This window comes from Wenjunlia tyrosinilytica, from assembly GCF_014646055.1.
Taxonomy (GTDB): domain Bacteria; phylum Actinomycetota; class Actinomycetes; order Streptomycetales; family Streptomycetaceae; genus Wenjunlia; species Wenjunlia tyrosinilytica.
The window spans coordinates 1-56507 of record NZ_BMMS01000008.1 but is presented as its reverse complement, the minus strand read 5'-3'; the positions used below and the strand labels follow the sequence as shown (position 1 = coordinate 56507).

The following is a 56507-nucleotide window of genomic DNA, read 5'->3' as shown; positions in this document are numbered from 1 at the left end:
TCACGACGGTCATCGCCGTGATCGACGTGGTCCTCGCCACAGCCCTGGCGACGCTGGGCTCTTTCATCTACAACCTCTCGGCGGGCTTCGTGGGCGGTATCGAGCTCACACTGGCCGAGGACGAGTAGCCGCCCTCCGGGGGGGCGGGGGCAGTGGCCAATCGATTTGGGCGGCGGCCCCGCGGTGCGCTAATCTTTCGGTGCAGCGCGGGGCTATAGCTCAGACGGTTAGAGCGCTTCCCTGATAAGGAAGAGGCCACAGGTTCAAGTCCTGTTAGCCCCACACGGCACATGCGCCCCGGACTCATCGAGGTCCGGGGCGTTTGGCTTTCCGGGGCCGGGCGACAGGGTCCCCAGGTCACCGATTGATCTCGGCCGGTGTGTATCATCGGGCGCACGGAAGCATCCGTGCACAGCTTCGGATGCACCGGTGCTCAACTCCCAGATGTCTTGAGGAAGAGGTCGCGCGGTGAAGAAGTTTCTCCTGATCGCACTGGCGGCTGTCGCTGGTCTCTTCGTGTACCGCCAGATCCAGGCGGACCGTGCCGAGCAGGACCTGTGGACCGAGGCTACGGACTCCGTCCCGGCCGGTTCCGGCGTCCACTCCTGATCCGACGGCTTTCCGGGCCCCGATCGCCTCTGGCGGTCGGGGTCTCGCTGTTTCCGGACCGTGACGCGGTGCCGGTTGAGTTCGCCTGTGCACATTGGCTAGCTTCGCGCTGGTGGCGACGGCCGAGGGGGAGCGGGGAATCGGTGCGATGAAGCGCGCGAAGTGGGTCCGCACCGGTTCGGCGGTGGCCGCGGCGCTGTGGCTGGTGGCCGCCTGGCCGGGGAGCGCCCTGGCCGGGAGCGGGTCGTCCGTGCCCGCCTACCGGACGGCCGAGGGCGCGAAGAAGGTGGAGGGCGCCGAGAGCAGCGCCGACGGGCCGTCGTTGACGCCGGGGATCTACACGGACAGCATCGGGCGCGGCCAGAAGCTGTACTACAGCGTCGCCTTGGACGAGAAGTCCAATGCCTACCTGTCGGCGGTGGCCGCGCCGAGGCCCGGGGCCAGGGTCGCCTACGGCGACGGCGTCAAGGTCACGCTGGAGAGCACCGACAACACCTCGTGCGGCCAGGGTGGCGACCCCACCTTCGAGGCGGACCGGGCCGTGCGGCCGATCGCCGACTACGCGGCCAGGGAGATCGAGCAGGACGGGTCCTGCCAGGAGGCGGGGACGTACCTGCTCGCCGTGGAGCGCACCAGCGCCATCTCCTCCGACCAGGGCCGCTGGCCGATCGAGATCCGCTTCATGACGGAGCCCGGGGTGAAGGCGGGCACCTCCGGGCAGCCCGGCGAGGCCAGTTGGAGCAGCGCGACGCCGACCCCGCCGATCGGCGAGGCGAAGGTCCGCGAGGGCGGCACCGGTTTCAACGACGCGAGCGTTCTGGCGGCCGGGGTGTGGAAGGACCGGCTGTCGCCGGGAGAGACGCACTTCTTCGCGATTCCGGTCGACTGGGGCCAACAGCTTTTCGCCACCGCCGAGTTCGCCAACGCACCGGCCACCGGACATTCGGGCTTCTCCGCCCCGGGAGCGCGGATCGAGCTCTACAACAGCGCTCGCGGGCAGGTCATCGACGACAGCACGTCGTACACCGGCGAGCAGACGGTCCTGCGGTTCGGCACCGCTCCCGCCGCCTACGCCAACCGCTTCTCCGACCATGGGCGGGACGTCACGAGGATGCGCTTCGCCGGGCGGTACTACCTGGCGGTGAGCGTGCACCCGGACGTCGCCAGGCTCGTCAGGGGCAAGGTCCCGGTCACGCTCCGGCTGACTGTTCGCGGCAAGCGCCAGCAGGGGCCGACGTACATCGGTGACCCGGTGAAGGCCGGATTCGGCCTCAGCGGCGACGACGGGACGGGGACGAGCGGCGGCGGCGCGGGCAAGAAGCTGATCGGCTTCGCGGGGATCGGCGCCGGAACGGTGCTGGTGCTCTGCCTCGGCGGCTGGGCGCTGGTCTCCCGGCGCCGGGTGGCCGCCGACTCGGCGCCGCCGCGCGCAGGCGAGCAGTTCGGCCCGCCTCCGGCCTGGTAGAGCCGCCCGGAGGCCGACCGGGCCGCGAACGTCGGGCGCTCAGGCGGTGACCAGGGCCCAGACGCCCACGGCGAAGCACACGGCCGCGAGGAACAGGACCGGCACCACGACCTTCACCGGCGGCCCCGGACGCCGCTGTGCGGGCGTGTGAGCGGTGCGCTGACCGGGGACGGGCGGGACGGGCTCCGGGCCGGGGACGGCCGCGGACACGTGCCCCTGCGCCGGGACCGGGGCAGGAGCCGGTCCCTGGTGGTGGGGAGCCTGGTGGACGGGAGCCTGAGTGGCCCATGGCCGACCGGCCGGTTCCTGGTGGGCCGGTACGGACGGCTGCCGGTCGTGCACCTGTTGCGGGACCGCGGACGTCGGGGTCGGGGTCGGGGTCGCGGGCGGCGTCGGCGTCGGGGTCGGCGTCGGGGTCGGCGTCGGGGTGCCGCGCTCCGGCGGCGCGAGGACGAAGCTGCCCGTTGTGGACATCGACCCCTGGGCGCCACCGTCGGCCCGTGCGGCGTGGGATCCGCCCCCGTTGCCCCCCTGCGGCCGCCTCGGCGGCTCGGTCCGCACCGGCCCGTCCGGCCCGAACCCCTGCGGCAGCGGCCCGATGTGGTCGAGCACCTCGACCGACTCGTCCACGGCGGCAGGAGCGTCCGGCAGCACCTCCAGTGCCGCCGCGAGGGCCTTGCGGGTGCCCGTAGCGGTGCGGAACCGCCCGTCGGGGTCGGGGTTGAGGAGCGTGGCCACCACCTGCCACAGCGGATGCGGGACGCCCTTGGGGGCCGATGGGAAGCCGCCCGCCAGATAGGACGCCGTCAGCGCCTCCGAGTCCGGTTTTGCGCCCGTGAGCATGTACATCGCGACGACACCGACCGCGTACAGGTCCTGCGGGAAGTCCGGCTCGGCACCGCTGAGCTGCTCGGGCGCGAAGTATCCCGGCGTCCCCACCACGTAGTTGGTCTCGGTCAGCCGGGCGTCCCCGCTGCGCACCGAGATCCCGAAGTCGGACAGGCGAAGGTGCGGCCGACCGCGGCCGGTGGCCTCCAACAGCAGGTTGGCGGGCTTGATGTCGCGGTGCACCACCCCCTCGGCGTGCACGGCGGTCAGCCCGGCGAGCAGCTGGTCGAGAAGCGTGCCCACCAGCCGCGGCGGCAGCGACCCGTAGTCCCCGATCAGGTGCGCCAGTGAACCGCCGCGCACCAGGTCCATCGTGAACAGGACCTTCTCGTCGTCCGCCGCCCAGCTCGTCGGCGCCAGCACATGGGGGTGGTCGATGCGCAGGGCCTGCTCGCGGACGAACCGCAGCAGGGCGTGCGCGTCACGCTGAAGGAGGACCTTGGCGGCCGCGTACCGTCGGCGGCGGTGGTCCCAGGCCCGCCAGACCTCTCCCACTCCACCGCGCCCGATCGGGTCGACCAGCTCGTACCGACCGGCGAAGAGCTCACCCATTGCCCCGCGTCCCACCCAAGATCGTTGTCATTCCTGGTGCGCCTCGTCGTGCGCCACCGCGTCGTCGGTGCGCCCAGCGCCGTACACAGACAGGAACTCTGCCAGCTCCGGGTGCGCCGGGGCGAGGGTGTGGCCGCACGCACGAGCTCGTCGGCCGCCGTCGGCGACCGCGGAAGGGCCTGGATCTTGCGCACCACTGGATCTCCCGCACCACCCGACGCCGGTTTCTCGTTCGGCGCATGCCCCGCTACCCGGTACGCTTGTCTGCGGCGATCGTCGAGGCGGTCGCCGAGGGGCCTTAGCTCAGTTGGTAGAGCGCTGTCTTTGCATGGCAGATGTCAGGGGTTCGACTCCCCTAGGCTCCACCCCTTCTTCTACCGGTCTTCCACCGGCTTTTCGTCCGGCGTCCCGGGGACATCCCCGGCGCCTCACTCGCCCTTCAGGAACTGCGCGAACGTGCGCTTGCCGTCCGAGTGGGCCGGGGCGAGGTTCGCTCCCGCTCTCACCGCCTGGGAGATCCTGCCCGGCAGCGGAACGGGGACGATCGTGCGGCGGCGGCCGGTGGCCCTCAGATAGATACGGGCCAGCTCTCCCGTGGTGAGGATCTGCGGGCCGCCCATGTCCGGGACCCGTCCCTGCGGGACGCCGGAAAGGGTCAGCTCCGCCAGGCGGGCCGCGACCTCCTCGACCTCGATGGGCTGGAAGCGGAAGCCGGCAGCGACCGGCATCACCGGGGGGACCTTGGACAGCGCGGCGGCCGCCGACGCCACCAGGTCGTGGAACTGCGTGGCGCGCAGCACGGTCCAGGGCATGCCGCAGGCCCCGATCAGTTCCTCGACGCGCAGCTTGGCGCGGTAGTAGCCGAACGGGATGCGGTCCACGCCCACGATCGAGATGTACACCAGGTGCGGGTCGTCGCCTGAGCGCTTGGCGGCCGCGATGAGGTTGGCCGCCGCATCCACATCGCCGCGGGTGCCGCTCGCGCAGTGCACAACGGCCTCGACTCCCCGCAGGGCGCCGTCGAGACCGGAGCCGTCGCGCAGATCGCCGGTGCGCCAGTCGAACGGGGTGGCGTCCGGGGCCGGCCTTCGGCTGAGGACGCGGACGTCGCTTCCGGCGTCGAGCAGTTCCCGCACCAGGGGGCGGCCGAGGGTGCCGGTGCCACCGGTGACCAGGGTCGTCGGAGCCATGGGTCTCGCCTTCTTCTTCGGGGGCCGTCAGGGGCCGTCATGGGCCGTCGCAAGCTGTCGCAGGGAGGACGACGCAACCCGTGCGGATGTGACAGGACAGCCGGGCACCGCAGCCGGGACAGGACGGCTCGGACACGACGGCAGGGGCACCGCAGCCGGGACAGGACGGCTCGGACACGACGGCAGGGGCACCGCAGCCGGGACACGACAGCCGGGACACGACAGCCGGGACACGACAGCCGGGACACGACAGCCGGGACACGGCGGCTGGGCCGCGCAGCCGGGACAAGACGGCGGCGGAACGGGCCGGAGGCACCGCTCCGGACCGTCCCGCCGCCATGTGGCTCCCCCGTTGGCGATTGCCCGTCAGGGTTCTCCCGCCAGGGCGTTCACCTCGGGGTTTTCACAGTTTTCACATCAGGCCGGGGGCTTCTTCTTGCGGTCGTCGGCCTCGGCCTGCTTGGCCTGCACTTCCGGGTCGGGCACGACCGGCCCGGTGCCGTCCACGGAGTCGAACGTGGTGCGGCTGGAAGCACCGCCGCTGTATCGGTCGGAGACCTCGGTGGCCTCCGGCGCCTCGACCAGCCACTCCGGGTTGGTCTGCCGGTTCCACCACTTCCAGGCCGCGATACCGCCGCCCGCGACGAGCCCGATCACGACGAGGCGCTTGGCGGCGCGCCCGCGCCTGGCCCTGCGGCGGCGCTTGCGCACCGCCTTCTCGATCTCGGCGACGGACACCTGACCGCGCAGCGCGGCGACGGCGGCCGCCGTGCGGGCCACCGCCTCCTCGCGGACCGGCTCGGTGGCTGCGAGTGCGGTGCCGACGGCGTGCTCCACGCGGGGAACCGTGTAGTCGGCGGCTTGTCGGACGGTGGAGCGGGTGCGCTTGGCGGCTGTGTCCACGGCGTGCTCGACTCGTGGCGGCAGGGCGTCACGAGCCTGGTCGACGGCGGACGACACCTTGGGTGCCAGCCGCTGCCGTGCCTCGCCCGCGTACTGGACGGCCGTCTCCTTGGCCGTGCCCGCGTACGGAGCCACCACCTCGGCGGCGTGCCGCACGCTCTTCTTCGCCCGCGGCGCGAGCTGCTGGTACTTCTCCTCGGCCGCGGCACGCACGCCCGCGCTGTCCACGTAGTCAGCAAAGCGGGTCACGAGAACCTCCTCCTCGGTGGCGTACGGTTTATCGCCTTTCCACCCAGTAAAAGATCATGCCTCTCGGGGGGCCGCCGCAGCACGCCGGACTGGCCCGTATGCGTCCGGTATACATCCTTCTGGGAAGGGATGCCCGTGTATGCGGTACGTGCCTCCCCCGGTTCCTCCCCCCTCGACCATGCCACTTTTCCGCCGGTGCCACCCCCCGTTCGAGCGGCTACGCACCGCTGACGCGCTCGTGCGAGGATTTGTCGTTGTTCATGGATTCCGCTGACGCACGCAGAACGAGGAAGTGACATCGTGGCCGAGCAGCTGTACGCCACCATCAAGACCAACCACGGCGACATCGAGGTCCGGCTCCTGCCGAACCACGCCCCCAAGACGGTGGAGAACTTCGTCGGCCTCGCCGAGGGCACCAAGCAGTGGACGGACCCGACGACGGGCCGCCCGACCAACGCCCGCCTCTACGACGGCACGGTCTTCCACCGCGTCATCTCGGGCTTCATGATCCAGGGCGGCGACCCGCTGGGCAACGGCACCGGTGGCCCGGGCTACCAGTTCGGCGACGAGTTCCACCCCGACCTGTCGTTCAACCGCCCGTACCTGCTGGCCATGGCCAACGCCGGCCCGGGCACCAATGGCTCGCAGTTCTTCATCACCGTCAGCACCCCGGACTGGCTGAACCGCAAGCACAGCATCTTCGGTGAGGTCGTCGACCCGGCGAGCCAGCGGGTCGTGGACGAGATCGCCACCACCCCCACCAAGCGCGGGGACCGCCCCGTCAAGGACGTGGTCATCGACACCGTGACGGTCTCGCGTCGCGAGGGCTGACCGAGCCCCGGCACGGCCCACGGGAACATCGCGGCCGTCCCGTCCGTCCACGTCTAGAGGGCATCGGGTCTTGAGGGCATCGGGTCTTGAAGGCATCGGGTCTTGAAGGCATCGGGTCTTGAGGACATCAGGTCTTGAGGACATCGGGTCTTCGGGATATCGCATCTTCGGGACATCGAGTCTTCGGGACTTCGGAGACCTTCGAGGTCTTCGAGGTCCTGAGTGGGCGGGCGGGACCGCTCCGGCGGAGGAGGAACCGACAAGTCATGGACGGCGCACCCCAGGACGGCGTCCCGGCGACGCAGCAGACCTGCTACCGGCATCCGGGCCGCGAGGCGAACGTACGCTGCACCCGCTGCGAGCGCCCGGTCTGCCCCGAGTGCATGGTCAGCGCCTCCGTGGGCTTCCAGTGCCCGGAGTGCGTGAGCGCCGGCAGCGCCGGCGGCCGCGAGCCGCGCACCCGGTACGGCGGCCGCGTGGTGTCCGGCACCGCGGCGGTCACCAAGTCCCTGATCGCGGTCAACCTCGTCGTCTACCTGCTGGCGCACTTCCTCAGCGACAAGTTCGTGATCCCGCTGCAATTGGTCGGCGGCGGCTACTACGAGGGCCACAAGGTCGGCGTCGCGGAGGGGCCGGACCAGTGGTACCGGCTGGTCACGGCCATATTCACGCACCAGTCGCTGCCGCACCTGGCGCTGAACATGCTGTCGCTGTGGTGGATCGGCCCCCCGGTCGAGGCGGCGCTCGGCAGGATCCGCTTCCTCGCGCTCTATGTGCTGGCGGGGCTGGGCGGTTCGGCGCTGTCGTTCGTCTTCATGGGGCCGGGCGATGCCTCACTGGGCGCCTCCGGCGCGATCTTCGGCCTGCTCGGCGCGATCGGCGTCCTGGTCAAGCGGGTCGGCGGGGACATGCGGCCGATCGCCACCATCCTCGTGCTCAACCTGGTCTTCACCTTCGCCTGGGCGGGCATCGACTGGCGGGCGCACATCGGCGGCCTCGTCTTCGGCGCCGCCATCGCCTTCGGGATGACCCACGGACCACGTGAGCGGCGCACTCAGACGCAGGTCGTCACCTGTGCCCTCGCCGTCGCGGCGATCGTGGCCATGGTGTGCATCGGCGTCGCGGACTTCCCGGCGTTCTGACGTTATCCACAGAGGGTGTGGGATCTGCTGCACCCCGTTCCCCTCAGGTGTGTACAACCGCTCTGATGTGCGTTTTCCCAGCAGGATCAAGGGTTCGAGAGGGAGCGAGCCGTCGCCCTGCGGTCGTACCGGCGTCAACCCGCTGAAGGTTATCCACAGATCTTCCGACCTTTTCCCCATGTGGATAACGCTGTGGACAAACGAGCGGACGCCCCTCCGACCAGGGCTCACGCGTGCACTCACCGCGGTGGACGGCATGCGGAAGCCAACCCGGTGCCGAGATGCGCCGGGGCCGGAGGCCATCGGTCCGCGTAGTGCCCGGGAGCGATCCGGCCGTGAGCGGCGTCGCTCCCCGAAGTCCTTACGCGGTGCTGCTAGGTAGGACGGTGGGCGTCTACTTCCACTGCGTGGAGACGACGAAGCCGCCGGCGATGAAGCCGAATCCGGCGACGATGTTCCAGTTGCCCCACGCCTTGATCGGGAAGTCGCCGGTGGTCACGTAGAAGACGACGATCCAGGCGAGACCGATGAGGAAGAGCGCCAGCATCAGCGGCGCGATCCAGTTGCGGCTGCTGCCCAGCTTCACCCTCGCCTGCTTCTCCGGCGGCGGGGTGAAGTCGGCCTTCTTGCGGATCCGTGACTTCGGCACGAGGGGTTCTCCTGTCGATGCGCTGCGTGACCGCGCGGGCTGTCCAGTGTTCTGAGTGCCCTGAGGCGGCGGACAGGTAGCCGCGTGGCCTCCGGGCGTCCGTTAGCGTAGTGCTTCCTCGCGTCTTAAGGAGATAAGGGTACGTGCGCTTTCCTCGGGTTGTGCCCAGGCTGCTGACGGCAGGTGTCTTCGCGATGGCGGGACTGCTCTTCTGGATCAGCTTCGACACCGCCCAGGGGACGAATCTGCGCACCGACAACTCCATGCTGCGCCTGTCCGACCTCATCCAGGAGAAGAGCCGGCGCAACCAGCAGCTCGACAAGGACCTGTCCGCCGTCCACAAGCAGGTGGACAGGCTCGCCGGGCACGACGCCGGGACCAACGGCGCGGGCAAGCGGCTCGACGGGCTGCGCGGGAGGGCAGGAACGAAGAAGGTGACCGGCCCCGCCGTCTCCGTCACCCTCGCCGACGCCCCGCCGGACGCCGGCCCCCGCATACCCGGCGTCCCCGATCCCTCCCCCAACGACCTCGTGATCCACCAGCAGGACCTCCAGGCCGTCGTGAACGCCCTGTGGCGCGGAGGCGCCCAGGGGATCAAGGTCATGGACCAGCGGCTGATCTCCACCAGCGCGGTGCGCTGTGTCGGCAACACCCTCATCCTTCAGGGCCGGGTCTACTCCCCTCCCTACACCGTTACCGCGGTCGGCGACCGGGCGGCGCTGCGCCGGTCCCTCGACAAGGACCCCTCCATCGAGAACTACCTCCAGTACGTGCAGGCCTACGGGCTCGGCTGGAAAGTCCAGGAGCGCAAGCGGGTGACTCTTCCCGGCTACTCGGGCACAGTGGATCTCCACTACGCGGCACCCGCCGAGCGCTAGGGCCCGTCCGGCGCCGGGGCCGGAGGCCGCCGGCAGGGGGAGGCCAAGGTGCGGGCAGGGGCGTTGAGTCTTCGGCTGGTCCTGCGCACGCTGAGCGAACTGTGCGTCACCGCGGGTACGCTGATCATCCTCTTCGTCGTCCACCTGCTGTTCTGGACCGGGGTGCGCGCGGACCGGGCGATGGACGGCGAGGTGGACCGGCTCCAGCACTCGTGGTCGCAGTCGCAGCGGGCCCACCCGCGGCCGTCGTCGACGGCCGGCTCCCCGCGGCCCGGCCGCGACGCTCCCGCGCCGCCCGCGTCCGGCACCTACCGCGAGGGCAAGGCGTTCGCCGTCATGTACATCCCGCGCCTGGGCCATGGCTGGCACAAGCCCGTCCTCGAGGGCACCTCCACGGGCGTGCTGCGGCGCGGCCTCGGCCACTACACCGGCACCGCCCGCCTCGGCGCCACCGGGAACTTCTCCGTCGCCGGCCACCGCAGGACCTACGGGGACCCCTTCAAGGACTTCCCCAGGCTGCGTCCCGGCGATCCGGTCGTCCTCACCGACGGAGCCTCCTGGTACACGTACCGGATCGACACCCGGCCGTACCGGACGCTGCCGAGCGACGTGGGCGTCATCGACCCGGTGCCGGCGAGGTCCGGGTTCACGGGGCCGGGACGCTATCTGACCCTGACGACCTGCGACCCCGAATGGGGCCACAGCCACCGCCTGATCGTGTGGGCACACCTGGACGCCCGTCACCCGGTCGGGGAAGGAAAGCCCGAAGCGCTGAACGGCTGAGGGCCCGTGCCCCTTACTCTTGGTTGGTCCTCACGGAAGGGAGCGGGAGCGGGATGTACGGCTGGATCTGGCGGCATCTTCCGGGCAACGCGTGGGTGCGGGCGGCGATCTCGCTCGTGCTGGTGCTCGCCGTCGTCTACGTGCTCTTCCAGTACATCTTCCCGTGGGCGGAGCCGCTGCTGCCGTTCGGCGACGTCACGGTCGACAACAACGGTGGAGCGTCCCGGTGACCGCAAGGATCCTCGTCGTCGACAACTACGACAGCTTTGTCTTCAACCTCGTGCAGTACCTCTACCAGCTCGGCGCCGAGTGCGAGGTCGTCCGCAACGACGAGGTGACCACCTCCCACGCCGAGGACGGCTTCGACGGCGTGCTGCTCTCGCCCGGCCCGGGAACGCCCGAGGAGGCGGGGGTCTGCGTCGACATGGTGCGCCACTGCGCCGAGACCGGGGTCCCGGTGTTCGGTGTGTGCCTGGGGCTCCAGTCCATGGCCGTCGCCTACGGAGGCGTCGTCGGCCGGGCCCCGGAGCTGCTGCACGGCAAGACCTCGCCCGTCTCCCACGAGGGCCGGGGTGTCTTCACCGGGCTGCCCTCGCCGTTCACCGCTACGCGGTACCACTCGCTGGCGGTCGACCCGCAGACGGTGCCCCCGCGGTTCGAGGTGACCGCGTGGACGGGCTCCGGTGAGAACTACGTGGTCCAGGGGATGCGCCACCGCGACCTCCCGGTCGAGGGGGTGCAGTTCCATCCGGAGTCGGTGCTCACCGAGTGGGGGCATCGGATGCTGGCCAACTGGCTGGTCACCTGCGGCGACCCCGGGGCGGTCGAGCGCTCGGCCGGACTCGCCCCGGTGATCGGGAAGTGACCACGGCCCGCCCGCCCGCCGATGTCGCACGGTCCGGCGACTACGCCGGGCCCGCCGCGGGCGGGGGGCGGGCGGCACGCCGCAGGGCGGCGCAGGAGGAGCGCAGGCGCTTTCGCAGGAAGCGGCAGGGCGGCCACCACGGCAGACGGGGCGCGCAGACGGCCCCACGGGCCGCCAGTGGCGCTCTGGGGGCACCGGGCAGCCGTGTCGAGGCCCGCCGCCGGGCCAGGGCGGCCAAGGAGCACAGGCTGGTGCTGACCAGCCGGGTGGTCGGTGAGCTGTTCATCACCCTCGGCGCGGTGATGCTGCTCTTCGTGGCGTACCAGCTGTGGTGGACCAATGTGCTGGCCCACAAGGCCGCCGCGGGTGCCGCCCACCGCCTGGAGAAGCAGTGGCAGGACGGCGGGCAGGGCGAGCGGGCGGCGGGGGCGTTCGAGCCCGGCCAGGGCTTCGCGATCATCTACATCCCCAAGCTGGACGTGAAGGCGCCCATCGCCGAGGGCATCGACAAGCACAAGGTGCTCGACAAGGGCATGATCGGCCACTACTCGGGCGAACAGGAGACGGCGATGCCCTGGGCGAAGACGGGCAACTTCGCGCTCGCCGGACACCGGAACACCCACGGTGAGCCGTTCCGGTACATCAACAAGCTCAAGCCGGGCGATCCGATCATCGTGGAGACCGCGAAGGCGTACTACACCTACGAGATGACCGGACTGCTGCCGCAGACCCCGCCGTCGAACGTCGGCGTCATCGAGCCCGTGCCGGACGGGTCGGGTTTCACCAAGCCCGGCAGGTACATCACCCTCACCACGTGCACGCCGGAGTTCACCTCCACGTACCGGATGGCGGTCTGGGGCAAGATGATCGACGAGCGACCGCGCGGCAAGGGGAAACCCGACGCGCTGGTGGGCTGAGCGGGCATGGGAACGGGGTTGGGAACGCGGTGACGTCGCAACAGCAGATCAGGCGGACGCCCCTCGGGCCGCGGCGCCGGCCCCGCGGCGGCGGCAGCACAGGCATGCGGCGCAGGAGCGGGGTGGCGCTCGCCGCCGGTGTCATCGGTGAGCTGCTGATCACGGCGGGCGTCGTGCTGGGCCTGTTCGTCGTCTACTCGCTGTGGTGGACCAATGTGGTGGCCGACCGGGTGGCGGCGAAGAAGGGCGACCGGGTCCGCGACCACTGGGCGCACGACGACACCCCCGGCCGCGACTTCGACGCCAAGGACGGCATCGGCTTCCTCCACGTCCCGGCGATGGGCAGGAAGTTCCAGGTGCTCATCGTGAAGGGCACGGACGCCGAGGAGCTCAACAAGGGCGTGGCGGGCTACTACACCAAGCCGGTCAAGGCGGCACTGCCGTGGGCGGGCCACGGCAACTTCACCCTGGCCGCCCACCGCGACGGGCACGGCGCGAAGTTCCACAAGCTGAACCGGCTGGACAAGGGCGATGTGGCGGTCGTCGAGACCAAGGACGAGTGGTACGTCTACAAGGTCTTCAACACCCTCCCCCAGACCTCGAAGTACAACGTGGGCGCCATCGAGGCGATCCCGAAGGGCTCCGGCCGTACCAAGGCGGGCCGCTACCTCACGCTGACGACCTGCACCCCGGTCTACACCTCGCGCTACCGCCTGATCGTCTGGGCCGAACTGATCCGCACCGAGAAGGTCGACCCCGAACGCACCCTGCCTCCCGAGCTGCGCTGAGCCGGGGATCAGCGCGGCGGGAGCGGACGGCAAAAGGAGAAGCGGGAGCGGACGGCGAAAGAGAAGAGGGGAGGGGCCGCGAACCTGGGTTCGCGGCCCCTCCCCTTCGCTTGCCGTCAGGCGGTTCGGCCGACGTCGGCGAGGTGGCTAGCCGGTGCCCACATTGCCGCCGATGAAGCCTCCGCCGTTGCCATTGCCGCCGTTGCCGTTGCCTCCGTCGTTGCTGGGGCCGACCGTGGTGACGGTGACGGTGCTGTTCGGGTCCACCTCGGTGCCGTTGGCCGGGTCCTGGCTGACGACCAGCGCGTTCGGGTCGTCCGAGCCCTGGCCCACCGCGAGGTTCAGCCCCACGCGCTGGAGGTCCTGCCTGGCCTGCTGGACGGTCTTGCCCGCCAGGTTGGGCACGGGGACCTTCTGTTCGGCGGCCTTGGGGACGGTGAGGGTGATGGTCTCACCCGGGTTCACCTTGCTGCCCGCGGACGGGCTCTGCTTGAAGACGGTGTCCGCGGGCTTGTCCGGGGCGTCCTCCTCGGCCTTGGTGGCGTTCAGGCCCCTCTCCTTCAGGGCCGCCACCGCGTCGTCGAAGCTCTTGCCGACCACGTCCGGGACCTCGGTGAGCTGGACCTCGGGCTTCCTCGCCACGGTCAGCGTGATCGTGGCGTTGGGAGAGGCGGTCTCACCGGCGGTCGGGTCCTGGTCGATGACGGTGCCGGGCTCGGCCTGGTCGGAGGTCTTGTTGTCGCGCGCGACCTTGAAGCCCTTGTCCCGCAGGTCCTGGGCGGCCTCGGCGAAGGTCTTGCCGGTCTCGTCCGGGACCTCGATCGCCTTGGGGCCCTTGGAGAGGAAGACGGTGACGGTCTCGTTCTTGTTGATCGGCTCGCCGGCCGCGGGGTCGGTGCTGCAGACCGTCCTCTTGGGCTGGTCGCAGTTCTTCGGCGCCCCTTCTTTGTAGACCAGCCCGGCGTTGGCCAGCTGGGTCTTGGCCTTGGAGGCGGTCAGGCCGGTCAGCACCGGTACCTGGGTGCCGTTCTTCGGGGGCGCGTCGAAGATGGCCTTGCCGACGAAGAAGGCGCCCGCGAGCACCAGGATGGCCGCCAGGACCAGAAGGATCACGGAGCTGCGGCTCTTCTTCGGGGGCTGGCGGCGGCTGGCGCGGCCGCCGTACTCGTCGTCGCCGCCGTCACCGCCGTCGATCGGGGGCAGCATCGACGTGCGAGGGCCGCCGTCGTGGGCGTGCATCGCCGTGGTGGCGGCTCCGTCGCCGTAACCGCCCTGGCCGTAGTCGCCGTAGGCTGCGGCGCCCATGGCGGCGGGGGCGTTGACGGGAAGGCCGTCGAGCGCCCGCTCGATGTCGGCGCGCATCTCGTCGGCCGACTGGTAGCGGTCGTCCGGGCTCTTGGCGAGCGCCTTGAGCACGATGGAGTCGTACGCCGGGGTGACCTCGGGGTCGAAGACCGACGGGGGCTGCGGCTCCTCGCGCACATGCTGGTACGCCACGGCGACGGGGGAGTCGCCGATGAACGGCGGCCGCACGGTCAGGAGCTCGTAGAGCAGACAGCCGGTGGAGTACAGGTCGGATCTCGCGTCGACCTGCTCGCCCTTGGCCTGCTCGGGCGAGAGGTACTGGGCGGTGCCGATCACGGCCGCGGTCTGCGTCATGGTCATACCGGAGTCGCCCATGGCACGGGCGATGCCGAAGTCCATGACCTTGACCTGGCCGGTGCGGGTCAGCATGACGTTCGCGGGCTTGATGTCGCGGTGGACGATCCCGGCGCGGTGCGAGTACTCCAGCGCCTGGAGGATGCCCACGGTCATCTCGAGCGCGCGCTCGGGCAGGAGCTTGCGGCCGGAGTGAAGAAGCTCTCGCAGGGTGGAGCCGTCGACGTACTCCATCACGATGTACGGGATGGAGACACCGTCGACGTAGTCCTCACCGGTGTCGTAGACGGCGACGATGGCCGGATGGTTGAGCGAGGCCGCGGACTGGGCCTCGCGGCGGAACCGGGCCTGGAAAGACGGATCGCGGGCGAGGTCCGCCCGGAGCGTCTTCACAGCGACGGTGCGGCCGAGCCGGGTGTCGTGGGCGAGGTAGACCTCGGCCATTCCGCCGCGGCCGAGGACCGCGCCCAGTTCGTACCGGCCGCCGAGGCGACGCGGCTCTTCCATAGCTCCAGCCCTCTCCTTAACCGATACCGATCTTCGGCTGTGTGCCGCTCGCGCATACGGTACCGGTCCTGTCTCCGGGATCCCTGGTCGGACCAGCAGCCGATATCCGACCGGTACCGGGTCTCCACCCGTCTCCACCGGTCGTACTCATGGGCCTCATGGGTCCCACCGCTTCCCTCGGTTACTTGTCCAGCACGGCCCGCATCACGTCACGGGCGATCGGGGCGGCCAGGCGGCCACCTGCGACGTCGTTGCGCACCGTGCCGGAGGAGTCCTCCACGACAACGGCGACGGCGACGGGTGAACCCTTGTCGGTCTTCGCATACGAGATGAACCATGCGTACGGCTTGCCCGAGTTTGCCACACCGTGCTGAGCGGTGCCGGTCTTGCCCCCGACCTCGACCCCCGGGATCCGGCCGTTGGTTCCGGTGCCCCGCTCGACGACGTTGACCATCATCTGCTGGAGCTTCTGGGCGTTCTCCGGCGAGACCGGCCTGGACATCTGCTCGGGGGTGGTCTGGGCGATGACGTTGAGGTTCGGGGCGCGCAGCTCCTGGACCAGGTACGGCTTCATGAGCTTGCCGTTGTTGGCGACGGCGGCCGCGACCATGGCCATCTGGAGCGGGGTGGCGCGGTTGGAGGCCTGCCCGATGCCCGCCATGGCGTTCTGCGGCGGGTTGTCCTTCGGGTAGACGCTGGCCTCGGCGCGGACCGGGATGAAGACCTTGTCGTTGAAGCCGAACCTCTCGGCCTGCTTCTTCATCTTCTCGTTGGTCAGGTTCTCGCTGATCTTGCCGAAGACCGTGTTGCACGAGTACTGCAGCGCCACCTTCATCGAGGCGTTCTTGCAGGGGATGTTCCCCTCGTTCTTCAGCTCCGTCGTCGACTGCGGCAGCCGGTACGGCAGAGGGGACTTCGTCTTCTCGTCGATGTCCGTGTACAGGCCGTTCTCCAGCGCCGCGGCGGCGGTGACGACCTTGAAGGTCGAACCCGGAGGGTAGGTCTGGCGCAGCGCCCGGTTGAGCATCGGGTCGTCGGGGTTGTTCTCCTTCTGCAGCGCCGACCAGTTCTTCCCGTCGGTCTTGCTGTTGCCGGCGATCGACGAGGGGTCGTAGGACGGGGTGCTCGCCAGGGCGAGGATGGCGCCCGTCTCGGGGTCGAGGGCGACGACGGCGCCCTTCTTGTCCCCGAGGCCCTCGAAGGCGGCCTTCTGCGCCTTGGGGTCGATCGTGGTGACGACGCTGCCGCCCTTCTTGGGCTTGCCGGTCAGCACGTCGATGGTGCGGTTGAAGAACAGGCGGTCGTCGTCGCCGGTGAGGATGCCGTCCTCGATGTTCTCGATCTGGTTCGAGCCGAAGGCCTGCGAGGCGTAGCCGGTGACGGGGGCGTACATCGGGCCGTTGGTGTAGGTGCGCTTGTACTGGAAGTCGCTGCCGTCGGTCTTGGTGGACCCGGTGATGGACTTTCCACCGACCACGATGTCGCCGCGGGGCTGGGCGTAGCGCTCGATGGGCACCCGGCGGTTGTGCTCGTCGGTCTTGAGCTCGTCGGCCTGGACGAACTGGACCCAGTTGTCCCTGACGAGGAGGGCGAAGATCAGCAGCCCGCAGAAGATGGCCACGCGGCGCAGCGGCTTGTTCACGATCGGGCTCCCTTCTCTGCCATGGGTACGGCGCTTCGGTCGACGGTGCTCACACCGATCACAGTCGCACCACCTGTGTCGGTTCCGCGTCAGTGGTCGGTGCCGGTGCCGGTGCCGGGCGTCGCGCGGTGTCGCTGATCTTGAGCAGGATCGCCACGAGCGCCCAGTTGGTGATGACCGAGCTTCCGCCCTGCGCGAGGAACGGCATCGTCATGCCGGTGAGCGGGATGAGGTTCATCACGCCGCCCGCGACGATGAAGACCTGGAGGGCGAAGGCGCCGGACAGGCCCACGGCCAGCAGCTTCCCGAACGGGTCGCGTGCGGCGAGGGCGGTGCGCATGCCGCGCTGGACGAGCAGGGCGTACAGCACGAAGACGGCCATCATTCCGCACAGGCCGAGCTCCTCGCCGACCGTGCCGAGGATGAAGTCGCTCTTGGCGGCGAACTTGATCAGGTCCGAGTGGCCCTGGCCGAGTCCGGAGCCGAGGACGCCGCCGGAGCCGAAGGCGAACAGTGCCTGGGCGGCCTGGTCGGAGATCAGACCGGGCGGCGGGTGGGGGCCGAAGATCGCCATGGGGTCGAGCCAGGCCACGACGCGCTGGTGGACGTGCGGCTCGAAGCTCGCCACGACCGCCGCGCCGCCGGCGGACATCAGCAGACCGAAGACGATCCAGCTGGTGCGCTCGGTGGCCACGTACAGCATGATCACGAAGAGGCCGAAGAACAGCAGCGAGGTGCCGAGGTCGGTCTCGAAGACCAGGATGAGGATGCTCAGCGCCCAGACGACCAGGATGGGGCCGAGGTCGCGTCCTCGCGGCAGGTACAGGCCCATGAAGCGGCGGCTGGCGAGCGCCAGGGCGTCGCGCTTGACCATCAGGTACCCGGCGAAGAAGATCGCGATGATGATCTTCACGAACTCGCCCGGCTGGATCGAGTACGGGCCGATGTAGATCCAGATCTTGGCGCCGAAGCTCTCCGCCCGGGCGGGGAAGAACGCCGGGGCGGCGAGCAGGACCAGCGCCACCACCATCGAGATGTAGGTGTAGCGCTGCAGGACGCGGTGGTCCTTGATGAAGATCAGCACGCAGACGAACAGGATGATCCCCAGGGTGGACCACATCAACTGCGTCGAGGCGCCGGTGCCTTGGCCGAGCCTCTTCAGCAGCGGGGACTGGTCGAGTCGCCAGATCAGCACCAGACCGAGGCCGTTGAGCAGGGACGCCACGGGGAGCAGGAGCGGGTCCGAGTAGGGCGCGAAGCGGCGCACGGCCAGGTGGGCGATGAGCGCCATGGCACCCAGCCCCAACCCGTACGCCAGCATGCCCGCGGGCAGGGAGCCGTTCAGGGCCAGGCCGACGTTCGCGTAGGCGAAGATCGGGATGAGCACCGCGAAGCCGAGCAGGAACAGCTCGGTGTTGCGCCGGTTCGGGGCGCCCTGCGGCGTGATGGTCGTGGTGTTGCTGCTACTCAAGACTGGCCACCCTCACTGCTTGCCCGGGCAGTTCTGGGCAAGCTTCTGCTCCTCGGGCGAGAACGAGGTCGACGGCGTGGGCGTCGGAGTCGGAGTCGGCGTGGGCTTGGTGCTCTGGCCCTGGCCTCCCTTGCCCGGCGAGCCCGAGGGGGTCGGCGAGGGGGCCTTGAGCGCCGCCTGGCGGACGCCGGTGCCCGCGTCGGCCGCGCCGAGCGCGTCACCGGTGCCGACGGCGCCGCCGTCGGAGCCCGCGCCCGTGCCCGCGGTCGTGCCCTTGTCCCCGCCCTTGGCGGGTCCCTCGACATCGCCCTTCTGCGGCGGCTTGCTCTGCTGAGGCTTCTTGCGCTCCTCGTCGAGGATGCGGCAGACCTTCGCCTGGTCGCTCAGTGAGCCGACGCGGTTCTCGGCCTGGTCGAGGTTGTCGACCGTGATGGTCGCCTCGACCTGCTTGCGCTGGTAGTCCGGCAGGTACTTGAGTTCGATCTCGGGGTGCTCGCGGTAGACATCGGACAGGCTCAGGCCCGCGAGCTGCTGGTCGATGCCCCGGTAGACGGCGACATGGCCGTCGGTGGCGCCGATGTAGTACTGCGTCTGCGTCCAGCGGTAGCCGCCGTAGAGCCCGCCGCCGACGACGGCGAGCGCGAGGCCCACAACGATGGAACGCTTGATCCAGGGGTTGCGTCGGCGCCTCGGCTTGTCGAACGAGTCGTCGCCGTACGCGCCGAAGCTTCCGCCGGGCACCGCCATGGCCGCCGGATCCGCGGGGCCGAAGGCTCCCTCGGGGGCCGCGTGGTGGGGTCCCTGGGCGGGGCGGCCGAGCCCGGAGGCGCGGCCTGCCGGGGTGTTGAGCGAGCGGTGGTCGGTGGCGGTCGGCGGGCTGTCGGCGACGGCGCCCACGACGACCGGGGTGTCGTTGAGCTGTCCGGCCAGCGTGTCGTTGTCGTCGACGTCCAGGACATCGGCCACGATGCACGTGATGTTGTCGGGCCCGCCGCCGCGCAGCGCGAGCTGGATGAGCTCCTGCACGGTCTCGTGCGGCTGGTGGTACCCGGCGAGGGTCTCTTCCAGGGTCTGGTGGCTGACCGGTCCGGAAAGGCCGTCGGAGCAGATCAGATAGCGGTCGCCCGCCCGCACCTCGCGGATCGACAGGTCGGGCTCGACCTGGCCGCGGCCGTCGAGGGCGCGCATCAGCAGCGAGCGCTGCGGATGCGTCTCCTTCTCCTCCTCGGTGATCCGGCCCTCGTCGACGAGCCGCTGCACCCAGGTGTGGTCCTGGGTGATCTGCGTGAGCACGCCGTCGCGCAGGAGGTAGGCGCGGGAGTCGCCGACGTGGACCATGCCGAGGCGCTGGCCGGTCCACAGCAGGGCGGTGAGCGTGGTGCCCATGCCCTCGAGCTGGGGGTCCTCCTCGACCATCTGCCGCAGTTGGTCGTTGGCCTGCTGGACGGCGCTGCCGAGCGCGGTGAGCAGGTCGGAGCCGGGGATGTCGTCGTCGAGCTGGACGAGGGTGGAGATGACCTCGGAGCTGGCCACCTCGCCCGCGGCCTGGCCGCCCATGCCGTCGGCGATGGCGAGCAGGCGGGGACCGGCGTAACCGGAGTCCTCGTTGCCCTCCCGGATCATGCCTTTGTGAGAACCGGCGGCGAAACGCAGAGACAGGCTCATGCGCACCTCCCCCGTTGGCTCCGGGTACATCCGCACGGTGCCCACCCTCCGAGTTTGAGCTCGCCTCGTTCGCTCATTGTGCGACTACTTCCGCAGCTCGATAACGGTCTTGCCGATGCGGATCGGGACTCCGGGCGCGATCGGTGTCGGAGTGGTGAGTCGGGACCGGTCCATGTACGTGCCGTTCGTGGACCCCAGGTCCTCGACGATCCACTGGCCGTCGCGGTCCGGGTAGATCCTGGCATGCCGGCTGGACGCGTAGTCGTCGTCGAGCACGATGGTCGAGTCGTGGGCCCGGCCGAGAGTGATCGTCTGGCCCTGGAGGGCGACGGTCGTGCCCGCCAGTGAGCCCTCGGCGACCACCAGCTTGGTGGGGGCGCCTCGGCGCTGGCGGTTGTTGGCCGGGCGGTTCTGCTGCCGCGCGGGCTGCTGTTGCTGCCGCTGGTTCGGCGGCCGGTCGGAAGTGGAGCCGCGGCGGGCGGCCCGCTGGGTCACCCGGGTGCCGAACAGGTCACTGCGGATGACCTGTACGGCGACGATGACGAACAGCCACAGAACGGCGAGGAAACCCAACCGCATGACCGTCAGGGTCAGCTCTGACATTGCCCCCGCTTCACCCTTCGGCTTGCCGGTACACGATGGTGGTGCTGCCCACGACGACACGAGAGCCGTCGCGGAGCGTAGCGCGCTGGGTGTGCTGCCCGTCCACCACGATGCCGTTCGTGGATCCCAGATCCTGGATGGTCGAAGGCGACCCTACGCGGATTTCCGCGTGCTTCCTGGACACCCCCGGGTCGTCGATGCGCACATCCGCCTCCGTGCTGCGTCCCAGAACGAGGGTCGCTCGGGAGATCTGGTGCCGCTGGCCGTTGATCTCGACCCAGCGGCGCACGGTGGAGGGGGCGCCTCCGGTGCCCGGCAGCCGCGTGACCCCGGGGGGCGCCTGCACTCCGGGCGGGCCCGGGGGCATCGGCGGGGGCGCGAGGCCCCCACCGCGGTACGCGGCGGGACCCTGAGGCTGGGGGCTGCGCGACGCGCTCGCGGAATGGGGCTGGGACTCGCTGGAGGCCAGGGTCCTGCTGCGAACCCGGTAGAGGCCCGTGTCCAGGTCGTCGGCCTTGTCCAGATGGACCTTGACCGATCCCATGAAGGTGTACCGCTGCTGTTGTGCGTAGTCGCTCACCATGCCGGCGAGCTCTTCGCCGAGCTGTACCGAGTACGGGCTCAGCCGCTCGTAGTCGCTGGCGCTCAGCTCGACGACGAAGTCGTTGGGGACGACGGTGCGGTCGCGGTTCCAGATGGTGGCGTTGTTGTCGCACTCGCGCTGGAGGGCGCCCGCGATCTCGACCGGCTGGACCTCGGACTTGAACACCTTGGCGAAGGTGCCGTTGACGAGACCCTCGAGCCGCTGCTCGAACCGCTTCAGAACTCCCATGTGGCACCTCCTTCCTCAATGGCTCTGTGCCTGTAGGCCCACTTGACTGGCCCGGCCGCCGCGGCCGGCCGCCTGATACTGCTTACTGATCGTATCCACGCTTGAGGTGATGCAGTGGTTCCCCGAGCAGCCCGATCCCGCGAGTGTCGCCACTCACAACGCCTTGCCCGCTCGCTCGATCGTCACACCCTTCGTGCGCTGCTCGAACCCCCTTCTTCCCGTAGGGATGGTAGAGGGGGCCCGCTCCAGTGTCCCGCAAGCCCGGGGAAACCCTCCGCCCGGGGAGCGGGAGGCGCCGGACGCGGTGGGCCGCCGGGTGTATCGGGGGCGTCCCGCAGCCGTCCCGCAGCCGTCCCGCAGCTGTCCCGGGGCCGTCCTGGGGCGGCGCAGCGGCGGTGCTCGGGCGGACTCCGGCGGGGTCGGCGGGGTGCGGGCGGGCCCGGTCCGGACGGTCCTCCGTACCCGTTAACGGATGTGATTCGGCCTGCGTCACCGTGCTAATGTCTTCTGTGTCGGGAGGCGCTCGCACGACCCTGACCGGACGCCCGGTCGGTTGTGGGAGAATCGAACGGCAGCACCCATGCGCGGGTGGCGGAATAGGCAGACGCGCTGGATTCAGGTTCCAGTGCCCGAAAGGGCGTGGGGGTTCAACTCCCCCCTCGCGCACAAGCGGCGGACCTCTCCGGTAACGAAAGTTACCCGGAGGGGTCCGTTTCTCGTTGTCCGGTTGCCGCCCTGCCGCCCTGCCGCCGGCGCCGTGGCTTGCCCTCTCTCCGCTCCCGCGCGCCCCTGTTGTCACTGCCGTTGTCGTCGCTCCGGCCGCGCCGCCGTTCCCGGAAGCGGAGGGACGTGTTCCTTCTCACTCCTCCCCTCCCCGCTCCGCGTCGCACCCGTGAAGCCACCCGTCCGAAGCCGAGGTCGCCGGGCGGGGCGGCCGGCCCACTCCAGTGATACCCCTGGGGGGTATCATGGGAACTGATGAAGGGTGGCAGACGACCACCTGGCAGTGCAGTGTTGTTTCCGGGATCCAGGAGTTGCGATGACGACGGCACCCGCGGACGCGGCCGGTACCAGGGTCGAGCTGGAGATCGGCGGGATGACCTGTGCCTCCTGCGCGGCCCGGGTCGAGAAGAGGCTCAACCGCATGGACGGCGTGACCGCCAGCGTCAACTACGCCACGGAGAAGGCCCAGGTCACCTTCGTGGACGGGGTCGCGGTCGAGGATCTGCTCGCCACCGTGGAGCGGACGGGCTACACCGCGGCGCTGCCCGCGCCCCCGGCGGCCGAGGAGGAACGGGAGCGCCCGGAGCCGGACGAACTGGCCGGGCTGCGGCAGCGGCTGGTGACGGCCGTCGTGCTCGCGCTTCCCGTGGTGCTGATGGCGATGGTGCCCGCGCTGCAGTTCCGCAACTGGCAGTGGCTCTCGCTGACCCTGGCCTCGCCCGTGGTGGTCCATGCCGCCTGGCCGTTCCACCGTGCCGCCTGGACCAACCTGCGGCACGGCGCCGCCACCATGGACACCCTGATCTCGGTGGGCACGCTCGCCGCCTACGGCTGGTCGCTGTGGGCGCTGTTCTTCGGCACGGCCGGCGAGATGGGCATGAAGCACCCCTTCGAGCTGTCCGTCGAGCGCGTGGACGGCAGCGGCACGATCTACCTGGAGGCGGCGGCCGGGGTGACCGCGTTCATCCTCGCCGGGCGGTACTTCGAGGCCCGCTCCAAGCGCAGGGCGGGGGCGGCGCTGCGGGCGCTGATGGAGCTCGGGGCGCGGGATGTCGCGGTGCTGAGGAATGGGCGGGAGGTGCGCGTTCCGACCGCCGAGCTGGCCGTGGGCGAGCTGTTCGTCGTCAGGCCGGGGGAGAAGGTCGCCACCGACGGTGTGGTGCGCAAGGGCACCTCGGCCGTCGATGCGTCGATGCTGACCGGTGAGTCGGTGCCCGTGGAGGTGGCGGTCGGGGACCCGGTCACGGGAGCCACGGTCAACGCGGGCGGGCGGATCGTCGTCGAGGCCGCCCGCGTCGGCGCGGACACCCAGCTGGCGCGGATGGCCCGGCTGGTGGAGGACGCCCAGAACGGCAAGGCGGCGGCGCAGCGGCTGGCGGACCGGATCTCCGCGGTGTTCGTGCCTGTGGTGATCGCCCTGTCCGTGGCCACGCTCGGCTACTGGCTGGGCGCGGGCGAGGGCGCCGCGGCCGCGTTCACCGCCGCCGTCGCCGTCCTGATCATCGCCTGCCCGTGCGCGCTGGGGCTGGCCACGCCGACCGCGTTGATGGTGGGCACCGGGCGCGGCGCCCAACTCGGCATCCTGATCAAGGGTCCCGAGGTGCTGGAGTCGACCCGCGCGGTGGACACGATCGTGCTCGACAAGACCGGCACCGTGACGAAGGGCGCGATGGCCCTCGTGGAGCTCCATGCGGCCGGGGGCGTCGACGAGGGGACCGTGCTGCGGCTGGCGGGCGCGCTCGAGCACGCCTCGGAGCACCCGATCGCCAAGGCGGTCGCCGCCGCCGCGGCTGAACGCACCGGAGAACTGCCGTCCCCGGAGGACTTCACGGCCGTCCCCGGCCTGGGGGTGCAGGGCGTCGTGGACGGGCACGCCGTGCTCGTCGGGCGCGAGAAGCTCCTGCGGCGGTGGGCGATCGACCTGCCCGGGGAGCTGACGGCGGCGAAGGACGAGGCCGAGCTCAAGGGCCGCACGGCGGTCGTGGTGGCGTGGGACGGCGCCGCGAAGGCGGTGCTGGTGGTCGCGGACGAGGTCAAGCCGACCAGCGCCGAGGCGGTCCGGCAGCTGCGTGCTCTGGGGCTGGCCCCGGTCCTGCTGACGGGTGACAACGAGGCGGTGGCCAGGGCGGTTGCCGCGGAGGTCGGCATCGACGAGGTGATCGCCGAGGTGCTGCCCGAGGAGAAGGTGTCGGTCGTCGAGCGGCTCCAGGGCGAGGGGAAGTCGGTCGCGATGGTCGGCGACGGGGTCAATGACGCCGCGGCGCTGGCCCAGGCGGACCTGGGGCTGGCCATGGGCACCGGCACGGACGCGGCGATCGAGGCGGGCGACCTGACGCTGGTGCGCGGGGATCTGCGGGTGGCCGCGGACGCGATCCGGCTCTCCCGCAGGACGCTGGGCACGATCAAGGGCAATCTCTTCTGGGCGTTCGGCTACAACGTGGCCGCGCTGCCGCTGGCCGCCGCCGGGCTGCTGAATCCGATGATCGCGGGCGCCGCGATGGCGTTCTCGTCGGTGTTCGTGGTGGGCAACAGCCTGCGGCTGCGCGGCTTCCGGTAGATCCGGGCAGCCGCGTGGACATGGCGCTGGGCCCCTCCCCGAGTCGGGAGGGGCCCAGCGCCGTTGGCTCGCGGTACGGGTGTCAGGCGGCCAGCTTCGCCGCGACCTCGTGCGCCCTGGTGGTGGCGTCCTCGTGGGCCTTGGCGCGGGAGGCGTCGGCGGCGTCGCGCAGCTCGGCCATGGCCGGGTTCACATGGGCCAGGGTCAGCTCGGGAACGATGATCGTCGTCTCCATGCCGAGCGCCTCGGTGAAGACCTTGCGCAGATAGGGCTCGGCGAAGTCCCAGCCCTCACGCGGGGTGCCCTCGGCGTAGGAACCGCCGCGGCTGCTGATGACGGTCGCGGGGCGCCCGGCGAACGGGGATCCGTTCTCGAGGCCGATGGTGCGGCCGAAGATCAGGACGTGGTCCAGCCACGCCTTGAACGTCGAGGTGATCGTGAAGTTGTACATCGGCACCGAGAACAGGTACGCGTCCGCTTCCAGCAGCTCGTTGATCAGCTTGTCCTGAAGGGCGGCGGCGGTCCGCTGCTCGGCGGTGCGGCCGGCCTCCTCGGCGAAGCGGGCGCTGATGCCGTCGGCTCCGAGGTGGGGCAGCGGGGAGGCGCCGAGATCGCGGTAGACCACCGTGCCGCCCGGGTGCTTGTCCTCCCACGCGGTACGGAAGGTGGCCGCGACATCGCGGGAGACGGAGCCCTCCTGAAGGGCCGAGGAGTCTATGTGCAGGAGCTTCGACATGGGTACTCCACTGTGGTGGCTGGTGACTGGTGGCTACTGACGGCGGGTGCCGCCCGGTCCGGTCGCCGCGGTGACGGCTGATGCGACTCCCGGCGGGGGCCGCCGACTGGCAAAGGTTTTGTGCGCAACTATTGATAGCACAGCGGCTTACTTTTTTATAGCCACGTACCCCTGGGTAGAATTCCCGCATGGCGGAGCGAGTGAACCCCTGCGACGGGAAGCACGGCGCGCACGAGCGGCTGACCCGGGTCTTCGCGCTGCTCGGCAAGCGCTGGACCGGCATGGTGCTGTTCTCGCTGATGGAGGGCCCCGTCCACTTCTCCGAGCTGCGCCGGTCCATCCCCGGCATCAGCGAGCGGATGCTGTCCGACCGCCTCACCGAGCTCGGCGAGGCGGGTCTGGTCGTCCGCGAGGTCGTCGAGGGCCCTCCGCTGGGTGTGCGCTACCGGCTCACCGCCGAGGGATCCGCCCTGGAGCCGTCCATGGCGGAGCTCGGCCGCTGGGCCGAGCGATGTCTCAAGGTGGACCAGGAAGCGGCGGCCGAGTAGCCCGCCGCACGGCCACCGTCACACTCCACGAAGCGCGGTGTCGCCGTCCCGCGGGCGGTCACCCGCTGGAGGTCCCGGCGGAGCCCGCCCCGCCAGTCCCCGCTAGTCCGCCTCGTGCGGCAGCGCCAGCTCGAACCAGACGACCTTGCCGACCGCCTGCCGGCTGGTCCCCCACCGCCGCGACAGATTGCTCACCAGCGCGAGCCCCCGGCCGTCCTCGTCGTCGGATTCGGCCCGCCGCAGCAGCGGCAGATTGTGGTCGTCGTCGCTGACCTCGACCATCAGCTTCCCCACCCGCATCAGCCGCAGCTCGACGGGCGCCGTCGTGGCCGCCCGCACCGCGTTGGTCACCAGCTCGCTCACCAGGAGCTCGGTCAGGTCGCTGAGGGCTCCCAGGCCCCAGTCCGCGAGCTGTTTGCGGGTGAGCGCCCTTGCCCGGCGCACCTGGGCGTAGTCCAGCCGCAGCGACCACTCGGCGACGTCCTGCGACGGGATGCCGTCGAACCTGGCGACGAGCAGCGCCACGTCGTCGCGCCGGTCCTCGGTGTGCAGGCTGCTCAGGATCGCGTCGCAGACCTCCTCCGGGGACTGCTTGGGCTCGATGACGTTCTCGCACAGCGCGGCGAGGCCCGCCCCTATCCCGCCCTCGTCCCGGACCTCCACCAGCCCGTCCGTGCACAGCACCAGCCAACTGCCGTCCGGCACACAGATCTCGAAGGACTCGAACGGCACCCCGCCGACACCGATCGGTGCCCCCTCGGGCACCTGGAGCAGCTCGCTCGGACCCTCGGGCCGGGCGAGGACGGGCGGCACATGGCCCGCGTTGGAGAGCGTCAGGGTGCGGTGGATGGGGTCGTAGACGGCGTACACGCAGGTGGCGAGGTGGTCGGGGCCGAGACGGTGCGCGAGGTTGTCCAGATGGCGCAGGAGCTGCGCGGGCGGCAGATCCAGTGCCGCCATCGTCTGCACGGCGGTGCGGAACTGGCCCATGGCCGCGGCGGAGTGCAGCCCGTGGCCCATCACATCGCCGACGATCAACGCCACGCGCCCGCCGGGCAGTTGGACGGCGTCGAACCAGTCGCCGCCGACCTGGGCCTGCCGGTCGCCCGGCCGGTAGTGGTGCGCGATCGACACTCCCGGCAGCGCGGGTGGCCGGGACGGCAGCATGCTGCGCTGGAGCGTGGTGGCGGCGCGCGACTCCACCATGTGCAGACGGGCGTTGTCGATGCTCAGCGCCCCTCGGGCGGCCAGCTCCGCCGCCGTGGCCGCGTCCTTGTCGTCGAACGGGCGGCGGTAGGTGTTGCGCAGTAGCAGGACCCGGCCGACGACCGTGCCGCGGGCGATGAGCGGAACGATCAGCAACGACCGCCCGGCCAGCAGCCGGGCGGTGTCGAGGGCGCCGAGGTCGGCCGCGATCTCCTGCGCCTGCACGGGGTCCACCACGGAGATGAGCATCCGCTCGCCGAGCCGCCCCCACTGGCTGTCGATCACGGGCGTCAGCAGCTCGCCGTCCGGGGCGAGTTCGGCGACGGGCTCGGCGATGCCCAGATGCTCCACCGCGATCCGGCGCAGCACGGCGGCGTCCTCGGGGCGCTGGTCCTGGGGTGGCTCGAGGTCGTTGATGAGCTGGTCGACGACCTCCACACAGGCCAGGTCGGCGAAGCGCGGCACGGCCACCGCGCACAGCTCGCGGGCCGTGGTGTCGAGGTCCAAGGTGGTGCCGATGCCCGATCCCGCCTCGCGCAGGAGGGCGAGTTGCTCGTCGACGCCCGAATCGTCGCCGGGTCCGCCGTGGGCGCCCGAGCCATCGGCGTCACCCGGCGGCAGCTCCCGGTGGCGCGGCCGTGAGTAGCGACCGACGGTCAGCGGGCCGGGCCGGCGTCTGCGCACCCCCGGATTGCCCGAGCCGTCGTGCGGCAGGACGGGCAGCGGGGCGGAGCCGTCCACCTCCAGCACCGGGTAGCCCAGCGGCACCAGTTGGCGCATGATCCGCTCCAGGCGGTTGGGGCTGACCCTGGGCAGTATCGTCCCCAGCCGCGCGCTCAAATGGTCGGCGAGCACGGGGTCGTAGACCGCCGCGAGCCCGGCCGCCACCCTCAGCTCCCCCGGTCCCGGAGGGTCGGTGCTGGTGTAGGGGCGCAAGTGGTCGCCGACGGCGATCCTCGGCCCCTCTGTGCGCAGGGGCTTGGCGTTGGCGGCGAGGACGAGCAGGCTGCGTCCGGCGGGTTCCACGAGGCGGTAGGACCACCACAGCACATCGCGCACCCGGCCGTCGCGGTCGACGGCGGACATCGCCCCGGCCCACGCGGGATGGGTGAGGTCGTCGAGCCGGTCCAGCGCGTCACGGTAGGGGCGGTCCTGCGGCGCGGACCCGGCGGGGGCCGAAGGGCCGTTGTCGCGCGGCTCGTTGGCGGGCCGCTGCCGGGGCGGTACGGGAAGGGGTACGGCCACGGCCGGCAGGAGCCCCGAGGCACGCCTGCCGAAGACGCCCTCCCAGCGGTGGCCGAAGAGCTCCTCGGCCCCGCGGTTCCAGTACGAGACCCGTCCGTCCGGATCCACGGACAGCACGGCGAGACGCAGCAGTGCCGCTACGCCCGAGGTCGTCAGAGCGGTGGGAAGGGGACCGGGGTGGTGGGTCATCTCCTGGTGGTCTCCGCTGAGGAGTCGGATGAGGAGTCGGATCGCTTCCGGAGCGTTGCCGCGTAAGCACAGGGAAGCATGAATCGTCCCACCAAGGCAGACAATTGGCGAGAATGCCCCCGAGGGGGACGTCCGTGTCGCGGGGCCGTGGTACGAGCGGTTGACCCCGGGCGGTAGCGTGCGCGGTCGACACGGGGAGGAGAGTCCGGTGGCAGACACTTTGGGACAGTCGGAGGAGCTCACGGGAGCACCGGCGGCGGGGCGCAGGATTCCGGTCGTGGCGGGGTTCGCCCGACCGGGGGCGGGGGTCTCGCCGAAGAAGGCGGGCAAGCAGCTGCGGGAGAGCGTTCCGCACGAGGCGCACGCCGACTTCGAACCGGGCGCGGATCGGCCCTCGGCGCTGGAGTCGGTGCGTCGGACCAACGTGGGCAGACTGCCCGAACTCACCCCGATAAGGGTCGGCCGGATGTCCGCCTCGCCCTTCGCCTTCCTGCGCGGCTCGGCCGGGCTCATGGCCGCCGACCTCGTCGGCACCCCCGTCACCGGGGTGACCGCGCAGCTGTGCGGTGACGCGCACGCCGCCAACTTCGGCCTCTACGGCGACCCCACCGGCCGCCTGGTCATCGACATCAACGACTTCGACGAGACCGTCAACGGCCCCTGGGAGTGGGACGTCAAGCGGCTCACGGCCTCGCTGGTGCTGGCGGGGCGGGAGGCGGGCGCGAGCGAGGACGCCTGCCGGGAGGCCGCCTTCGACGCGGTCGGCGCCTACCGCCGCACCGTCCGGCTCCTGGCGAAGATGTCCTCCCTCGACGCGTGGAACGCCATCGCCGACGAGGAACTGGTCTCGCACGCCGACGCCCACGACCTGGCCGGCACGCTGGAGCAGGTCTCGCACAAGGCGCGCAAGAACACCAGCGCCAAGTTCGCCTCGAGGAACACCGAGGAACTGCCCGACGGCACCCACCGGTTCACCGACGCCCCGCCCGTGCTGCGCAGGGTGCCGGACCGGGAGGCCGGGGCGGTCGCGGCCTCGCTGGCGGAGTACCTGGCCACGCTCCAGCCCGACCGGCTGCCGCTGCTGGGCCGGTACACCATCCACGACGTGGCGTTCCGGGTGGTCGGCACGGGCAGCGTGGGCACCCGTTCCTATGTGGTGCTCCTGCTGGACCACCGGCGCAAGCCGCTGGTGCTCCAGGTCAAGGAGGCACGCGCGTCGGTGCTCATCCCCCATCTGGCGAAGGCGGGCTTCCCCGCGCCGCAGGAGGGCGGCCACGAGGGCAGGCGTGTGGTGCTGGGCCAGAAGCGGATGCAGGTCGTCAGCGATGTCCTGCTGGGCTGGACGACGGTCGAGGGCCGCCCCTACCAGGTGCGCCAGTTCCGCAACCGCAAGGGCAGCGTCGCCCCCGCGGCTCTCGCTCCCGAGCAGCTCGACGACTACGGGCGGATGACGGGCGCGCTGCTGGCCAGGGCGCACTCGCACAGCGTGGACCCGCAGCTGCTGGCCGGGTACTGCGGCAAGCACGAGAAGCTGGACGAGGCCATGGCCGACTTCGCCGTGCGGTACGCCGATGTCACCGAGCGCGACCACGCCGAGCTGGTGACCGCCGTGCGCGACGGGCGGATCGAGGCCGAGACGGGAGTCTGAGCCTTGAGGGCACCTCTGCCGCCGGGAGCCCGGCCGCCGACCGGTGATCGGCGGTGACCGGTGGGAGAGGGCCTAGGCTGTCCGCGTGGGCCAGCATGAGAGACCGACCCAGGACCTGTCCGACGCGGAGCGCGAGGAGCGGCTGGAGAACGCCGTCTGCGGGGCCGAGCAGGCGCTGATCGAGTTCGAGATCGCCGTGGAGACCTTCCGTGTCGAGGTGGACAACTTCGCACGGCTGCACCACCAGCGCCTCGGGCCCATGTACGCGCGCCTGGACGAGCTGGACGCGCTGATCGCGGAAGCGGTCGCGGCCCGTACGGGCGCGCCCGAGGACATCCGGCAGGCGAGGGAGGCGCGCGAGCGTGCCCAGCCGATGCCGGATGTGGACGAGCTGTTCGGCCGGGGGGCCGAGCAGGTGGAGGACCCCGAGCCGGAGCCCGAGGCCCCGCCGCGGGTGCGTCCCGGCAAGGAGGCGCAGCGCCTGTACCGGGAGCTGGCCCGCCAGGCGCACCCCGATCTGGCCCAGGACCCGGCCGAGCAGGGGCGGCGCAGCGCGTTCATCGCCCGGGTCAACGAGGCCTACGCCCGCGGCGACGAGCAGGCCCTGCGGGCGCTGGCCGAGGAGTGGGCGGCCGGCGGCCCGTCCGAGCTGGAGCACCTGCACGGCGTGGAGGTGCTCTACGCCCGTCTGGAATGGCTGGCGGCACGGCAGGAGGCGCTCTCCGCGCTGCGCTCCGAGTTGGAGGAGAGCGCGATCGGGGCGATGCTGCGGATGGCCCCGGACGATCCGGACGCCCTGCTGAACGAGATCGCGGAGCAACTGCTCGCCCAGGTCGCCGAGCGCGAGGCGAGGCTGCGCGAGCTCCTGCACCCCCCTGCCGACTGAGCCCGCCCCCGAGCCCGCCCCCCGAGCCCGCTGATATGAGCCCGCCGACCTGGGCCCGCCGACGTCGAGCCCGCTGACTGAGAGAGGTCCTTCGATGTACAACGCCCTGCCCGCCGTGGACGCCGCGGCGGTGCCCGCGGACTCCTATGTGCTGGACGTGCGCGAACCCGACGAGTGGGCGGCCGGCCATGTGGACGGCGCCGTGCACATCCCCATGGGCGAGGTCGTGGCCCGCATCGGTGAGGTGCCGCAGGACCGCAGGGTCCATGTGATGTGCCGGGTGGGCGGCCGTTCCGCCCAGGTGGCCCAGTACTTGATCGCGCAGGGTCTGGACGCGGTCAACGTGGACGGCGGGATGCTGGCCTGGGCCTCGTCGGGACGGCCCATGGTCACGGACGACGGCGGCACGGCGGGCGTGCTGTAAGCGGGTCCGCCGGAAAGGCCGACCGCCCGGGTTCCGGCTCCAGCGGACCGCCCGGCGCCGGCTAGCCGAGGGAGTGGGCGGCCAGCAGGTCGCCCAGCGCCTCCTCGTGGGCGGCGGCCGGGCCCAGGGAGAGCTCGAGCTGCTTGGCCCAGGCGTGGTAGCGGTGCAGGGCGTAGTCGGTGTCCGCGCCGAAGCCGCCGTGCAGGTGCTGGGCGGTCTGCACGACGTTCCGCACTCCTTCCGACGCCCAGATCTTGGCCACGGCCACATCGGCGTCGACGGGCAGCGCGCCCCCGTGCTGTTCCTGCGGGGTGGCGGTCTCGAGCCTCCAGGCGGCCTGCCAGAGCGTGGCCTCCATGGCCCGCAGGTCGATGTACCGGTTGGCCGCCTGCACGGCGACCGCCTGGAACGTGGCCAGGGGGTGCCCGAACTGCTCGCGCTTGCCGGTGTATTCGGCGGTCATCCGCAGCACCCGCTCGCCGAGGCCCAGGGCGAGCGCGCAGGTTCCGGTGGCCAGCAGCCGGTGCAGCCACTGCCAGGCGCCGGAGGCGGTCAGCGCCCGTTCGGCGGGCACGCGGGCGCCGTCGAGGTGGAACTCCGCGTACTCCTCGCCGCTGGTGGAGACCTGGCGCCGCGCGGTGACGCCCTCGCCGTCGGGGGCGAGCAGGAACAGACCGTCCCCGGCCGGAACGAGGACCAGATCGGCGCACCGCCCCCAGGGAACGGCGGTCTGGACGCCGTCGAGCACCCAGGTTCCGTCCCCTTCCCGGCGTTCCCGGCGGGCGGTGACCGACAGCGGCGCCCCGTCGTGGCCGGTGCGGCCCGCGGAGGCCACGGTGATCGTGAGCCGTCCCGCGACCACCTCGGGCAGCAGGCTCGCCCGCTGAGCGCCGTTCCCGAACCGCTGCACCGCGAGCGCCGCCGCGCAGCTCTCCAGCACAGGGACCCTGGCCAGTACCCGGCCCGCCTCCCGCAGCACCAGGCACAGCGCCACCGTGTCGAGCCCGGAGCCGCCGTGCTCGGGCGCCACCACGAGCCCCAGCAGATCGGCCGAGGCGAGCTTGCGCCACAGCTCGCGGTCGAAGTCGTCGGCGACGGGGCCGGGGCAGAGCGTGGGGCTGGGCACGGCGCGGGGGTCGACGCCGGCGAAGACCGTCCTAGCCGCTTCGGCGGCGGCCTGCTGCTCCTCGCTGAAGGTGAAGTCCACTGCTGGTCCCTCCCACAAGCCCGCGACCGGTCCAGAGTCCTGACTGGGTGACTCCTGGCCGGGTGAGTTCTGACTGGGCGTCAGGTTAGAACACGTTCTATGAAGAGGGAACAGGGCGGCGGCTGCGGACCCAGTGGCTGAATGCCTCAGCGGTCGAAGTCGACCTCGACGCTCTCCGACGTCGGGTGGGACTGGCAGGCCAGCACATAGCCCGCCTCGACCTCGTCGGGCTCCAGCGCGAAGTTGCGGTCCATGCGCACGGAGCCGGAGACCAGGAACGCCCTGCAGGTCCCGCAGACCCCGCCCTTGCAGGCGTAGGGCGCGTCCGAGCGGTTGCGCAGCACGGTGTCGAGGACGGCCTCGCCGCCCTGGTTGGGCCAGGTCCCCGAGCGCCCGTCGAGCACGGCGGTGACCGTACCGCCCGTGGTCGGGGCCTCCACCCGGACGGCGGGCGCGCGGTCGTCCACGTGGAAGACCTCCTGGTGCACCCGCGCGCGGTCCACACCGAGGCGCCGCAGAGCGTCGGCGGACTCCTCGATCAGCTGGTACGGCCCGCACAGGAACCACCCGGCGACCTCGTCCACCGGCAGGAGCGAGGGCAGCAGCCCCGCCAGCCGGTCCGCGTCCAGGCGCCCGGACGGCAGTCCCGCCTGCCGCTCCTCGCGGGTGAGCACATGCACCAGCTGGAGCCGCTCGGGGAAGCGGTCCTTGAGGTCGGCCACCTCGTCCAGGAACATCGCCGAGGCCGCCGTCCGGTCGCAGCGGACCAGGCAGAACCGGGTGTCGGGCTCCTGCTCGAGGAAGGTCGCCACGAGCGACAGCACCGGGGTGATCCCGCTGCCGCCGACGACGGCGGCGTAGTGGCCCGGCTTGGTGGGGAGGGTGAAGCGGCCGGCGGGGGTCATCACGTCGAGGACGTGGTCCACGGCGAGCTCCTTGTTGGCGAACGTCGAGAACTCACCGCCCTCGACCATCCGCACCCCCACCCGCAGCATGGCCGGACCCTGCGCACCGGGCGCGGGAGCGGGAGAGCAGATGGAGTAGGTGCGCCGGATCTCCCCGGCGCCGTCCGCGCTCCGGTCACCGCCGCCGGCCGAACCGCTGCCGCCCCCGCTACTGCCTTCCGCGCTGTTGCCGCCCTCGCCGCTGCCGCCCTCGCTGTTGCCGCCCTCGCCGCTGCCGTCCCCCGCGTCCGCGCGGCCGGGCATCCGTACGGCGATGTGCTGGCCCGCCGTGTAGCGGTAGGCGTCGCGCAGCGCCTCCGGCACCTCGAAGGTGACGGCGACCGAGTCGTCGGTCAGCCGCTCCACGTCCGCGACCCTGAGCGGGTGGAAGCCCCCGGCCATCTACAGCTCCTTGAAGTGGTCGAACGGCTCCCCGCAGCCGTTGCACGAGCGCAGCGCCTTGCACGCGGTCGAGGAGAAGCGGCTCAGCAGCCGGGTGTCGGGGGATCCGCAGTGCGGGCAGCGCACGGTCAGCTCGACGAAGACGGCACCGCCGCTGCGAACCGGTCCGGGAGGAGCGATGCCGAACTCCTGGAGTTTGCGCCGCCCTTCGGCCGAGATCCAGTCCGTCGACCAGGCGGGCGTCAGGACGGTGGTGACCCGCGCGTCCCAGCCCCGTCCACCCAGCACCAGGCGGATGTCGGAGGCCATCGTCTCCAGCGCCGGGCAGCCGGTGTAGGTGGGGGTGAGCTCCACCTCGGCGCGGCCGGGCCCGAGCACCCGCACCTCGCGCACCACACCCAGCTCCGCCAGCGTCAGCACCGGCAGCTCGGGGTCGGGGACGGAGCCGGCCAGATCGCGCAGTTCCGAGGCCGTCAGCTCGACCGCTGCCCCGGTCACCACGTCGCCCCCGGGTGGCTGCGGTGCAGATGCTGCATCTCCGCGAGCATGCGGCCGAACGACTCGGTGTGCACACCCTGCCGTCCCGCACCCGCCGCCCACGCGGTCCGGTCGGGGCCGGTGGGGAGGGTGAGCGTGGCCCGTTCCAGGACCTGGGAGACGGTGGCCAGCCACTCCCCGCGCAGCGCGGGAAGGTCCACGTCCAGCCCCTCGACGGGCGCGAAGAGCTCACCGGTGAAGCGCCAGAGGGCGTCCACTGCCCGCCGCATCCGCTCGTGGCTGTCCGCCGTGCCGTCGCCGAGCCGCAGGGTCCACTGGACGGCGTGGTCGCGGTGGTAGGCGACCTCCTTGACGGCCTTGGCCGCCAGCCCCGCCGTCTGCGAGTCGCCCGAGGCCAGTTCCCGGTAGAGCAGCTCCTGGTAGCAGGAGAAGTACAGCTGGCGGGCGATGGTGTGCGCGAAGTCGCCGTTCGGCTGCTCGACCAGCTGGACGTTGCGGAACTCGCGCTCCTCGCGCAGATACGCCAGCTCGTCCTCGTCCCCGGCGAGCGAGAGCAGGAAGCGTGCCTGACCGAGCAGGTCGAGACCGATGTTGGTCAGCGCCACGTCCTCCTCGAGGGTGGGCGCGTTCCCCGACCACTCGCCGAGCCGCTGCGCCAGCACGAGGGCGTCGTCGCCCAGGGCCGTCGCGGCGTTCTTGAAGGCGCGCGTCACAGGTTCTTCACCCCTTCCGGCACCTCGTAGAAGGTCGGGTGCCGGTAGGGCTTGTCCGCCGAGGGCTCGAAGAACGGGTCCTTCTCGTCCGGGGAGGAGGCGGTGACGGCCGAGGAGGGCACGACCCAGATGCTCACGCCCTCCTGGCGCCGGGTGTAGAGGTCACGGGCGTTGCGCAGCGCCATCTCGGCGTCGGGGGCGTGCAGGCTCCCGGCGTGGGTGTGCGAGAGCCCGCGGCGAGAGCGCACGAAGACCTCCCACAGCTGATCCTGGCCGCTCATCCCTTGGCCGCTCATCCCTTGGCCTCCATGTGCTTGCTCGCGTAGGCGAACGCGGCTTCGCGGACCCACGCGCCCTCGTCGTGCGCCCGCCGGCGGTTGGCGAGGCGCTGCTCGTTGCACGGCCCGTTGCCGCGCAGGACCTCGTTGAACTCGTCCCAGTCGATCGCGCCGAAGTCGTAGTGCCCGCGCTCCTCGTTCCACCGCAGATCGGGGTCGGGCAGGGTCAGGCCGAGTGCCTCGGCCTGCGGCACGCAGATGTCGACGAAGCGCCGGCGCAGCTCGTCGTTGGAGTGGCGCTTGATGTTCCAGGCCATGGACTGGGCCGAGTGGGTGGAGTCGGCGTCGGGCGGGCCGAACATCATCAGCGAGGGCCACCACCACCGGTCGACGGCGTCCTGCGCCATCGCGTGCTGCGCCTCGGTGCCCCGGCTGAGCGCCAGCAGCGACTCGAACCCCTGGCGCTGGTGGAAGCTCTCCTCCTTGCACACGCGCACCATCGCGCGGGCATAGGGGCCGTACGAGCAGCGGCACAGCGGCACCTGGTTGGTGATCGCGGCGCCGTCCACGAGCCAGCCGATGGCGCCGACGTCGGCCCAGGTCAGGGTGGGGTAGTTGAAGATCGAGGAGTACTTCTGCCGACCGGTGTGCAGCTTGTCCAGCAGCTCGTCCCGGCTGACCCCCAGGGTCTCGGCGGCGCTGTAGAGGTAGAGCCCGTGCCCGGCCTCGTCCTGGACCTTGGCCATGAGGATCGCCTTGCGCCGCAGGGAGGGCGCGCGGGTGATCCAGTTCGCCTCCGGCTGCATTCCGATGATCTCGGAGTGCGCGTGCTGTGCGATCTGCCGGATGAGCGTGGCGCGGTACTTGTCGGGCATCCAGTCGCGGGGCTCGATCCGCTCGTCATTGGCCAGCGCCGCGTCGAAGGCGGCCTGGAGCCCCACGGCCCCGGCCGCGCCAGGTGTGTCCTGTATAGCCGTCATTGCCAGCCTCTCCGCCGACCTTTCACCCGACCGACCGTTCGGTTCAATGGTGGAGTTCTGCGGCGCGGACTGTCAAGGCCGTATCCTCGCGGCGAAACGGCACGCACCGCGGGTGGGGAGACGATGGAGTCGGATCCGGAAGAGACCAAGAAAGAGGTGCCGTCCGAGCCGCCCACCGGTCGGGAGTGGTCGCTGGGGGCACGGATAGCCATCGCCGCCACTGTGGCGGCCGTGTGCGTCGGGGTCGGCATACATCTGGCCATGGTGTTCTTGCACGTGGCGCCGTCGAACACGATCTCGAAGAAGAACAGCACGCTGATCGACCACTACGCCTTCCCGGAGTTCGAGCAGAACTGGAAGCTGTTCGCTCCCAACCCGCTCCAGCAGAACATCGCCGTTCACGCCAGGGTCCAGGTGCGGCTGCCGAGCGGGCAGCGGCTCACCACCGGATGGGTCAACCTCACCGGGCAGGACACGAAGGCCATCAAGCACAACCCGTCCCCCAGCCACATCGACCAGAACATGCTCCGCCGGGCGTTCGAGTTCTACACCAACTCGCACGACCAGCAGGACAAGTCGCTCGGCAACCGGGGGAGCATCTCGCGGGAGTACGTGCTGCGCATCGCGGCCCACCGGATGGGGCCGGAGCTCAACGGGGGCAAGGTACAGAAGATCCAGCTGAGGTCGGTCGCCACTCCCGTGGCCCCGCCCAAATGGAGCAACGAGAACATCAACACCCATCCGACCACCCGGGTCCTGCCCTGGTGGTCGCTCACTGAGAGGGACTTCCGGTGAGCACCGACACTCCTCCCTCCCCCTTCCAGGACGCGAGCGTCAAGTTCGACGCCGCCCTGACCAGGGCCATGAACCGCTTCACCTCCGGCGCCCTGGCCCCGTACCAGGCGGCCGTCGTCCGCATCGGCTTCTCGCTCACCTTCACCCTCTTCCTGCTGCGCGAGTGGCCGCACCGGATGGACCTCTACGGCACCACCAGCCCGTGGAGCTTCGCGCTGGCGAAGCGGCTGATCGCCGGGAACGAGGCCTTCACCGTCCTGATGTGGTCCGACAGCCGGCTGTGGGCAGAGCTCGTCTACCACGGTGCGATCGCCGCGAGCGTGATGCTCCTGCTGGGCTGGCGCACCCGGCTGGCGTCGGTGCTCTTCATGGTCGGAGTGCTCTCCCTGCAGAACCGCAGCGTCTTCATGGGCGACGGCGGGGACAACGTCATCCATCTGATGTCCATCTACCTCGTGCTCACCCGCTGCGGCCAGGTGTGGTCGCTGGACGCCCGCCGCAGGCGGGAGGAGGAGCGCCGCAGGCGGGAGGAGAAGGAGGGCGAGGACAGACAGGGCGAGGGGAAAGTCGGGGCGGGGATGTACGACCGCACCGGAGTGATTCTCTGGGCGGTCGTCGGTGTGGGGCTGTTCACCGCCCAGGTCAGCGGGTTCGCCGACCTGCCCTTCTTCAGCCGCGGGCTGATCCCCGGCGTCGGCTGGGGGCTGATCTTCTGGGGGCTGTGGCTGATCCACGCCGGATGGTGGTGGCTGCGGCGCCGGGGTGAGAGCGAGCTGCGCTCGGTGGTCGATGTCATGGCCAACCTCGTGCACAACGGCGCCATGCTGATCATCGTGGTCGAGGTGTGCTTCATCTACTCCACGGCCGGCTGGTACAAGATCCAGGGCTCGCGCTGGCAGGACGGAACGGCGACGTACTACCCGTTCCACCTCGACTACTTCAACCCCTGGCCGGGCCTGTCCCACCTCCTCGGCTCCAGTGGCCTGATGATCACACTGATCACGTACGGCACGGTGATGGTGCAGGTCGCCTTCCCGTTCACGCTGTTCAACCGCCGGGTCAAGAATGTGCTCCTCGCGGTGATGATGTGCGAGCACGCGAGCATCGCCGTCCTGCTCGGCCTGCCGTTCTTCTCCCTGGCGATGATCGCCGCCGACGCGGTCTTCCTGCCGACCGGCTTCCTGCGCTGGGTGGGCTCGAAGGTGGTCGCGCTGGTCCGCCGCCCGGTCGAGCCCCGCCAGGAGGAGCCGGCGGACGAGACCGAGAGCGTCACCATGTGATCTCCCGCTCGTTCTCCAGTTCGCAGAGGCGGCACGAAAAGAAGCTGATACGTAACTGGCGGTACTGAAGTGGTGGCCGGGCGAGCAACAGGAGCCCCCGGTAGACGAGTGAGTGGGTCGGACATGCCTCTGCTCCTCCCCGGATGAGGGGTTCGTTGTCCCTTCAAGCCGAGAGGCGAACGAGATGGCGACCACAGAGGTCGTACTACTCGAGTCCCGCGCCCTGCGCGCGAGCATGAGCGAGCGAACAGAAGCGCTGGACAAGGTCAAGGCGCTGGTGCTGCTGCCTGACGGGCTGCATGTCACCAGCCGGATGGTGGCCGAGTATTTCGAGGTCCCTGAGCTCACGATCAGGAACCTCGTGGCTCGGCACCGCGATGAGTTGGAGGAGGCCGGCTACACGCTGCTGAAGGGCGCGGAACTGCAGGATTTTCTAAGTCTCAATATGAGTCTTAGAAGGGTTCCGGGCCGCGGACTTGCGGTTTTCCCCCGCAGGGCCGTTCTCAACGTGGGCATGCTGCTTCGTGACAGCGAGGTGGCGCGGCGGGTCCGGAGGTATCTCCTCGATTCCGAGGAGAGGCGGCCGGGGTCGATCGACGCCCATGTCGAGGAGGTCGCCACCAGGGCCGCCGAGCGGTACTGCGGCTCCGTCATCGGAACGCAGCTCGCGGAGATGAGGGCCATGATCGAGGCCCAGACCCGTGTGGTGTGCGCCATGAGCGTTCGGCTCGCGGACGTCCAGCAGGACGTCGTCGAGCTGAAGCGCTCACAGCGACGGCGCCGTAAGAGGCAGTAGCGCAAAGCACAGCACCAGCGCCTGTGGAAAACCCGGGGGCCGGGAGGTCCTACCAGGATCTTCCGGCCCCCGGGCCGCGCGTACGCTGAGCCTGTGGACGGCGTGAGTGGTGGGGACGCGGATGTGGTCCGGCGGTGGCGGGAGGCGGCGTCGGAGGGAGTCCTGCTCGACGGGTTCCACGCGCTCAAGCACGCGCTGCGCTTCGGGGCCGACGTTCGGATGGCGGTCGCCACCGACGCGGCCGCCGCGCGCGAGCTCGCCGACGAATTGGCGGACGACATCGCCGAACGGCTCGACGCCCTCGTCGTGGAGGTCCCCGACCAGATCCTGAGGACCCTCGTACCCCGGGCCCACCCGACGGGCGTGGCCGCCCTCGCCACACGGCCGAGTGCCCGCGCCAACCTCGACACACTGAACGCGCTGCCCCGGCGCTCCCCCGTCGTCGTCCTCGACCGGCCCCGCAACCTCGGCAATATCGGGGCCGTGGTCCGGCTGGCGGCCGGGTTCGGGGTCACCGGCGTGGTGACCACCGGGGAGATCGACCCCTGGCACCCCAACGCGGTGCGCGGCGGCGCGGGACTGCACTTCGCCACCGCGGTCGAGCGGCTCGACGTTCCCGACCTGCCGCAGGGCCCGATCTACGCCCTGGACCCGGAGGGGGAGGACATCCGGTCGGTGGTCTTCCCCGACGAGGCCCTGCTCGCCTTCGGATCGGAACGGCACGGCATCTCACCGGAGTTGAGGGAACGGGCGACCGAGCTGGTCGCCGTCCCCATGCGCCCCCGGGTCTCCAGCTTCAACCTGGCCACCAGCGTGGGCATGGCCCTGTTCCACTGGATGTCCCGCACCGGCTGAACCGGCGTCCGAGAACCGGGGATCGACCCCGAGCCGCACGCTCCTCGATCAGCCGACCTCCGCCCCCATTGAGCCCGACGTGTCCGCTGAACGAGGTGCTCTCCCACGGCCGGATCCGGCGGGTGATGGCCGCCGAGGGCCCCGGCGCCGAGACCGAGGTGGACGACCCCTCCCGGCTGGCGGCCTGGCTCGCCGCCGAGGACCTGCTCCAGCTCGTCGAGCGGGGCCGCCACCGCATCCGCGAATGCGCGAACGGGCACTGCATCCTGCACTTCTTCGACACCTCGCAGAACGGCAGGCGCCGCTGGTGCTCCATGGCGGTGTGCGGCAACCGCGCCAAGGTCTCCCGCCACTACGAGCGCACCAAGCGGACCGGCTGACCGGCTGACCGGCCGCCGAGCGGACCGCCGATCGGGCAGCTGATCAGACCGGTGATGTTTTCCGCCGTTTGAGGGACCGTCTATCTGCACCTAATGTGGTGATGTGAGTGGTTCATCCGGCTGGGGGGCGTCAGGAGGACAACGATGGACGGCTATGAGCTTCTGGCGGACGACTTCCCGCTGCTGAACGCCTTCTGGACCATGCTGTGGTTCTTCCTGCTGGTCCTGTGGCTGTTCCTGCTCTTCCGGGTCGTCGGTGACGTCTTCCGGGACGACAGCCTCGGCGGCTGGGGCAAGGCCGCCTGGATCCTGTTCATCATCGTCCTGCCCTACCTCGGCGTCCTGGTGTACCTGATCGCCCGAGGGCGGGGCCTGGGCGAACGCGAACTGTCCAGCGCCCTGGCGCAGCGCGACGCCCGCGACGCCTACCTGCGGCAGTCGGCCTCCGCGTCGTCGGGCAGCCATGCCGACGAGCTGGCCAAGCTCTCGGACCTGAAGAACCGGGGCGAGTTGACGCAGGGGGAGTACGAGCAGGCCAAGGCGAAGATCCTGGCCGCCTGACGGGGCCTCACCGGAGCGTCTCCCCACCGGAGCGTCTCCCCACCGGAGCGAGTCCCCACCGGAGCGTGGCTGCCTCCCGCCGACAGGGCCACCGACCGGGTGACCTTTGCGCGCGAACCCGTGCGCGGAGGTACGTGTACGGCCATGCGAATCTTCCACGCCATCGGCGCCGCTGTGGGCGCGACACTCTTCCTCGTGGCCGTCCCCTCCGGGGCGCTGGCCGAGCCGAGCGACATGATCACCGTGGACCCGACCGGCTACATCGCGTCGAACGGAACGGTCACCCTGTCCGGCACCTACCGGTGCTCCGACGACGCCTCCCCCGCTGTCGTCTACGTCGGCTCCCATCTCGAGCAGGACGGCAATGAGGCGGGCATCGGCGGCACCGTCGCCGAGTGCGACGGGAACGAGCACCGGTGGAGCAACCACGACCAGCCCTTCCGAGCCGCCTTCAAGCCGGGCTCCGCCAAGGTCCAGGGCACGCTCCTGACGTTCTCCTTGGACTTCGGCATCCCCCTGCCGCGGTTCCTCTCCGTCGAGGACCAGCGCATCACCCTGGCTCCGGCCGGGCAGTAGGCACCTGCCCACCCCGGCCGATGCCCGACGGCCGATGCCCGAAATGCCCGACGGCCGGGGACCGGCAGCGGGCCCGAGGTCAGGACCCCGGGCCCGCACCGGCCACCCGGCCGCCGAACACACCGAACAGGCGCACTTTCCGTGTGCGACCTACACGTGGCGGCGGACCTCCACCGTCCGGAAGCGGTTGGCGACGAAGGCCCCGTCGCACAGGGCCGCGTTGGCCGCGGGGTTGCCGCCGGTGCCGTGGAAGTCGGAGAAGGCGGCCGTCTGGTTCACATAGACCCCGCCGGTGAGGTTGAGCGAAAGCGACGCGCACGCGTCGAGACAGACCTCCTCGAGACCGGCCTCCACCTCGGGCGAGGTGGTGTAGGCGCCGACGGTCATGGCGCCCTTCTCGGTGACCGTCCTGCGCAGCAGCTCCAGCGCGGCGGCGGTCGAGTCGACGGCGACGGCGAACGAGACCGGCCCGAAGCACTCCGACAGGTAGGCCGCTCTGTCGTCCGGCGCGGACGCGTCCAGCTTGACCATGACCGGCGTGCGGACGGTGGCCTCCGGGAACTCCGGGTTCTTCACCTCGCGCGAGGCCAGCGCGACCTCGCCCAGGCCCTTGGCCGCGTCGAGGCGCGCGAGCACGTCGGGATTGACGATCGCGCCCAGCAGGGCGTTGGCCCTGACGTCGTCACCGAGGAGCTTTTCCACAGCTGTGGACAGATCGGCGACGACCTCGTCGTAGCTCTTGTGGCCCGCGTCGGTGTCGATGCCGTCGCGCGGGATGAGCAGGTTCTGCGGGGTGGTGCACATCTGCCCGCTGTACAGGGACAGCGAGAACGCCATATTGCCCAGCATGCCCTTGTAGTCGTCCGTGGAGTCGAAGACGACGGTGTTGACGCCGGCCTTCTCCGTGTAGACCTGGGCCTGGCGGGCGTTGGTCTCCAGCCAGTCGCCGAACGCCGTCGAGCCCGTGTAGTCGATGATCCTCACCTCGGGCCGGGTGGCCAGGGTCTTGGCGAGGCCCTCGCCGGGAGCCTCGGCGGCCAGTGCCACGAGGTTGGGGTCGAAGCCCGCCTCGGCGAGCACCTCTCGGGCGATCCGCACGGTGAGCGCGAGCGGCAGCACGGCGCGCGGGTGCGGCTTGACCAGGACCGGGTTGCCGGTGGCGAGGGAGGCGAACAGGCCGGGGTAGCCGTTCCATGTCGGGAAGGTGTTGCAGCCGACCAGCAGGGACAGGCCGCGCGGCACGGCGGTGAACGCCTTGCGCATCTCCAGCGGCTCGCGCTTGCCCTGCGGCTTCGACCACGGCGCCTCGACGGGGGTGCGGGTCTGCTCGGCGTAGGCGTAGGCCACCGCCTCCAGGCCGCGGTCCTGCGCGTGCGGGCCACCGGCCTGGAAGGCCATGGTGAACGCCTGCCCGGTGGTGTGCATGATCGCGTGCCCCAACTCGTGCGAGCGGGCGTTGATCCTGGCCAGGATCTCCAGGCTCACCGCCGCCCGGAGCCCCGGCCCCGCGTCGCGCCAGGCGGGGATGCCCGCACGCATGGCGGGGATGAGCACGTCGGCGTCGACGCGCGGGTAGGTCACGCCCAGCTCGATGCCGTACGGGGAGACCTCGCCGCCGACCCGCTCCCCGGTCTCGCCCGGCTGGGCGAGCTCGAAATCGCGGTTGAGGTTCGACTCGAACGCCGCCTTGCCGTCCGCCGGCCCGGTCTCGCCGTAGGCCTTCGGGTGCTCGGGGAACGGCGACCAGTACTCGCGGGTGCGGATCGCTTCCAGGGCCTTGTCGAGGGTCGCGCGGTGGCGTTCGATCAGCTCACTGGCGACGTTGCCGGTTGCCATGCGATTGCACTCCTCGCCGGTCGGGGTCTGGGCTTGGAACGGACAGTGAGGCTAGATTAACCGAATGGTCGGTCGGTACAAGGGGGCCGACCCGAGCCGCCTGGAAAGGGACTGGTCTGCGCATGGACGAGCTCTCACTCGATCGGACCGTGGCCGTGGTCGGCAGCGGCACCATGGGGCGGGGAATCGCCCAGGTCGCGCTGACCGCGGGACACCCCGTTCTGCTCTACGACGCCGCGCCCGGCACCGCGGAGCGGGCCGCGCGGGCCATCGGCGAGCGGCTCGACCGGCTGGTGGAGAAGGGCCGCATGAGCGCGGAGCAACGGGCCGGGGCCGGTGCCCGGCTGGTCGCCGCCGGGCAGCTGTCGGAACTGGCCCCGGCCGGACTCGTGGTCGAGGCCATCGTCGAGGACCTGGCCGTCAAGCAGCGGCTCTTCGCCGACCTCGAAGGCGTCGTCGCCGACGACTGCCTGCTCGCCACGAACACCTCCAGCCTGCCGGTGACCGCCGTCGCGGCCCCGCTGCGCCTGCCGGGCCGCTTCGTGGGCCTGCACTTCTTCAACCCGGCCCCCGTGCTCCCCCTGGTCGAGGTGGTCTCGGGAGCGGCCACCGACCGGGCCGCGGCGGACCGTGCCCACGCGACCGCGCGGGCCTGGGGGAAGACACCGGTGCGGTGCACCGACAGCCCCGGCTTCATCGTCAACCGCGTCGCCCGCCCGTTCTACGCCGAGGCGTTCCGCGTGTACGAGGAGCGGGGGGCCGACCCGGCGACGATCGACGCCGTGCTGCGCGAGAGCGGCGGGTTCGCCATGGGGCCGTTCGAGCTCACCGACCTCATCGGGCAGGACGTCAACGAGGCGGTGACGACGTCGGTCTGGACGGCGTTCGGCTTCGACCCCAGGTTCACCCCCTCGCTCGCGCAGCGGCAGCTCGTCCAGTCGGGCCGCATCGGGCGCAAGAGCGGGCACGGCTGGTACGCCTACGGCGAGGGCGCCGAGCGGCCGATACCGCACACGGCCGCGCCCGCCAAGGCCCCCGAGTCGGTCGTCCTCCACGGCGACCTCGGACCGGCGGTGGAGCTGGTGCCGATGCTGGAGGAGGCCGGAATCGAGGTCGTGCGGGGCCAGGACCACGGCGCGCGAGGCCCGGAACAGGCAGACCAGGAACAGGGAGGCCCGGAACAGGGAGGCCCGGAGCAAGGAGGCCCAGAGGGAGGCCAGGAGCAAGGGGGCCAGGAGCAAGGGGGCCATGGATCGGGCGTCCCCGGCTCCCCCGGCCGGCTGGAGCTCCCCGGTGGGGCCGTGCTGCGCCTGACCACCGGGCTTCCCGCGACGACCGCCGAAGGCCCCCCGGTCGTCCTTTTCGACCTGGCGCTGGACTACCGGACCGCCGGACGGATCGCGCTGGCCGCTTCCGACACCGCGCCACCGAGCGCCGTCGAGGAGGCGGCCGGGCTCTTCCAGGCGCTCGGCAAGCAGGTCAGCTTGATCGACGACATCCCCGGAATGATCGTCGCCAGGACCGTGGCCATGCTGGTCGACTTCGCCAACGACGCCGTCGCGCGGGGCGTCGCCTCACCGGAGGACGTCGACACCGCGATGCGGCTCGGCGTCAACTACCCCCTGGGGCCGCTGGAGTGGGGCCGGCGGCTGACCGCCGCCCGAGTCGTGGACCTGCTCGACGCGCTCGGCGCGCTCCATCCGGGCGGCCGGTACGCGCCCTGCGTGCGGCTGCGGCGCCGCGCGGCCGTGGAGCGGAGTCGGCGCCATGAGTGAGAGCGAGCCCTACGACCCGATGGAGAGGGCCTCGCGGGACGAGTTGGGCGCCGTTCAGCCGGCCCGGCTGCGCGGGACCTTGGCGCATGTCCATGAGCATGTTCCGCACTACCGGGCCCCGTTGGACGCGGCGGGCGTCCATCCCGAGGACTGCCGCGCACTCGAGGACCTGGCCCGCTTCCCGTTCACCACCAAGCAGGACCTGCGGGAGAACTACCCGTTCGGGATGTTGGCCGTGCCGCGAGCGGGTGGTCCGGGTCCATGCCTCCTCCGGGACCACGGACACCCCACTGCGGTCGCCCCCGCATGCGCTGGAGCGGTCGGTGGGCAAGGCCCGCCGAGTTGTCGATCAGCGACGCCACCAGCGATCCTAGGGCCCGTGGCGGGAGTCCGAGGAATGGAACGGGGCTCGACCGAACGTCCGGACGGGGGATAATCGTGACCATGGCACAACCGGCTCCCGCGCGGGAGGCCGCCCCCGGGGGCAGGCGAGAGGCGTACACGACCGAGTCGCTGCTCGCGGTCGCGGTGGAGGTCTTCAACGAGCGCGGCTACGACGGTACCTCCATGGAGCATCTGTCGAAGGCCGCCGGGATCTCCAAGTCGTCGATCTACCACCATGTGCGCGGCAAGGAAGAACTGCTGGAACGGGCGGTCGGACGTGCGCTCGACGGGCTGTTCGGCACGCTGGAGGAGCCCGCGGCCAAGCGCGGCAGTGCCGTGGAGCGGCTGGAGTACGTCGTCCACCGCACGGTCGAGGTGCTGCTGGCCGAGCTGCCGTATGTGACGCTGTTGCTGAGGGTGCGCGGCAACACCAGGACGGAGCGGTGGGCGCTGGAGCGTCGCCGGGAGTTCGACCACGAGGTGGCGGAGCTGCTGAGGGCGGCCGCGGACGACGGCGATCTGCGCTCGGACGTGGACATCAGGCTGGCGACCCGGCTGCTCTTCGGGATGATCAACTCGATAGTGGAGTGGTACCGGCCCAAGGGCGACGGCCTCGAGCACCGCGACCAGATCGCGGACGCCGTGGCCAGACTCGCCTTCGACGGACTGCTGGCCCCCGGCCCCGATCACTGACCCGGCCGGGCGGCGACGACTCAGGGCGCCGGCGCCGCTGGACTCAGGGCTGCGGAGGACTCAGGGGGAGTCGGTCACCGACAGATCGGTCTCCTCGAACACCAGCAGGGTGCGCGTGCTCAGCACCTCCGGGATGTTCTGGATCCGGGTGAGGACGAGCTCGCGCAGCGCCCGGTTGTCCGGGGTGTGCACGAGCAGGAGCACATCGAAGTCGCCGCTGACGAGGGCGATGTGGGCCGCGCCCGGCAGGGCCCTCAGCTGTTCGCGGACGGTCCGCCACGAGTTCTGGACGATCTTGAGCGTGATGTACGCCGAAGCGCCCTGACCTGCTCTTTCATGGTCCACGCGGGCGGTGAAGCCACGGATCACACCCTCGTCGATCAGCCGGTTGATGCGTGCGTAGGCATTGGCCCGGGACACATGGACGCGGTCGGCCACGGACCGTATCGAGGCCCTGCCGTCCTCCTGGAGGAGCCTGAGGATCGCCCGGTCGATGGCGTCGAGATCCCGGGTGCCGGCCGGGCGCTTGTCGTCCCCGGCCATCTGTTCAGCCGCCATGCCCCCGAGCCTCCCCTTTGTGGACGTCCTGACTCCAGGAGAAGCCCCAGAGGGCCGTTTGTCCACCGCCTGATCCCAGGTGTGGCCAAAGTGAGTCACTCAACCGAACAATCGGTAGGTAGCAGCAACACTGCGCGCTCCGCTCGACCCCCTTTCATCAGGAGGTGCTCGTCATGACCGTCCTCGAGCAGCCCGGCCCCGGCCCCAGTGCCGACGGCGCGCCCGCCTGGCGGCCGCGAGTCGAGCCCGAGCCGCTGCTTCCGGACACCGAGCCGCTGCGCGTGCTGGGCACTGCCGCCGCCAGGGACATGGACCCCGATCTGCTGCGGAGCCTGTACCGCCGTCTCGTCTCCGGCCGCCGCTACAACACCCAGGCCACCGCGCTGACCAAGCAGGGCCGGCTGGCCGTCTATCCGTCCAGCACCGGGCAGGAGGCGTGCGAGGTCGCCGCCGCCCTGGCCCTGGGCCCGCGGGACTGGCTCTTCCCCAGCTACCGCGACACCCTGGCCGTGACCGCCCGGGGCGTCGACCCGGTGGAGGCGCTGACCCTGCTGCGTGGCGACTGGCACACCGGCTACGACCCGGCCGAGCACCGTGTCGCCCCGCTGAGCACCCCCCTGGCCACGCAGATGCCCCATGCGGTGGGGTTGGCGCACGCGGCGCGCCTCAAGCAGGACATGGAGCGGCGTAGGCGAGACGCAGCGCAGGTTGGAGGGCCCGACCGAGGGACGAGGGAGGGGTATCCGGCCGGAGCGGAGTCGAGCCGGAGTGCGACCGCAGGTGGCTTGGAGCGGCGTAGGCGAGATGCAGCGCAGGTTGGAGGGCCCGACCGAGGGACGAGGGAGGGGTATCCGGCCGGAGCGGAGTCGAGCCGGAGTGCGACCGCAGGTGGCTTGGAGCGGCGTAGGCGAGATGCAGCGCAGGTTGGAGGGCCCGACCGAGGGACGAGGGAGGGGTATCCGGCCGGAGCGGAGTCGAGCCGGAGTGCGACCGCAGGTGGCTTGGAGCGGCGTAGGCGAGATGCAGCGCAGGTTGGAGGGCCCGACCGAGGGACGAGGGAGGGGTATCCGGCCGGAGCGGAGTCGAGCCGGAGTGCGACCGCAGGTGGCTTGGAGCGGCGTAGGCGAGATGCAGCGCAGGTTGGAGGGCCCGACCGAGGGACGAGGGAGGGGTATCCGGCCGGAGCGGAGTCGAGCCGGAGTGCGACCGCAGGGGACAGGCAACGGGAGAAGGGCGGGGACGGGGGTGACTCCGGGTACACCGTGGCGCTCGCCATGGTCGGGGACGGGGGCACGAGCGAGGGCGACTTCCACGAGGCCCTGAACTTCGCCGCCGTCTGGCAGGCCCCCGTGGTCTTCCTCGTGCAGAACAACGGCTTCGCCATCTCCGTGCCCCTGGCCAAGCAGACCCATGCGCCCTCGCTCGCCCACAAGGCGGTCGGCTACGGCATGCCGGGTCGGCTGGTGGACGGCAATGACGCCGCCGCGATGTACACCGTGCTCTCCGACGCCGTGCGCCGCGCCCGTGAAGGCGGCGGACCCACCCTCGTCGAGGCCGTCACCTACCGCATCGACGCCCACACCAACGCCGATGACGCCACCCGCTACCGGGGCGCCGACGAGGTGGATGCCTGGCGCCACCACGACCCCGTCGCCCTGCTGGAGCGGCAGCTCTACGAGCTCGGCCTGCTCGACGACGACGGCGTGCGCGAGGCCAAGGAAGCCGCCGAGGCGATGGCGGCCGACCTTCGCGAGCGCATGAACGCGGACCCGGTGCTCGACCCAATGGACCTGTTCACCCATGTCTACGCCGAGCAGACGGCCCAACTGCGCGAGCAGGCCGCCATGCTGCGTGCCGAACTCGACGCCGAGGCCGGGCACGGGCACGGGCACGACCACGAAGGAGCGGGCCGATGACCACGGCGACCCGTCGGCCCCCGAAGTCCGCCCCGGCCAAGCCGGCCACCATGGCGCAGGCGCTCAACTCGGCGCTTCGGGACGCCCTGCGGGAGGACCCCACCGTCCACATCCTCGGTGAGGACGTGGGCGCGCTCGGCGGTGTCTTCCGCATCACCGACGGCCTGGCCGGGGAGTTCGGCGAGTCCCGCTGCACCGACACCCCGCTCGCCGAGGCCGGAATCCTCGGCACCGCCGTGGGAATGGCGATGTACGGGCTGCGGCCGGTGGTGGAGATGCAGTTCGACGCCTTCGCCTACCCGGCGTTCGAGCAGCTCATCAGCCATGTCTCCCGCATGCGCAACCGCACCCGCGGCGCCATGCCCCTGCCGATCACGATCCGCGTCCCCTACGGCGGCGGGATCGGCGGCGTGGAGCACCACAGCGACTCCTCCGAGGCCTACTACCTGCACACGCCGGGCCTGCACGTGGTCACCCCGGCGACCGTCGCGGACGCCTATGGGCTGCTGCGCGCCTCCATCGCCTCCGACGATCCCGTGGTCTTCCTGGAGCCCAAGCGCCTGTACTGGTCCAAGGCCGGATGGTCGGCGGCGGAGCCCGAGGCGGTGCCCCCCATCGGCCGTGCCGCCGTGCGCCGCACCGGGCACTCGGCGACGCTGGTCACCTACGGCCCCTCCCTGCCCGTGTGCCTGGAGGCTGCCGAGGCGGCCTGTGAGGAGGGCTGGGAGCTGGAGGTCGTGGACATGCGCAGCCTGGTGCCGTTCGACGACGAGACCGTGTGCGCGTCCGTGCGCCGCACCGGCCGCGCGGTCGTCGTCCACGAGTCGCAGGGCTTCGGCGGCTCCGGCGGCGAGATCGCCGCCCGGATCTCCGAGCGGTGCTTCCACCACCTGGAGGCGCCCGTGCTGCGGGTGGCCGGGTTCGACATCCCCTACCCGCCGCCGATGCTGGAGCGGCACCACCTGCCGAGTGTGGACCGGATCCTCGACACGGTGGCCCGGTTGCAGTGGGAGTCCGAAGTGACGATCGGCTCCGGCGGCGCGGAGGGTGGTCGCTGACGATGGCAGTCGTTCGTGAATTCCTCCTCCCGGACCTCGGGGAGGGACTGACCGAGGCGGAGATCGTCCGCTGGCTCGTCGAGGTCGGCGACCATGTGGCCGTCGACCAGCACGTGGTCGAGGTGGAGACCGCCAAGGCCGTGGTCGAGGTGCCCTGCCCGTACGCGGGTGTGGTCACCGCCCGCTTCGGTGAGGAGGGCTCCGAGGTTCCCGTGGGAAGCCCGCTGGTGACCGTGGCGGTGGGCGAGCCCGAGTCGTCCGCCGGTGGCGGGCGGAGCACTGGCGACGGGGACCGCGCCGTCGGCGCGGACGATGCCGACAGCGGTTCCGGGAATGTCCTCGTCGGCTACGGTACGTCCGGCGCCACGACCCGCCGCCGCAGGGTGCGCCCCAAGGCCTCCTCGGCCCCGGCGCGGCCCCCGGCCGCCCCGGTGCGCCCCGAGCCGGCGCCCCCGCCCGAACCCGTACCGGCCGCCATCGGCCCCGTCGCCGTCATCTCGCCGCTCGTGCGCCGACTCGCCCGGGAGCACGGCCTGGATCTGCGCACCCTCACCGGCAGCGGTCCCGACGGCCTGATCCTGCGCTCGGACGTCGAACGAGCGGTGGCCGGGCCCGCCGCCGGGAGCGTCGAAGCCGCCCCGAGCGCGACCGCCCCGAGCGCGACAGCCCCGGACACCGCCGGGCAGGCCGCGGAAGAAGCCGTCCGCATCCCCCTCAAGGGCCTGCGCCGCGCTGTCGCCGACAAGCTCTCCCGCAGCCGCCGCGAGATCCCCGACGCCACCTGCTGGGTGGACGCCGACGCGACCGAGCTGCTGGCGGCCCGTGCCGCGATGAACGCGGCCGGGGCCGAGAAGGTGAGCCTGCTCGCCGTACTCGCCCGGATCACCACGGCGGCGATCGCCCGCCACCCGGCGCTCAACTCCACCGTCGACCTCGACCGGCAGGAGATCGTCCAGCTCCCCGCGGTCCATCTCGGCTTCGCCGCGCAGACCGAGCGAGGCCTCGTCGTCCCGGTCGTCCGGAACGCGCACCGGATGACCACCGCGGAGCTGTCGGCGGAGTTCGCCCGCCTCACCGAGGCCGCCCGCCAGGGCACCCTCACCCCCGCCGAGCTGACGGGCGGGACCTTCACCCTCAACAACTACGGCGTCTTCGGTGTGGACGGCTCGACGCCGATCATCAACCACCCCGAGGCCGCGATGCTGGGCGTCGGGCGCATCGCACCCAAGCCATGGGTGGTGGGAGGGGAGTTGGCGGTCCGCCAGGTCACCCAGCTGTCGTTCACCTTCGACCACCGTGTGTGCGACGGAGGCACGGCGGGCGGCTTCCTGCGCTTCGTCGCGGACTGCGTCGAGCAGCCCGCGGCGCTTCTGCGGCACATCTAGCCGCCCCGCATCCGCCGTACGGCGTGCACAGGGGGCCGCGCCTCCCGGTGGCCCGGTCCCGTCGGCGATACTCGACGCCATGGACTTCGACGCCGTGGTGCTCGCCGGAGGGGCCGCCCGCCGTCTCGGGGGTGTGGACAAGCCCGCCCTGAGCGTCGGCGGCACCAGCCTGCTCGACCGCGCGCTCGCCGCCTGCGCCGACGCCCGCTCCACGGTCGTGGTGGGCCCCCGCCGCCCGACGGCGCGGCCGGTCCAGTGGGCCCGAGAGGACCCGCCGGGAGGGGGCCCCCTCCCGGCGCTCGCCGCCGCCCTGCACCACGTGGAGGCTCCGCTGGTGGTGCTCCTGGCGGCGGATCTGCCGTTCATCGACACCGAAACCGTCCGGGCCCTGCTCGCGGCGGTCACGCAGCACGCGGTCAAGAACGGCGGAGCCGCGAACAACGGAGCCGCGAACGGCGCAGTCGCGAACAACGGAGCCGTGTACGAGGGCCACGGGTACGACGGAGCCCTCCTCACCGACGGGCAGGGACGCGACCAGCCGCTGGCAGCCGCCTACCGCACCGAGTCACTGCGCCGCGAACTCGCCCTGATCGCCACCGAGCACGGCGGCATCAACGGCCTTCCGCTGCGCCTGCTGGTCTCGGAGCTGTCGCTGAGCCGACTGGCGGACACGGCGGGATCGGCCTTCGACTGCGACACCTGGGACGACGTCACCACGGCACGAGCGAGGATCGGGGAGCATGGGGGCGTGAGCGTGCTGGAGAGATGGATCGAAGCGGTTGGTGCCGAGCTGGGAATCGAGCTGGACGTCGACATCAAGGGCCTGCTCGACCTCGCGCGGGACGCCGCGCACGGAGTGGACCGGCCCGCCGCGCCGCTGACCACCTTCCTGGTCGGCTACGCGGCCGCCCGGGCGGGCGGCGGCCCGGCCGCCGTCGCCGAGGCGTCCCGCAAGGCGCAGGCCCTCGCCCTGGCCTGGGCGGCCGAGCACGGCACGAGCGAGCCCAAGAAGAACGAGCCCGAGAAGAACGAGAGCAAGAAGAACGAGAACGACGCATGACCGCTCCGGCCGAGGTGCCCAAGGTGTCCCCGCAGCCAACCCACCGGCCCGGCGCAGCGCCCTGGCCCGAGGCCCGTCGCACCGCACGGACCGCCGCCCGGCCGCTGCCCCGGGACTCCCGGCTGCTCGCCGAAGCCCTCGGCCATGTCCTCGCCCGGCCGCTCTCGGCGCTCACCGACCTCCCCGCGTTCGACACCTCCGCCATGGACGGCTGGGCGGTCGCGGGCCCCGGCCCCTGGCGGCTCGGAGGCGCGATCCTCGCCGGGGACAGCTCGCCCCGCCCCCTGGAGGACGGCGCGGCCGTCCGTATCGCCACGGGCGCGCAGCTCCCCCGCGGCGCCACGGCGGTCCTGCGCAGTGAGGAGGGGGAGGTGCTCGGCGGCATCCTGACGGCCGCCAGGGCGCCCGGGCTCGGCCAGGACGTCCGCCCGCGCGGCCAGGAGTGCCGTACCGGCGACGAGCTCCTGTCGACGGGCTGCCCCGTGACCCCCGCCGTGCTGGGCCTTGCCGCCGCCGCGGGCTACGACGCGCTCACCGTCGTCCCCCGCCCCACCGTCGAGGTGCTGGTCCTCGGGGACGAGCTCCTGCCCGCCGGACTGCCCCGTGACGGCCACGTGCGGGACGCCCTGGGCCCGCTGCTGCCTCCGTGGCTGCGCGGCCTGGGCGCCGATGTCCTGGGCACCCGCCGTGTGGGGGACACCCGCGAGGCGCTGCGCGAGGCCGTCTCCTCGAGCACGGCGGACGTCGTCGTCACGACCGGTGGCACCGCCTCCGGCCCGGTCGACTTCGTCCACTCCGTCCTCTCCGACCTCGGCGCCCGTCTGCTGGTCGACGGTGTCGCCGTGCGCCCCGGCCACCCGATGCTGCTGGCGGTGCTCCCCGGCGGCCGCCACCTCGTCGGCCTTCCCGGCAACCCCCTCGCCGCCGTCTCCGGCGTCCTCACCCTCGCCGAGCCGCTGCTGAGCACCCTGGCCGGGCTCCCCCGCGCCGACGCCTACGCCGCCGCGCTGACCACCGCTGTCCCCGGCCACCCGGCCGACACCCGACTGGTGCCCGTCACGCTCCACGACGACGGTGGGGCGAGCGCGCTGCGCTTCCACGGCCCGGCGATGCTGCGCGGCCTGGCGGCGGCGGACGCGTTCGCCGTGATCGCCCCCGGCGGGGCGGATGCCGGGGCGGACGTGGAGATCCTGGAACTGCGGTGGTAGCGGTACGCGGAGGCAGCGAGAAGGAACTCGCGCTCCTGCATCAGGTGACGCTGCCCCATCTGACCGTCAGTCCCCTGAGGCAGGTGCTGCGCCGCCTGGTGATGGCGCTCGGGGTGCTGTTCCTGACGGTGCTCGTCGTCTACGCGGACCACGGCGGCTACCACGACAACGCGGACGACGAGGTCTCCTTCCTCGACTCGGTCTACTACGCCACCGTCACGCTCTCCACGACCGGCTACGGCGACATCGTCCCGTTCAGCGACTCGGCGCGGCTGATCAATATCCTCGTGGTCACACCGCTGCGGGTGCTCTTCCTGATCATCCTGGTCGGCACCACCCTGGAGGTGCTGACCCAACACACCCGCGAGCACTGGCGGCAGAGCCGCTGGAGGGCCACCTTGCGAGATCACACCGTGGTCGTCGGATTCGGCACCAAGGGCCGCTCCGCCGCCCAGACCCTGGTCCGGCGGGGCACCCCGAAGGACCGTGTCGTCGTGGTCGACCCCGACCGCAAGGCGATCGAGGCGGCCAACGCCGAGGGGTTCGCCGGAGTCGCGGGCGACGCCACCCGCAGCGAGGTCCTGCTGCGTGCCGAGGCCCAGCGCGCCCGGCAGATCGTCATCGCCGCCCAGCGCGACGACACCGCGGTCCTGGTCACCCTCACCGCCCGGCAGATCAACAAGGGCGCCACGATCGTGGCCGCCGTGCGCGAGCAGGAGAACGCCCCGCTGCTGCGCCAGTCGGGCGCCGATTCGGTGATCACCACCGCCACCGCGGCCGGACGTCTGCTGGGGCTGTCCATGCTCAGCCCGAGCGTCGGCGAGGTGATGGAGGACCTGATCACTTCCGGCACCGGCCTGGACCTGATCGAGCGGCCGGTGACGAAGGCCGAGGCCGGTCGCTCGCCCCGCGAGTGCGCCGACCTCGTCATCGCGGTCAAGCGCGGCAACCGGCTGCTCAGCTACGACGAGCCGGAGGCCGCTCGCCTGGAGCTGACCGACCGCGTCATCACCGTCCGCAGGGCCGCCCCGGCGGCCACCCAGAGGTGACCGCCGGGGCGGCCGCGTCCAGGACCGGGGCACCCCCGGTCTTCGACGCGGCAGGCCGCGGCTAGAGGCGCTTGGCCGTGCGCAGGTACTTCGCGTAGTAGCCGTTGCCGTCCAGCCGGGAGTCGCCGCCCAGGTCGCCCATCGTCGGACCGTTGGCCTCCTCACGGCTGGAGACGAACCGCGGGTGGCCGGCGGTGTCCAGGCCCATGTAGATGCCGGAGTGGTCCATCCGGGTGCCGGTGCGGCGGTCGATCTCGAAGAAGATCAGGTCGCCGGGCTGGAGCACGTCGATCGAGGTCGGACGGGCGTAGAAGTACAGCGGGTCCTTGTTGCCGGTCTTCTTCAGCGGCAGCACGGGCACGCCCGGGCCCTTGGTCGCCATACCGTTGGCGGTACGGGGCAGGCCGTCGTCGGTGGACAGGTCATTGCCGTTGAGCGGGTAGGCCATGCGGTAGCCGTAGACCATGCGGACGAAGCCCGAGCAGTCCAGGGCGCCGTACTTCTCCTGCTCCGGGTACTCGAGCACCCCGTCCTTGAACTGCCACGCCACGCCCAGGTAGTCGTAGAAGTCCGACTGCTCCTTGCGCTGGTCGCCGACGGCCACCCCGTTGGGGTCGATGGGGCCGAAGATCGCGTCGCCGCGCGAGCGCTGGCCGGCGTCGTTCTTGTGCGTGGGGGCCTTGTCGCCGTACTGGAAGGCCACCGCGAAGACGTCGTCGGACTTGCTGCCGAGGTTCTTCTTGAACCAGTCCTTGAACCACGAGGTCTCCTCCGCGCCATTGGTCCACGGCTGGGGCAGCAGCCGCACCCACTGGTCGGTGACGACCTTCTCCTTGGTGGTGCGCGGCTCGGAGAAGGTGCGGGTGGGACCGGTCAGGTTGGCGGTGCGGGCGCCGTCGGTGAAGGTGGCCACGACCGAGCCGCCGCCCTCGCGCACGACCGTGCGAGCGGGCTTGGTCAGCCGCTCGTAGCGGTAGCTCTTGGTGGACACCTGCTTGTTGGGGTGCGGGGCCGTCGCGACGTCGAGGTCCGGTATCCGGCCCTCCTCCTTCTTCTTCTGCATCTCCACGGTCAGGAAGCCGCTCGCTCCGAGCAGAGCGGCGATCACGAGGGCGTGAAGGGCGGCCTTGGACTTCTTGCGCTTGCGGTTCGACATCGGGCGGCTCCGCGGGTCGATGGGGTCAGGCGGTCGGCATGACGCCGAGCAGCAGCCCCGCCATCAGGACGACGTAGTTGGCGAGAGTGACCGTGGTGGTGGACAGCAGCGTGGCGCCCTTGGGCTGGCGCTGCAGCTGGTAGGCGATCAGGCCCGGGACGATGAAGCCGAGGGTCTGGTTCGCGTACAGCAGCGGGAACTCTCGTTGCAGGATCAGGTAGACACCGGCCTGGAGGATGACGCCGGTCAGGACGACCGCGGCGAACAGGCGCTTGCCGTAGAGGATCACGACCTTGTTCACGAGCACGGTGCAGACGTAGGTCAGCACGGTCACACCGAGGACCATCGCGGCCCGCTGCAGGTCCTCGACCAGGGTCAGCGCCAGCCACCCGGGGGTGATCATGCCGCCGGGCGAGAGGTTGGTCGTCAGGTAGCAGACGAGCGAGAACATCAGCCCGAGCGCGATACCGATCGCGGCGATCTCGGGGGTGAGGACTGCGGGAATCACAGGGTGTCTCCAGGGCGGAACCACGGTCCGTCCCCGGATGGGGCGGGTGGTGCGGTCGGCGTCATATGGGGAGGTGTCTGGTGCGGCTGAGTCCGGTGCGCGGGGGTGCCCGGCTGGGCCGCGGCGCCCCGGTACTGCTGATGCGGGAACGGGTGCTGCTGCACCTGCGGGTGGTGCACGGGCTGGTGGGGGCCGGGCTGCTGGGGGCCGGGCTGCTGGTACGGTCCGCCGTTGTCGTGCGCCTGGTGCGGCGGCGCCGCGGTGTGGGCGTGCGGCGGCGTGGGACCGCCGCCGCGGCCCTGGTCGTCCGGGTCCTCGGAGTCGTCGGGGGGTAGTTCGGCGAGGTGTTCGAGTAGGAGTTCGCCCTGGCCGTGGATGTTGCCGACGGCCACGAGGGAGGCGTCCG

Annotated in this window: 51 protein-coding genes, 3 tRNA genes and 6 pseudogenes (1 of these 60 running past the window's edge); 36 read left to right on the top strand and 24 right to left on the bottom strand. The window is 71.3% G+C overall.

Features of this window, described 5'->3' with window-relative positions:
* The 4 genes from IEY86_RS10820 to IEY86_RS10805 form a co-directional block, all read left to right on the top strand.
* A protein-coding gene (locus IEY86_RS10820) for a DUF3566 domain-containing protein (RefSeq protein WP_189131369.1) crosses the window boundary here: on the top strand, positions 1-128 show its end. 487 nt of this gene lie to the left of the window's left edge; the window shows 128 of its 615 coding nt (coding positions 488-615); its start codon lies beyond the left edge, outside the window; the stop codon is at positions 126-128.
* Positions 129-208: 80 nt separating this feature from the next.
* Positions 209-282 (top strand) — tRNA-Ile (locus IEY86_RS10815).
* A 186-nt stretch (positions 283-468) separates the two neighbouring features.
* Positions 469-609, top strand: coding sequence for a DLW-39 family protein (locus IEY86_RS10810; RefSeq protein ID WP_189131368.1), 141 nt, complete (start codon positions 469-471; stop codon positions 607-609).
* Positions 610-721: 112 nt separating this feature from the next.
* Positions 722-2074 (top strand): hypothetical protein, encoded by a 1353-nt coding sequence (locus IEY86_RS10805; protein ID WP_189131367.1) that lies wholly within the window; start codon positions 722-724, stop codon positions 2072-2074.
* 39 nt (positions 2075-2113) lie between these two features.
* On the opposite strand, the gene IEY86_RS10800 is transcribed toward IEY86_RS10805, so the two are convergent.
* Positions 2114-3514, bottom strand: coding sequence for a serine/threonine-protein kinase (locus IEY86_RS10800; protein WP_189131366.1), 1401 nt, complete (start codon positions 3512-3514; stop codon positions 2114-2116).
* Between the two features lie 27 nt (positions 3515-3541).
* A pseudogene (locus IEY86_RS38615) lies at positions 3542-3622 on the bottom strand (DNA-binding protein); the annotation flags it as partial.
* A gap of 184 nt (positions 3623-3806) precedes the next feature.
* On the opposite strand from IEY86_RS38615, the gene IEY86_RS10795 reads away from it, so the two are divergent.
* Positions 3807-3879 (top strand) — tRNA-Ala (locus IEY86_RS10795).
* A gap of 63 nt (positions 3880-3942) precedes the next feature.
* On the opposite strand, the gene IEY86_RS10790 is transcribed toward IEY86_RS10795, so the two are convergent.
* Positions 3943-4704 carry an SDR family oxidoreductase gene (locus tag IEY86_RS10790; RefSeq protein WP_189131365.1) on the bottom strand — a complete coding sequence of 254 codons (762 nt, stop codon included), beginning with the start codon at positions 4702-4704 and terminating at the stop codon, positions 3943-3945.
* Between the two features lie 417 nt (positions 4705-5121).
* Positions 5122-5856: a DUF5324 family protein gene (locus IEY86_RS10785; RefSeq protein WP_373286992.1), complete on the bottom strand. Its 735-nt coding sequence runs from the start codon at positions 5854-5856 to the stop codon at positions 5122-5124.
* Between the two features lie 300 nt (positions 5857-6156).
* Here IEY86_RS10785 and IEY86_RS10780 point away from each other — a divergent pair, with 300 nt between their 5' ends.
* Both IEY86_RS10780 and IEY86_RS10775 read left to right on the top strand, forming a co-directional pair.
* On the top strand, positions 6157-6687 hold the full coding sequence (locus IEY86_RS10780) for a peptidylprolyl isomerase (RefSeq protein ID WP_189131364.1): 531 nt from the start codon (positions 6157-6159) through the stop codon (positions 6685-6687).
* Positions 6688-6953: 266 nt separating this feature from the next.
* Positions 6954-7829, top strand: a complete 876-nt coding sequence (locus IEY86_RS10775; RefSeq protein WP_189131363.1) for a rhomboid family intramembrane serine protease — start codon at positions 6954-6956, stop codon at positions 7827-7829.
* 394 nt (positions 7830-8223) lie between these two features.
* On the opposite strand, the gene crgA is transcribed toward IEY86_RS10775, so the two are convergent.
* Positions 8224-8478: a cell division protein CrgA gene (gene crgA, locus IEY86_RS10770; RefSeq protein ID WP_189131362.1), complete on the bottom strand. Its 255-nt coding sequence runs from the start codon at positions 8476-8478 to the stop codon at positions 8224-8226.
* A 194-nt stretch (positions 8479-8672) separates the two neighbouring features.
* Here crgA and IEY86_RS10765 point away from each other — a divergent pair, with 194 nt between their 5' ends.
* From IEY86_RS10765 to IEY86_RS10740, 6 genes and pseudogenes are all read left to right on the top strand, one after another.
* Positions 8673-9356, top strand: coding sequence for a DUF881 domain-containing protein (locus IEY86_RS10765; protein WP_189131514.1), 684 nt, complete (start codon positions 8673-8675; stop codon positions 9354-9356).
* Positions 9357-9419: 63 nt separating this feature from the next.
* A complete protein-coding gene (locus IEY86_RS10760; protein WP_189131361.1) occupies positions 9420-10139 on the top strand; it encodes a class E sortase in 720 nt (239 codons plus the stop codon).
* Positions 10140-10192: 53 nt separating this feature from the next.
* A complete protein-coding gene (locus IEY86_RS10755) occupies positions 10193-10369 on the top strand; it encodes a hypothetical protein (protein ID WP_189131360.1) in 177 nt (58 codons plus the stop codon).
* A complete protein-coding gene (locus IEY86_RS10750; RefSeq protein ID WP_189131359.1) occupies positions 10366-11004 on the top strand; it encodes an aminodeoxychorismate/anthranilate synthase component II in 639 nt (212 codons plus the stop codon). The genes IEY86_RS10755 and IEY86_RS10750 overlap by 4 nt, the downstream gene beginning before the upstream one ends.
* 62 nt (positions 11005-11066) lie before the next feature.
* Positions 11067-11921 (top strand): annotated as a pseudogene (locus IEY86_RS10745) (class E sortase); the annotation flags it as partial.
* A gap of 104 nt (positions 11922-12025) precedes the next feature.
* Positions 12026-12709, top strand: a complete 684-nt coding sequence (locus IEY86_RS10740; protein ID WP_189131357.1) for a class E sortase — start codon at positions 12026-12028, stop codon at positions 12707-12709.
* Positions 12710-12856: 147 nt separating this feature from the next.
* Here IEY86_RS10740 and pknB read toward each other — a convergent pair whose 3' ends face one another.
* From pknB to IEY86_RS10710, 6 genes are all read right to left on the bottom strand, one after another.
* The gene (pknB, locus tag IEY86_RS10735; protein ID WP_189131356.1) at positions 12857-14875 is read right to left on the bottom strand and encodes a Stk1 family PASTA domain-containing Ser/Thr kinase; all 2019 of its coding nucleotides are present in this window, start codon (positions 14873-14875) and stop codon (positions 12857-12859) included.
* Between the two features lie 181 nt (positions 14876-15056).
* Entirely contained in the window at positions 15057-16517 is a 1461-nt protein-coding gene (locus tag IEY86_RS10730; protein ID WP_189131355.1) for a peptidoglycan D,D-transpeptidase FtsI family protein, read from the bottom strand.
* A gap of 58 nt (positions 16518-16575) precedes the next feature.
* Complete coding sequence (locus IEY86_RS10725; protein ID WP_189131354.1) at positions 16576-17988, bottom strand: FtsW/RodA/SpoVE family cell cycle protein; 1413 nt, start codon at positions 17986-17988, stop codon at positions 16576-16578.
* A gap of 12 nt (positions 17989-18000) precedes the next feature.
* Positions 18001-19698, bottom strand: a complete 1698-nt coding sequence (locus tag IEY86_RS10720) for a PP2C family protein-serine/threonine phosphatase (protein WP_189131353.1) — start codon at positions 19696-19698, stop codon at positions 18001-18003.
* Positions 19699-19737: 39 nt separating this feature from the next.
* Positions 19738-20256: an FHA domain-containing protein FhaB/FipA gene (locus tag IEY86_RS10715; RefSeq protein WP_189131352.1), complete on the bottom strand. Its 519-nt coding sequence runs from the start codon at positions 20254-20256 to the stop codon at positions 19738-19740.
* 10 nt (positions 20257-20266) lie between these two features.
* The gene (locus IEY86_RS10710; protein ID WP_189131351.1) at positions 20267-21088 is read right to left on the bottom strand and encodes an FHA domain-containing protein; all 822 of its coding nucleotides are present in this window, start codon (positions 21086-21088) and stop codon (positions 20267-20269) included.
* Between the two features lie 582 nt (positions 21089-21670).
* Here IEY86_RS10710 and IEY86_RS10705 point away from each other — a divergent pair.
* Together IEY86_RS10705 and IEY86_RS10700 are read left to right on the top strand one after the other, a co-directional pair.
* Positions 21671-21754 (top strand) — tRNA-Leu (locus tag IEY86_RS10705).
* Positions 21755-22127: 373 nt separating this feature from the next.
* Positions 22128-24368, top strand: coding sequence for a heavy metal translocating P-type ATPase (locus IEY86_RS10700; RefSeq protein ID WP_189131350.1), 2241 nt, complete (start codon positions 22128-22130; stop codon positions 24366-24368).
* An 82-nt stretch (positions 24369-24450) separates the two neighbouring features.
* On the opposite strand, the gene IEY86_RS10695 is transcribed toward IEY86_RS10700, so the two are convergent.
* On the bottom strand, positions 24451-25104 hold the full coding sequence (locus IEY86_RS10695) for an FMN-dependent NADH-azoreductase (protein WP_189131349.1): 654 nt from the start codon (positions 25102-25104) through the stop codon (positions 24451-24453).
* A 188-nt stretch (positions 25105-25292) separates the two neighbouring features.
* On the opposite strand from IEY86_RS10695, the gene IEY86_RS10690 reads away from it, so the two are divergent.
* Positions 25293-25652 (top strand): winged helix-turn-helix transcriptional regulator, encoded by a 360-nt coding sequence (locus IEY86_RS10690; RefSeq protein ID WP_189131348.1) that lies wholly within the window; start codon positions 25293-25295, stop codon positions 25650-25652.
* A 102-nt stretch (positions 25653-25754) separates the two neighbouring features.
* Here the strand turns inward: IEY86_RS10690 and IEY86_RS10685 are convergent, their stop codons facing one another.
* Positions 25755-28292, bottom strand: a complete 2538-nt coding sequence (locus tag IEY86_RS10685; RefSeq protein ID WP_189131347.1) for an ATP-binding SpoIIE family protein phosphatase — start codon at positions 28290-28292, stop codon at positions 25755-25757.
* Positions 28293-28500: 208 nt separating this feature from the next.
* On the opposite strand from IEY86_RS10685, the gene IEY86_RS10680 reads away from it, so the two are divergent.
* The 3 genes from IEY86_RS10680 to IEY86_RS10670 all read left to right on the top strand — a co-directional run bounded on the left by IEY86_RS10680 (position 28501) and on the right by IEY86_RS10670 (position 31250).
* Complete coding sequence (locus IEY86_RS10680; RefSeq protein ID WP_229698311.1) at positions 28501-29940, top strand: DUF2252 domain-containing protein; 1440 nt, start codon at positions 28501-28503, stop codon at positions 29938-29940.
* An 85-nt stretch (positions 29941-30025) separates the two neighbouring features.
* Positions 30026-30826, top strand: coding sequence for a hypothetical protein (locus IEY86_RS10675; RefSeq protein ID WP_189131346.1), 801 nt, complete (start codon positions 30026-30028; stop codon positions 30824-30826).
* Positions 30827-30920: 94 nt separating this feature from the next.
* Positions 30921-31250, top strand: coding sequence for a rhodanese-like domain-containing protein (locus tag IEY86_RS10670; protein WP_189131345.1), 330 nt, complete (start codon positions 30921-30923; stop codon positions 31248-31250).
* Between the two features lie 61 nt (positions 31251-31311).
* On the opposite strand, the gene IEY86_RS10665 is transcribed toward IEY86_RS10670, so the two are convergent.
* The 6 genes from IEY86_RS10665 to paaA form a co-directional block, all read right to left on the bottom strand.
* Positions 31312-32457 carry an acyl-CoA dehydrogenase family protein gene (locus tag IEY86_RS10665; RefSeq protein ID WP_189131344.1) on the bottom strand — a complete coding sequence of 382 codons (1146 nt, stop codon included), beginning with the start codon at positions 32455-32457 and terminating at the stop codon, positions 31312-31314.
* 146 nt (positions 32458-32603) lie between these two features.
* Complete coding sequence (locus IEY86_RS10660) at positions 32604-33803, bottom strand: 2Fe-2S iron-sulfur cluster-binding protein (RefSeq protein WP_229698310.1); 1200 nt, start codon at positions 33801-33803, stop codon at positions 32604-32606.
* Positions 33804-34304: a 1,2-phenylacetyl-CoA epoxidase subunit PaaD gene (gene paaD, locus IEY86_RS10650; protein WP_189131343.1), complete on the bottom strand. Its 501-nt coding sequence runs from the start codon at positions 34302-34304 to the stop codon at positions 33804-33806. It lies immediately after the preceding gene.
* The gene (gene paaC, locus IEY86_RS10645) at positions 34298-35014 is read right to left on the bottom strand and encodes a 1,2-phenylacetyl-CoA epoxidase subunit PaaC (protein ID WP_189131342.1); all 717 of its coding nucleotides are present in this window, start codon (positions 35012-35014) and stop codon (positions 34298-34300) included. The genes paaD and paaC overlap by 7 nt, the downstream gene beginning before the upstream one ends.
* A complete protein-coding gene (gene paaB / locus IEY86_RS10640) occupies positions 35011-35295 on the bottom strand; it encodes a 1,2-phenylacetyl-CoA epoxidase subunit PaaB (RefSeq protein WP_189131511.1) in 285 nt (94 codons plus the stop codon). The genes paaC and paaB overlap by 4 nt, the downstream gene beginning before the upstream one ends.
* Before the next feature lie 11 nt (positions 35296-35306).
* A complete protein-coding gene (gene paaA / locus IEY86_RS10635) occupies positions 35307-36272 on the bottom strand; it encodes a 1,2-phenylacetyl-CoA epoxidase subunit PaaA (protein WP_189131341.1) in 966 nt (321 codons plus the stop codon).
* A gap of 123 nt (positions 36273-36395) precedes the next feature.
* Here paaA and IEY86_RS10630 point away from each other — a divergent pair, with 123 nt between their 5' ends.
* From IEY86_RS10630 to IEY86_RS10600, 7 genes are all read left to right on the top strand, one after another.
* A complete protein-coding gene (locus tag IEY86_RS10630) occupies positions 36396-37067 on the top strand; it encodes a DUF5819 family protein (RefSeq protein WP_229698309.1) in 672 nt (223 codons plus the stop codon).
* Entirely contained in the window at positions 37064-38347 is a 1284-nt protein-coding gene (locus IEY86_RS10625) for an HTTM domain-containing protein (RefSeq protein WP_373286990.1), read from the top strand. Before IEY86_RS10630 ends, IEY86_RS10625 begins: the two co-directional genes overlap by 4 nt.
* A gap of 184 nt (positions 38348-38531) precedes the next feature.
* Complete coding sequence (locus IEY86_RS10620; protein WP_189131340.1) at positions 38532-39143, top strand: hypothetical protein; 612 nt, start codon at positions 38532-38534, stop codon at positions 39141-39143.
* Between the two features lie 93 nt (positions 39144-39236).
* On the top strand, positions 39237-39998 hold the full coding sequence (locus tag IEY86_RS10615; protein ID WP_373286989.1) for a TrmH family RNA methyltransferase: 762 nt from the start codon (positions 39237-39239) through the stop codon (positions 39996-39998).
* 68 nt (positions 39999-40066) lie between these two features.
* Positions 40067-40378 carry a CGNR zinc finger domain-containing protein gene (locus IEY86_RS10610; RefSeq protein WP_373286988.1) on the top strand — a complete coding sequence of 104 codons (312 nt, stop codon included), beginning with the start codon at positions 40067-40069 and terminating at the stop codon, positions 40376-40378.
* A gap of 144 nt (positions 40379-40522) precedes the next feature.
* Complete coding sequence (locus IEY86_RS10605; RefSeq protein ID WP_189131339.1) at positions 40523-40939, top strand: SHOCT domain-containing protein; 417 nt, start codon at positions 40523-40525, stop codon at positions 40937-40939.
* A gap of 144 nt (positions 40940-41083) precedes the next feature.
* Complete coding sequence (locus tag IEY86_RS10600; RefSeq protein WP_189131338.1) at positions 41084-41515, top strand: DUF6299 family protein; 432 nt, start codon at positions 41084-41086, stop codon at positions 41513-41515.
* Between the two features lie 150 nt (positions 41516-41665).
* On the opposite strand, the gene paaN is transcribed toward IEY86_RS10600, so the two are convergent.
* A complete protein-coding gene (gene paaN / locus IEY86_RS10595) occupies positions 41666-43351 on the bottom strand; it encodes a phenylacetic acid degradation protein PaaN (RefSeq protein WP_189131337.1) in 1686 nt (561 codons plus the stop codon).
* Between the two features lie 122 nt (positions 43352-43473).
* Between paaN and IEY86_RS10590 the strand changes: the two genes are divergently transcribed.
* From IEY86_RS10590 to IEY86_RS10585, 3 genes and pseudogenes are all read left to right on the top strand, one after another.
* Positions 43474-45126: a 3-hydroxyacyl-CoA dehydrogenase NAD-binding domain-containing protein gene (locus tag IEY86_RS10590; RefSeq protein ID WP_189131336.1), complete on the top strand. Its 1653-nt coding sequence runs from the start codon at positions 43474-43476 to the stop codon at positions 45124-45126.
* Positions 45119-45416, top strand: a pseudogene (locus IEY86_RS36345) (phenylacetate--CoA ligase family protein); the annotation flags it as partial. The gene IEY86_RS10590 and the pseudogene IEY86_RS36345, both read left to right, overlap by 8 nt.
* A 154-nt stretch (positions 45417-45570) precedes the next feature.
* On the top strand, positions 45571-46203 hold the full coding sequence (locus tag IEY86_RS10585) for a TetR/AcrR family transcriptional regulator (protein ID WP_189131335.1): 633 nt from the start codon (positions 45571-45573) through the stop codon (positions 46201-46203).
* A gap of 60 nt (positions 46204-46263) precedes the next feature.
* On the opposite strand, the gene IEY86_RS10580 is transcribed toward IEY86_RS10585, so the two are convergent.
* A complete protein-coding gene (locus tag IEY86_RS10580; RefSeq protein WP_189131334.1) occupies positions 46264-46761 on the bottom strand; it encodes an Lrp/AsnC family transcriptional regulator in 498 nt (165 codons plus the stop codon).
* Positions 46762-46934: 173 nt separating this feature from the next.
* Here IEY86_RS10580 and IEY86_RS10575 point away from each other — a divergent pair.
* From IEY86_RS10575 to IEY86_RS10545, 7 genes and pseudogenes are all read left to right on the top strand, one after another.
* Positions 46935-47501 (top strand): annotated as a pseudogene (locus IEY86_RS10575) (thiamine pyrophosphate-dependent enzyme); the annotation flags it as partial.
* Between the two features lie 483 nt (positions 47502-47984).
* Positions 47985-48677 (top strand): annotated as a pseudogene (locus tag IEY86_RS10570) (thiamine pyrophosphate-dependent enzyme); the annotation flags it as partial.
* Complete coding sequence (locus IEY86_RS10565; protein ID WP_189131333.1) at positions 48674-49735, top strand: alpha-ketoacid dehydrogenase subunit beta; 1062 nt, start codon at positions 48674-48676, stop codon at positions 49733-49735. The pseudogene IEY86_RS10570 and the gene IEY86_RS10565, both read left to right, overlap by 4 nt.
* A gap of 2 nt (positions 49736-49737) precedes the next feature.
* Positions 49738-51120 (top strand): dihydrolipoamide acetyltransferase family protein, encoded by a 1383-nt coding sequence (locus IEY86_RS10560; protein WP_189131332.1) that lies wholly within the window; start codon positions 49738-49740, stop codon positions 51118-51120.
* A gap of 79 nt (positions 51121-51199) precedes the next feature.
* Positions 51200-52180, top strand: a complete 981-nt coding sequence (locus IEY86_RS10555; RefSeq protein ID WP_189131331.1) for an NTP transferase domain-containing protein — start codon at positions 51200-51202, stop codon at positions 52178-52180.
* Positions 52177-53388, top strand: coding sequence for a molybdopterin molybdotransferase MoeA (locus IEY86_RS10550; RefSeq protein WP_189131330.1), 1212 nt, complete (start codon positions 52177-52179; stop codon positions 53386-53388). Before IEY86_RS10555 ends, IEY86_RS10550 begins: the two co-directional genes overlap by 4 nt.
* Positions 53382-54437, top strand: a complete 1056-nt coding sequence (locus IEY86_RS10545; protein ID WP_373286987.1) for a potassium channel family protein — start codon at positions 53382-53384, stop codon at positions 54435-54437. Before IEY86_RS10550 ends, IEY86_RS10545 begins: the two co-directional genes overlap by 7 nt.
* Before the next feature lie 61 nt (positions 54438-54498).
* Here the strand turns inward: IEY86_RS10545 and IEY86_RS10540 are convergent, their stop codons facing one another.
* The 3 genes and pseudogenes from IEY86_RS10540 to IEY86_RS10530 form a co-directional block, all read right to left on the bottom strand.
* Entirely contained in the window at positions 54499-55593 is a 1095-nt protein-coding gene (locus IEY86_RS10540) for an NlpC/P60 family protein (protein ID WP_189131329.1), read from the bottom strand.
* A 25-nt stretch (positions 55594-55618) separates the two neighbouring features.
* On the bottom strand, positions 55619-56101 hold the full coding sequence (locus IEY86_RS10535; protein WP_189131328.1) for a poly-gamma-glutamate biosynthesis protein PgsC/CapC: 483 nt from the start codon (positions 56099-56101) through the stop codon (positions 55619-55621).
* A pseudogene (locus tag IEY86_RS10530) lies at positions 56098-56507 on the bottom strand (hypothetical protein); the annotation flags it as partial. The gene IEY86_RS10535 and the pseudogene IEY86_RS10530, both read right to left, overlap by 4 nt.

Bases quoted from the DNA above. Each gene is read 5' to 3' on its own strand.
- paaN (WP_189131337.1), bottom strand. From the start codon at position 43,351: ATGGCAACCGGCAACGTCGCCAGTGAGCTGATCGAACGCCACCGCGCG.
- IEY86_RS10560 (WP_189131332.1), top strand. From the start codon at position 49,738: ATGGCAGTCGTTCGTGAATTCCTCCTCCCGGACCTCGGGGAGGGACTG.
- IEY86_RS10690 (WP_189131348.1), top strand. From the start codon at position 25,293: ATGGCGGAGCGAGTGAACCCCTGCGACGGGAAGCACGGCGCGCACGAG.
- IEY86_RS10540 (WP_189131329.1), bottom strand. From the start codon at position 55,593: ATGTCGAACCGCAAGCGCAAGAAGTCCAAGGCCGCCCTTCACGCCCTC.
- IEY86_RS10790 (WP_189131365.1), bottom strand. From the start codon at position 4,704: ATGGCTCCGACGACCCTGGTCACCGGTGGCACCGGCACCCTCGGCCGC.
- IEY86_RS10755 (WP_189131360.1), top strand. From the start codon at position 10,193: ATGTACGGCTGGATCTGGCGGCATCTTCCGGGCAACGCGTGGGTGCGG.
- IEY86_RS10715 (WP_189131352.1), bottom strand. From the start codon at position 20,256: ATGTCAGAGCTGACCCTGACGGTCATGCGGTTGGGTTTCCTCGCCGTT.
- IEY86_RS10800 (WP_189131366.1), bottom strand. From the start codon at position 3,514: ATGGGTGAGCTCTTCGCCGGTCGGTACGAGCTGGTCGACCCGATCGGG.
- IEY86_RS10590 (WP_189131336.1), top strand. From the start codon at position 43,474: ATGGACGAGCTCTCACTCGATCGGACCGTGGCCGTGGTCGGCAGCGGC.
- IEY86_RS10740 (WP_189131357.1), top strand. From the start codon at position 12,026: ATGCGGCGCAGGAGCGGGGTGGCGCTCGCCGCCGGTGTCATCGGTGAG.
- IEY86_RS10670 (WP_189131345.1), top strand. From the start codon at position 30,921: ATGTACAACGCCCTGCCCGCCGTGGACGCCGCGGCGGTGCCCGCGGAC.
- paaA (WP_189131341.1), bottom strand. From the start codon at position 36,272: ATGACGGCTATACAGGACACACCTGGCGCGGCCGGGGCCGTGGGGCTC.
- IEY86_RS10660 (WP_229698310.1), bottom strand. From the start codon at position 33,803: ATGGCCGGGGGCTTCCACCCGCTCAGGGTCGCGGACGTGGAGCGGCTG.
- IEY86_RS10600 (WP_189131338.1), top strand. From the start codon at position 41,084: ATGCGAATCTTCCACGCCATCGGCGCCGCTGTGGGCGCGACACTCTTC.
- paaB (WP_189131511.1), bottom strand. From the start codon at position 35,295: ATGAGCGGCCAGGATCAGCTGTGGGAGGTCTTCGTGCGCTCTCGCCGC.
- IEY86_RS10765 (WP_189131514.1), top strand. From the start codon at position 8,673: ATGGCGGGACTGCTCTTCTGGATCAGCTTCGACACCGCCCAGGGGACG.
- IEY86_RS10555 (WP_189131331.1), top strand. From the start codon at position 51,200: ATGGACTTCGACGCCGTGGTGCTCGCCGGAGGGGCCGCCCGCCGTCTC.
- IEY86_RS10605 (WP_189131339.1), top strand. From the start codon at position 40,523: ATGGACGGCTATGAGCTTCTGGCGGACGACTTCCCGCTGCTGAACGCC.
- IEY86_RS10585 (WP_189131335.1), top strand. From the start codon at position 45,571: ATGGCACAACCGGCTCCCGCGCGGGAGGCCGCCCCCGGGGGCAGGCGA.
- IEY86_RS10550 (WP_189131330.1), top strand. From the start codon at position 52,177: ATGACCGCTCCGGCCGAGGTGCCCAAGGTGTCCCCGCAGCCAACCCAC.
- IEY86_RS10565 (WP_189131333.1), top strand. From the start codon at position 48,674: ATGACCACGGCGACCCGTCGGCCCCCGAAGTCCGCCCCGGCCAAGCCG.
- IEY86_RS10620 (WP_189131340.1), top strand. From the start codon at position 38,532: ATGGCGACCACAGAGGTCGTACTACTCGAGTCCCGCGCCCTGCGCGCG.
- IEY86_RS10685 (WP_189131347.1), bottom strand. From the start codon at position 28,292: ATGACCCACCACCCCGGTCCCCTTCCCACCGCTCTGACGACCTCGGGC.
- IEY86_RS10710 (WP_189131351.1), bottom strand. From the start codon at position 21,088: ATGGGAGTTCTGAAGCGGTTCGAGCAGCGGCTCGAGGGTCTCGTCAAC.
- IEY86_RS10700 (WP_189131350.1), top strand. From the start codon at position 22,128: ATGACGACGGCACCCGCGGACGCGGCCGGTACCAGGGTCGAGCTGGAG.
- IEY86_RS10695 (WP_189131349.1), bottom strand. From the start codon at position 25,104: ATGTCGAAGCTCCTGCACATAGACTCCTCGGCCCTTCAGGAGGGCTCC.
- IEY86_RS10580 (WP_189131334.1), bottom strand. From the start codon at position 46,761: ATGGCGGCTGAACAGATGGCCGGGGACGACAAGCGCCCGGCCGGCACC.
- IEY86_RS10630 (WP_229698309.1), top strand. From the start codon at position 36,396: ATGGAGTCGGATCCGGAAGAGACCAAGAAAGAGGTGCCGTCCGAGCCG.
- pknB (WP_189131356.1), bottom strand. From the start codon at position 14,875: ATGGAAGAGCCGCGTCGCCTCGGCGGCCGGTACGAACTGGGCGCGGTC.
- IEY86_RS10775 (WP_189131363.1), top strand. From the start codon at position 6,954: ATGGACGGCGCACCCCAGGACGGCGTCCCGGCGACGCAGCAGACCTGC.